This window comes from Streptoalloteichus hindustanus (genome assembly GCF_900129375.1).
GTDB lineage: Bacteria > Actinomycetota > Actinomycetes > Mycobacteriales > Pseudonocardiaceae > Streptoalloteichus > Streptoalloteichus hindustanus.
Genome location: NZ_FQVN01000003.1, coordinates 346,030 through 403,700 on the forward strand (window position 1 = coordinate 346,030; position 57,671 = coordinate 403,700).

Sequence of the window (57,671 nt, forward strand, 5' to 3'; positions counted from 1 at the left end):
GCAGGATGCGCTGGCGCACCAGCTTCTTGGTCAGCGACCGGAAGGCGGCGCCGATCTCCTTCTCGCGGCCGGCGAACGCCGAGTCCTCGTCGGCGACCAGGCGCTCCAGGCAGAGCTGCTTGACCTCGTCGATCCGGCCCTCGCGCTCCTGCTTGCCGGCGATGGTCAGCGCCTCGGCCAGCTCACCGCTCACCGCGTTGGCGACGGCCTCGTAGACGTCCTCCTGGTAGGCCAGGAACACCGGGAACTCGGCGGTCTCCTTGGCGGCCACCTCGGCCAGCCGCTGCTGGGCCTCGCACAGCACGCGGATGAACGGCTTGGCGGCCTCCAGGCCCGCCGCCACGACCTCCTCGGTCGGCGCCGGGGCGCCCGAGGCGACCAGGTCGATGGTGCGCTCGGTGGCCTCGGCCTCGACCATCATGATCGCGACGTCGTCGCCGACGATGCGGCCGGCCACCACCATGTCGAACACGGCCAGCTCGAGCTGCTCGTGGGTCGGGAAGGCGACCCACTGGCCGGCCTCGCCCTCGGAGCCCGGGACCAGGGCCACCCGGACGCCGCCGATCGGGCCGGAGAACGGCAGGCCGGCGAGCTGGGTGGAGGCCGACGCGGCGTTGATCGCCACCACGTCGTAGAGGTCCTGCGGGTTCAGGCTCTGCACCGTCACCACGATCTGGATCTCGTTGCGCAGGCCGTCGACGAACGACGGGCGCAGCGGCCGGTCGATGAGCCGGCAGGTCAGGATCGCGTCGGTGGACGGCCGGCCCTCGCGGCGGAAGAACGAGCCGGGGATGCGCCCGATGGCGTACATCCGCTCCTCGACGTCCACGGTGAGGGGGAAGAAGTCGAAGTGCTCCTTCGGCTGCTTCGAGGCCGTGGTGGCCGACAGCAGCATGGTCTCGTCGTCGAGGTAGGCGACGACGCTGCCGGCGGCCTGCCGGGCGAGCCGGCCGGTCTCGAAGCGGATCGTGCGGGTGCCGAACCGGCCGTTGTCGATCACGGCGGTCGTCTCGTGCACCTGGATTTCGGTCATGGGTACTCCTCGTCTCACGGGTCGTGCGCCGCCGCCGCGGGGGCACGGTCCGGACGAGGCCGGTCTTCGATCGAAGTCCCCGGGGCTTCGGTGGCCGCTGCGGCGATGCCGGCGGCCGGCCCGGGAACCACTACCGAGGACCGGCGAACTGGTCCCCCGTGCGCGTCGTGCGCCACGTCCCAAGGTTTCAGTTATGTGCCGAGGGGGAGCGGCCCGGTGGCCACTCCCCCTCGGAGCCTGTCAACGACGCAGGCCGAGCCGCTGGATCAGCGACCGGTAGCGCTCGATGTCCACCTTCGCCAGGTAGTTCAGCAGGCGGCGGCGGCGGCCGACCATCAGCAGCAGGCCGCGGCGCGAGTGGTGGTCGTGCTTGTGCGTCTTGAGGTGCTCGGTCAGGTCGCTGATGCGCTTGCTCAGCAACGCGACCTGCGCCTCGGGGGAGCCGGTGTCGCCCTCCTTGAGGCCGTACTCCCCGAGGATGTTCTTCTTCTGCTCGGTGGACAGAGCCACTGGCGTGTTCTCCTCTTCGTTCCTGTGCCGTGCGACCAGGGTCCCCCGGAGAACCCGGAGGACACCCGCACCCGGGGGATTCGCCCCCACCGGGTGAGACGGTCACGGCCGCCACGGACCGCAGCCGGACCCAACGACCGAGGGTAGCAGGCGGAGACGACAGCACCCGGACAGCCGAGCGGCGTGTCGCCCACTCGGCCGAACCCGACCGGCGGACACCACCCGCGCCGACCACGGTCGGGGGCAGGGCGGAACGCGCTCGGCCCACCAGCGTTCCCCCACCTCGGGACGGCGGAGCCGCGCGGACGCCGTCGTCAGCGGTCCTCGGCTTCCCCGCTGTCCCGGTTCTCCCGGCCACCGAGCGGCACGCGCGCCAGCGGGGTGTAGGTGGAGCCTCCCCGCCCCAGGTCGCTGCGCACCAGCAGCAACTCCCGCGGCGACCACCACGGCCCGGTGTAGGACGCCAGCAGGTCACGCGCGGGGAGCACGTCCGGCCGGCTGCCCCACCAGCGGGCGACCGTGAGGTGGGCGCGGAAGCCGCGGGGGTTGCAGCCCGCCGCCTTGGCCAGGCCGGACAGCGCCCAGGCGTCCCCGTCCTCCCTCGGCTCGACCCCCACCCACAGGACGCCGCGGAAGACGCCGCTCCCGGCGAACCGCACGGTCGGCGCCGAGGCCTTCGGCGCGCGGCGACGCAACCGCTCGACCTGCTTGTCCCGCGCGGCCTCGTCGCACTCGCCGTGGAAGCAGAGGGTGAGGTGCCACCGGGGCGCGGGGGTCCACCGCAGTCCCTCGGGCGGCGCGTCCGTCACCGGGCGCAACGCCGCCGCCAGGTCCTCGACCGCCGACGCCGGCGGCCACACCGCGGTGAACAGCCGCATCGCGTCTAGCCCTCCTGCGCCGCCCGCCGCAACAGGTCCGACAGGCTCGGGAACCGCGTCGACAGCAGCTCGGCGGCCGCGGACAGGTCGTCGACCGACCGCGCGTGCCGGCGCAGCACGGCCAGCGCCGCCTCGTCGTGGTTGCGCTCGTGGACGGGCAGCGTGTCCCTGCCCACCGTCGGCCGGGAGGCGCGCACCTCCTCCAACGCCCGCTTGAGCGCCTCCTTGTCGCCCGAGGCGACCTCGGGCGTGAGGACCCGCCGCTCCAGCATGACCATCCTGGCCAGCACGGCCGGATTGCCGATCTTGGCGCGCCGGCCGCTCATCACCTGGCTGAGCATGGGCGCGCTGATCCCGAGCACGTCGGCGAGCTGCGCCTGCGAGACGTCGAACGCGACGACGAGCCGGCGCACGCGGTCCCCGAGCGGCTCGCCGTACCACTCGCGCTGCAGCGCGAGATTGCGCTGGACGATCTTGTATTCCTCCACCCTCGTCTCTCCCCGTGGCGGTTTCTCGCAGGCCAGACGCCCCGCATCCTGCCAGGTGCCGACGAGCGCACGAGGGCGGTCCCGCCAGTTGCTTCGCAAGTGCACTCAGTTGGTCACGCGGAGGGGGCGTCGTCGGCCGCCAGCAGCCGCCGCGTCTCCTCGACGTCCCTGCCCATCTGCTCGATCAACGCCTCCGTCGTGGCGAAGCGCTCCATCCCCCGCAGCCGGGCGACGAAGTCCAACGCCACCCGCTCACCGTAGAAGTCCTCGTCGACGTCGAGCACGTACGCCTCGACGCGGCGCTCCCTGCCGGAGAAGGTCGGGTTGCTGCCCACGGACACCGCGGCCGGCAGCGACCGGGCGACCGCGGGATCGCCGTGCCCGGGGTGGACGAACCGGCACGCGTACACGCCGTCGGCCGGGATCGCCGCGAACCGGGGCGTGGACAGGTTGGCGGTGGGGAAGCCCAGGTCGCGGCCGCGGCCGTCGCCCCGCACGACGATGCCCTCCAGCCGGTGCGGCCGACCGAGCGCCCTGGCCGCCGCGGTCACGTCGCCGGCGTCGATGCAGGACCGGATGTAGGTGGAGGAGAAGGTGATCGCCCCGACGCCGGTGTCGTCGCTGACCAGGCTCGCCCCCTCGGTGACGAAGCCGAACCGCTCGCCGAGCCGGCGCAGCGACGCCACGTCACCGGCGGCCCGGTGGCCGAAGGTGAAGTTCTCCCCCACCACGACCGCCGCGGCGTGCAGCTTGTCGACCAGCACCTCGTGCGCGAACTCGTCGGCGGGAACGCGGGAGAGCTCGGGGGTGAAGGGCAGGACGCAGAACACGTCCACGCCCAGCTCCTCGACCAGCTCGGCGCGTCGGCGCAGGGTGGTGAGCTGCGCGGGGTGGCTGCCCGGCCGGACGACCTCGGCCGGGTGCGGGTCGAAGGTCATCAGCACGCAGGGCAGGCCGCGCTCCTCGGCGAGCCGCACGGCCCGCCCGATGAGCTGTTGGTGGCCCCGATGGACACCGTCGAAGACACCGATGGTGACGACACACCGCCCCCACCCACCGGGCAGGTTCTCCAGTCCACGCCAGCGCTGCACGAGCAGCAGCCTAGATGTTCACCGGGACGGAGGACCGGCGTGGTGCGCCGCCGCCCGACGAGACGGGCGGACGCACGACCCTGGTGGGTCGTGCGTCCGCGTGCGCTCGGGCCGGCCTCGGGGCCGTCGTCCGGACCGTTGTGAGGGCCGTCGTCGGGGCGGCGTCCGGTGCCGGTCAGAGGCCGGCGAACACCACCACGGGGCGGGCCGCGCCGCCCTGCTCGTTGACCAGCGCGACGACCCGGCCGTCCGGGCCGAACACGCCGTAGGTGCCGAAGATCCCGGCGGCCGGCAGGCGCTGGCCGTGCGCGACCGCGAGGGCGTCCTCGGCGTTGACGTCGCGCCGCGGGAAGGCGGCGGCGACGGCGGCGTCCATGTCCAGGCTGAGCTTCGGGTCGGCCTCCAACTGCTCCAGGCCGCGCGCCGTCGCCAGGCCGAACGGGCCGACCCTGGTGCGCCGCAGCGCCACCAGGTGACCGCCGACGCGCAGGTCGGAGCCGAGGTCGCGGGCCAGGGCCCGCACGTAGGTGCCGGAGGAGCACTCCACCATCACGTCGAGGTCGGTGAAGGTGCCCTCGTGGCGCGTCGCGAGCAGGTCGAAGCGGTGCACGGTGACCGGCCGGGCCGGCAGGTCGACCTTCTTGCCGGCGCGGACGAGCTCGTAGGCCCGCTCACCGGCGATCTTCACCGCGCTCACCGCGCTGGGCACCTGGTCGATGTCGCCGGTGAGCTTGGCGATGCCCCGCAGGACCTGCGGCTCGGTGACGTGGAAGGCGTTGGACTCGCTGATGACCTCCCCCTCCGCGTCGTCGGTGGTGGTGGCCGCGCCGAGCCGGATGGTGGCCAGGTAGCCCTTGCTGTCCAGGGCGAGGTGGCCGAGCAGCTTGGTGGCGCGCTCGACGCCCAGCACCAGCACGCCGGTCGCCATCGGGTCGAGGGTCCCCGCGTGGCCGACCTTGCGGGTTCCCAGGATCTTGCGGACCCGGGCGACCACGTCGTGCGAGGTCATCCCGGCGGGCTTGTCGACGACGACGAGGCCGGGCGGAACGGTGGGACGGGGTTCGTGCTTGCGGGTGGTGCTGTTGGCGACTGCGGACACGGCGGACCATCTTCCACGACGCTTCCGCGGCCGCCGCACCGGGTGTCCCCTTTCCGGGGGGACAACCCGTTGCGACGACGCGGAAAGAACCGGATGAACGTTACGCGGCGGCCAGCGCCGGCCGCGGGCTCGGCAGCACGTCCCAGCGGTAGGGCCGCAGCCGGACCGGGACCTCCTCGCCGCGGGCCTCGGCGGCGAACACCACGGCCCGCGCCCGACGCCACCACACCGCGGTGCGCCAGGTCCCCACCACGAGCACGGCCGCGACGGCCAGCAACGCGACGCGGAACGCGCCCGCCGGCCCCAGCGGCGCGGCCAGGTCGAGCAGCACACCCACGGACAGCGCGGCGACGGTGGTGGCCACGAAGCCACCCACGTTCACCACACCGGTGGCCGTACCGACCCGGCGGAACGGGTTGTAGTCCCTGGCCAGCGCGAAGCCGATCGCCGAGACCGGGCCGCCCATCGAGAGCAGGACGAACATCGCGCCCAGCACCGGGACCGGGAGTTGGCCCGGCCACAGCACCATCAGCGTCCACGCCGCGCCGGTCAGGCTGAGGAACCCGGTGGCCACGAACATCCGCAGCTCCGGCCGACGGGCGGTGAAGCCGCCCACCAGGGGGCTGCCGACGAGGCCGCCGACCACGAGCAGCGACAGGACGCCGCCGGCCGCCTCCTGGCTCAGGCCCTGCGCCTGGACCAGGTACGGGAAGCCCCACAGCAGGCCCAGCGTCGACGGCACGACGTTGGTGGAGAAGTGCACCCAGAAACCGAGCCGGGTGCCGGGCGTGCGCCACGAGGACCGCACGCGGGCCACCACCTCGCGGGGGTAGATCGGCTCGGGGGCCGGGGCGGGGTGGCCCTCCGGCACGTCCCGCAGGTTGGTGACCGCCCGCGCGGAGTAGGCCGCGGTCACCAGGCCGGCGGTCAGGAACGTGGCGGTCCAGCCGACGTTGTCCAGCATCAGGGTCAGCGGGACGGTGGCGGCGAGGTTGCCCGCGGCGCCCAGGACGCCCGACAGCGACACCACCACGGCGTAGCGGCGGGCCGGGAAGTGGGCGGCCACCAGGCGCAGGACGCTGACCCAGGTCAGCGCGTCGCCCACGCCGAGCACGGCGCGGGCGGCCAGGCCCAGCGGGTAGGACGAGGCCACCGCGAACAGGCTCTGGCCGAGGCCGAGCAGCAGGGCGGCCACGGTCAGGACCCGGCGCGGGCCGAACCGGTCGACCAGCAGGCCGGTGGGGATCTGCATGGCGGCGTACACGCCGACCTGCAGCACGGTGAACGTGCCGAGCCCGGCGGCGCCGACGCCGAAGCGCTCGCCGGCCTGGAGCCCGGCGACGCCCAGCGAGGTGCGGTGGAAGATCGAGACGAAGTAGATGGCGACGGCGGTGGACCAGATCAGCCACGCCCGTCGAGTGGCGCGCTCGACCGGCAAGGGGTCTCCTTCGGGGGATTGCACGGGGGATTTCGGGGAGGTGACGGGAGCGCGCGGACTACTTCGGCCGGCTCCATCCGGTCATCGGATGACTTTACCGATTCGTTAGCGCCGAAGTCTCGTGTCCTGCCCCACAAAGAGCTTGATCGTCCGACCGGCCCCGACTAGGGGCCTCCCTTCGGAGGCACTCCTTCGGAAGCGCCTCTCGGAGGCACGTTCCCTAGCCGCGCACCGCGCCGACGACCGCCCACCGTCCGGACCGGGCCCGGGCGAGCACCGCGGCCAGACGAAGAACCATGAACGCGGCCAGACCGATCCAGATTCCCGTCAGCCCCCAACCGAGGGCGAGTGCGAGCCACACCACGGGCAGGAAGCCGACGACGGCGCTGCCGATCGTGGCGTTCCGCAGGAAGGCCGCGTCACCCGCGCCCAGCAGCACCCCGTCCAGCGCGAACACCACCCCGGCGACCGGCTGCAGGGCGACGAAGAACCACCACGCGTGCGGGATCTCGGCCAACACCGCCGCGTCCGGCGTGAACAGCCGCGGCAGCGGACCGGCCAACGCCGCGAACACCACCCCGAGCGCCACGCCGAAGACCAGGCCGTACTTCGTCACCCGCCAGGCCACACCCCGCGCCCCGCGGTCGTCGCCGCCACCCAGGGCCGCGCCGACCAGCGACTGCGCCGCGATCGCCAGCGAGTCCAGCACCAGCGCCAGGAACGTCCACAGCTGCAGCACCACCTGGTGCGCGCCGGCCGCCGCGGCCGAGGTGCGCGCCGCCACCGAGGCCGCCGACACGAAACACGCCTGGAACGCCAGGCTGCGCAGCACCAGGTCCCTGCCCAGCCCGAGCTGCGCCCAGATCCGAGCCGGCTCGGGCCGCAGGGACACCCGCTCCACGACCAACGCCCGCACGAAGAACCCGGCGCTGATCACCTGCGCGGTGACGTTGGCCACCGCCGAACCCACCAGCCCCCAACCCCACACGTGCACGAGCAGCGGGCACAGCACCGCCGACAGGGCGTTGCCCGCCAGCACGTACCGCAGCGGCCGCGCGGTCTCCTGCACACCGCGCATCCAGCCGTTGCCGGCCATCGTCACGAGGATGAACGGGGTGCCGAACAGGCCCACCCGCAACCACTCGACGGCCGCGTCGGCGACCTCGCCCCGCCCCGCCAACAGCCCCGCGACCGGCCCGGCCGCCAGTTGGCCCACCAGCGCCAGGACGACGCCCACGAGCACCGCCAGCCAGGTGGCCTGCACGCCCTCGGCGACGGCCTCCGCACGCCGGCCGGCGCCGTGCAACCGGGCGGCACGGGACGTGGTGCCGTACGACAGGAAGGTGAGCTGGGTGGACACCTGGGTCAGCACCACACCGCCCACGGCCAGCGCCGCGAGCGGAACGGCGCCCAGGTGCCCGACCACCGCCGTGTCCACCAGCACGTACAGCGGCTCGGCCGCCAACACCCCGAGTGCGGGGAGGGCGAGTGCGAGCACCGAACGCGCGGACACCTGCCCGGACCGCTCCCCCACCTGTCCTCCCGGGACACCTTCCACCGACCAACGCGTGCCAGGCTACGGACGACCACCGACAAAACCGTCCTGACGCGGGCCGGTTTCCGGTCACAGCGCACGCCGGGGAACCGGCGGCGGACGCCAGTCCGAGTTCCGTGGTCAGAACACGTCGTTCAGCGGCTCCGGCGAGGCGGCGAAAGCCGCCAGGAGGCCCACAGCCCCCGCAGCGGGATCGACAGCCGGCCCGGGCGTCAGAGTTCGGGAGCCTCGTCCAGGGCGACGCGGAGCGCGGCCAGAACCCGCTCCGCCGGTCCGTGCGCGGTGAAGCCCGCCGCGAGCCGGTGCCCGCCGCCGCCCAACGCCTGCGCCGCCGCCCCGACGTCGAGCCGCCCGACCGCCCGCAGCGACACCGACCAACCGCCGGTCGCGGTCTCCTTCAGCACGGCGGCGACCTCCGCCTCGACCGTGGTGCGCACCAGGTCGACGACGCTGTCCACCTCCTCGCTGCGCAGCCCCTCGGCGTCGGCCAGCCGCACGGTCGCGTGCACCAGGCCGAGCCCCCGCGCGGCCGCCGGCTCCAACCGGGCGCCGCCGAGGACCGTCGACAACATCGCCAACCACCCGAAAGGGTGACTGTCGAGCAGCGGCCGCGTGGTCGCCTCGGGGTCCACGCCCGCCGAGAGCAGCCGGGCCGCGAGGACGTGCGTCTGCGCGCTCGCGTGCCGGAACGAGCGGGTGTCGGTCACCAGCCCGGCGTAGAGGCACCGGGCGATCGGCTCGTCCAGCGGCTCGCCCAGGAGGTCCAGGAGCCGGGCCGCGAGGACCGCCGTGGCCTCGGCCCGGTCATCCACGTAGTGGTGCGTGCCGAACCTCGTGTTCGAGGCGTGGTGGTCCACCACCAACACCTGCCCGCCGGCGGCGGTCGTGCCGGCCACCCGGTCGCCGAGCGGGCCGAGCCGCCCCACGCTGCCGGTGTCCATCACCACCAGCAGCGGCGGCGCCGGCGGCACATCCGCCGCCGGCACCAGCAGCCCGGCGACGTCCAGGTCCCGCAGCGACTCCGGCACCACGGCCGGCTCGCCGAAGGACACCCGCACCACCGCGCCGCGCCGGTGCAACGCCAACCCGACGGCCAGCGCGCTGCCCAGCGCGTCCGCGTCCGGGTTCACGTGCGCCAGCAGAGTCACGTCGGACGCCCCGGCGAGCAACCGGGCCGCCGTCGCCAGCTCGCCGGCGGCCGGATCGGCGCCCGTCACCCGCACGCCGCTCGTCTCGCCGCCCAGCCCGCTCACCTCCGCGCCACCGCCCCCCACAGCACCGGGATTCCGGGACCCACCCACACCCGGTTCAGCTTCACCCACCACGGGGAACAGGTCTACCCCCCGCGTCGACGACGCGGAGCACGACCCCCGCCCGCGCCGGGTCGCCACGATTCCTGGTTCAGCCCCGCCCGGTGTCGTCGAGCTCGTCCTCCTCGGCGCGGGGCGCCTTGTACGGGTCGGACTCGCCGGCGGGCTCCGCGCCCGCGGCCAGCCGCGCGACCTCGGCGTCGGCCTCCCTGGCCTTGGCCAGCAGGTCGTGGATCCGCTGCGCGTCCTCCGGCACGGTGTCCGCGACGAAGGTCAGCGTGGGGGTGAACCGCACCCCGGTGCCCTGACCGACCATGCCGCGGAGCACGCCCTTGGCGCTCTCCAGGGCCGCCGCGGTCGCGGCGCGGTCGGTGTCGTCACCGAAGACGGTGTAGTACACGGTCGCGTCCCGCAGGTCGGCCGTCACCTTCGCGTCGGTGATCGTGACCATCGCCAGTCGCGGGTCCTTGACCTCGTGCTCCAGCCCGGACGCGACGATCTGCGCGATCCGCTTGGCCAGCTTGCGGGCGCGGGCCGGGTCGGCCACGGCGCTCCTCCCTCTTCTCCCAGAACGTTCGAAAGTCCACGCGGAGGCGGGGCGCGCGGCCCCGGCTCCGCCGGACGGCGGACTAGTCGTCCTCCGGACCCATCATGCGTTGTCTCGCCGACAACAGCTCGAGCTCGGGCCGGCCGGCCACCAGCCGCTCGCACGCGTCGAGCACGTCCCGCGCGTGCGCCGCGTCCGGGGCCACCACCGCGACCCCGAGCAGGGCTCTCCGGTGCAGGTCGAGATGACCGGCCTCGGCCACCGAGACCTCGAACCGGCGTCGCAGCTCGGCGAGCACCGGCCGCACCACCGACCGCTTCTCCTTCAACGAGTGGACGTCGCCGAGCAACACGTCCAGCTCCAGGGCGCCGACGTACACGATCCCCCCGTCCACGAGCGAAGAGGCCCCGGGGCCGGTCGTCGGACCGGCCCCGGGGCCCACCACGTCAGCTCCGCGGCTTCTCGCGCATCTCGTAGGTCTCGATCACGTCGTCGACCTTCAGGTCGCCGTACGAGCCGAGGGTGAGACCGCACTCGTAGCCCTCGCGGACCTCGGTGACGTCGTCCTTGAACCGCCGCAACGAGGCGATGGGCAGGTTCTCGGCGACGACCACGTTGTCCCGCAGCAGGCGCGCCTTGGAGTTCCGCTTGATCTCGCCGGACAGCACCAGGCAACCGGCGATCGTGCCGAACTTGGAGGACTTGTAGACCTCGCGGACCTCGGCCCTGCCGAGCGCGACCTCCTCGTACTCCGGCTTGAGCATGCCCTTGAGGGCCTTCTCGATGTCCTCGATCGCCTGGTAGATGACCGAGTAGAAGCGGATCTCCACGCCCTCGCGGTTGGCCAGCTCGGTGGCCTTGCCCTCGGCCCGGACGTTGAAGCCCAGGACGATGACGTTGTCCGCGATGGCGAGGTTGATGTCGCCTTCCTTGATGGCGCCGACACCCCGGTGGATGACCCGCAGCTCGACCTCGTCACCGACGTCGATCTTCATCAGGGCGTCCTCGAGGGCCTCGACGGTACCCGAGTTGTCACCCTTGATGATCAGGTTGAGCTGGCTGGTCTCCTTGAGCGCGGAGTCCAGGTCCTCCAGGCTGATCCGCTTGCGGGCGGCGCGACGCGCGTTCTCCGCCGCGCGCTCGCGGGCCTGGCGGCGCTCGGCGATCTGCCGGGCGACCCGGTCCTCCTCGACGACGAGGAAGTTGTCGCCGGCGCCGGGCACCGAGGTGAAACCGATCACCTGGACCGGACGGGACGGCGTCGCCTCCGCGACGTCCTGGCCGTGCTCGTCGAGCATCCGCCGCACGCGGCCGTAGGCGTCGCCGCCGACGATCGAGTCGCCGACCCGCAGGGTGCCGCGCTGCACCAGGACGGTCGCCACCGGACCACGCCCGCGGTCCAGGTGCGCCTCGATGGCCACGCCCTGCGCCGGCATCTCCGGGTTCGCCCGCAGGTCCAGCGCCGCGTCCGCGGTGAGCAGGATCGCCTCGAGCAGGTTCTCGATGTTGGTGCCCTGCTTGGCCGAGATGTCGACGAACATCGTCTCGCCGCCGTACTCCTCGGCCACCAGCCCGTACTCGGTGAGCTGCTGACGGATCTTGGAGGGGTTCGCGCCCTCCTTGTCGATCTTGTTCACCGCGACCACGATCGGCACCGAGGCCGCCTGGGCGTGGTTGATCGCCTCGACCGTCTGCGGCATGACGCCGTCGTCGGCCGCGACCACCAGCACCGCGATGTCCGTGGACTTCGCGCCACGGGCACGCATGGCGGTGAACGCCTCGTGACCCGGGGTGTCGATGAACGTGATCAGCCGCTCGTTGCCCTCCAGCTCGGTCGACACCTGGTAGGCGCCGATGTGCTGGGTGATGCCGCCGGCCTCGTGCTCCCGCACGTTGGCCTTGCGGATGGTGTCGAGCAGGCGGGTCTTGCCGTGGTCGACGTGACCCATGACGGTGACCACCGGCGGGCGCGGCGCGAGGTCGGACTCGTCGCCGTCGTTCTCGCCGTAGCTGATGTCGAACGACTCCAGCAGCTCGCGGTCCTCGTCCTCGGGGCTGACCACCTGGACCTGGTAGTTCATCTCCTGGCCCAGCAGCTCCAGCACCTCGTCGGAGACCGACTGAGTGGCCGTGACCATCTCGCCGAGGTGGAACAGCGCCTGCACCAGCGAGGCCGGGTTGGCGTTGATCTTCTCGGCGAAGTCGGTCAGCGACGCGCCGCGGGGCAGGCGGATGACCTCGCCGGTGCCCTTGGGCAGCCGCACGCCGCCGATCGACGGCGCCTGCATGTTGTCGAACTCCTGGCGCTTCTGCCGCTTCGACTTGCGGCCACGCCGGGCCGGACCGCCGGGACGGCCGAACGCGCCGGCAGCGCCGCCGCGGCCACCGCCACCACCGCCGGGACGACCGCGGAAGCCGCCACCGCCGGCCGGGGCGCCACCGCCACCGCCCGGGCGGAAGCCGCCGCCACCGCCGCCACCGCCACCGGGGCCGCCGCGGAAGCCGCCACCGCCGCCACCGCCACCGGGGCCGCCGCGGAAGCCACCGCCGCCACCACCACCCGGACGGCCACCGCCGCCCGGACGGCCGCCGCCGCCACCGGGGCGGCCACCGCCGCCACCGGCCGGACGCGCCGGCCGCGGCGGCATCATGCCCGGGTTGGGCCGCGGCGGCATGTTGCCCGGGTTCGGGCGCGGACCGCCGGAGCCGGGGGCGCCGGCACGCGGGCCGGGCGTCGGCCGACCCTCACCGGGACGCCCGCCGCCGGGGCCGCCCTGACGCTGACCGGGACCCGGACGCGGGCCGCCCTGCGGACGCGGGGCGGGCGCGCCGGAGCCGACGCCGAACGGGTTGTTGCCGGGACGCGGCGCGCGCGGGCCGGGCTTCGGGGACTGCGGGCGCGGCGGAACCACACCGGGGGCGGGAGCGCCGCCGCCCTGGCTCGGGCCACCGGAACGCGGACCCGGACGCGGGCCGGGACGGGGACCCTGCGGCGCCTGGGGCGCCTGCTGGGCCGGAGTCGCCGGCTTCGGAGCGGCCGGGGCCGGGGCCTGCGCCGCCGGAGCCTGGGCCGCCGGGGCCTGCGCCGCCGGCTGCTGCTGCGCGGGCTGCGGGGCCTGCGGAGCCGGGGCCGCCGGCTTCGGGGCCGCCGGGCCCGGCTTCGGAGCCGCCGGACGCGGACCCGGACGCGGGCCCGGCATGGCGGCCGGCCGCGGCGCGGCCGGGGTCGCCGGCTGGGCGGCCGGCGGCTGGGCCGGCGCCGGGGTGGGCTGGGCCGTCTCCGGCCGCGCGGCCGGAGGGGTCGGGGCGGGCGCCGACGGGGCGGGCGCCGGGGCCGCCGCCGCGGGGGCGGGCGGACGCGGAGCCGCCGGACGCGGCGCGGACGGGCGGGGCCTGCCCTCGCCCTTGCCCGCCCGGGGGAACGCGTCGCGGAGCTTGCGGGCGACGGGCGCCTCCACCGTGGAGGACGCCGACTTGACGAACTCCCCAAGCTCCTTGAGCTTGTTCAGAACTTCCTTGCTCGTGACTCCGAGCTCTTTCGCGAGCTCGTGCACGCGGGCCTTGCCTGCCACTGCTCTCCTCATCTGGGGAGGCCGGGCGGCTGGTCCCGCTCGACCTCGTACCTACCGTCGAAGCGCGTTCATGGCTTCAGCTTCACGGCTGATTCATGACGGGTCGACCTGCTTCCTCATCTGCCTGCCGGGCGCGGGGACGTCCCACGCCGGTCAAGTCCCGAGCCGCTGTTCGAGGTGCTCCCGCACGGCCGCGACGTCGAGCGGCCCCGGCACGCGCAACGCGCGCGGGAACGCTCGCCGCCGCTCCGCGACGCGCAGACACTCCGGGTCGGGGTGCAACCACGCCCCCCGCCCCGGCCGCCTGCGTCCCGGGTCGGGGACCAGAACCCCGGCCACGAGCACCACGCGCAACAGCTCGGCATCCACCGCCCGGAGGCGGCAACCAACGCACGTCCGTACTGGACCGATGTGCACGGATTGATGCTCCCAGGCGTGTGAACCAACAAGAGTTTAGCGCTTGACCTTCACTCGACCGAACCGGCCGTCGACGCGCCCGCCTCAGCCGCCCCGCCAGCCGTCGCGGCGGGGTCGGCGTCGCTGCGGATGTCGATCCGCCAACCGGTCAACCGAGCGGCGAGGCGGGCGTTCTGCCCCTCCTTGCCGATGGCCAACGAGAGCTGGAAATCGGGGACCACGACCCGCGCGGTCTTGGCCCGTTCGTCCAGCACCCTGACGGAGACAACCTTCGCGGGCGACAGCGCATTCCCGACGAAGGTGGCCGGGTCGTCCGAGTAGTCGATGATGTCGATCTTCTCGCCGTGCAGCTCGCTCATGACGTTGCGCACCCGCGCGCCCATCGGGCCGATGCACGCGCCCTTGGCGTTGACCCCGGTCACGGTGGACCGCACCGCGATCTTGGAGCGGTGACCGGCCTCACGCGCCACCGCCGGGATCTCGACGGTCCCGTCCGCGATCTCCGGCACCTCCAGCGCGAACAGCCGGCGCACCAGGTTGGGGTGGGTCCGCGACAGCGTGATCTGCGGGCCGCGCACGGTCCGCGACACGCCGACGACGTAGCACTTCAGCCGCGTGCCGTGGTCGTAGCTCTCGCCGGGCACCTGCTCGGCCGGCGGGATGACGCCCTCGGTGTCGCCGATCTGCACCACGACCATGCCCCGGGAGTTCGCCCTGGCGTCGCGCTGCACCACGCCGGCGAGGATCTCGCCCTCCTTGGCCGAGAACTCGCCGAAGGTCCGCTCGTGCTCGGCGTCCCGCAGCCGCTGCAGGATGACCTGCCGGGCGGTGGTCGCCGCGATCCGGCCGAAGCCCTCGGGCGTGTCGTCCCACTCCTGGGCCACCTCGCCGTCCGGGCCCAGCTCCTGGGCCAGCACCCGCACCACGCCGGACTTGCGGTCGATCTCGACCCTGGCGTGCGGGTAGTGCCCCTCGGTGTGCTTGTACGCGGTGAGCAGCGCGGTCTCGATCGCCTCGAGAACGGTCTCGAAGGGGATGTCCTTGTCACGCTCGATCGCGCGCAACGCCGCGATGTCGACGTTCACCTCGACCCCTCCTCGTCGCCCGTCTCCGGCGCGTCCTCCGCGCCGCCTTCCCCGGCATCGCCGCCGGACGCGGCCCCGCCCCCCAGCAACGCCAGGTCGGCGGCGGCCGGCTGTCGGAACTCGATCTCCACCGTCGCCCTGGCCACGTCCTGGTAGGCCAGTCGGCGCAGCTCGCCGTCGACCAGCAGCACCACGCCCTCCTCGTCGGCGTCGCCCACCCGGCCGGTGAGCTCGCCGCCGTCGGCGAGCCGCACCGCGACCAGCCGCAGCCGGGCCCGTCGCCAGTGTCGGGGCCGGGTCAGCGGCCGGTCCACCCCGGGGGAGGTCACCTCCAGCGTGTACGGCCCGGCCAGCAGGTCGTCCCTGGCGTCCAGGGCAGCGGACACGGCGCGGCTGGCCTCGGCGACCTCGTCCAAGCCCACGCCGTCGTCGGAGTCGACGACGACGCGCACCAGCCGGCGGCGGCCGGCGGGCTGCACGTCGAGCAGCTCCAGGTCGAACCCGACGGCCTGGACGGCCGCGCGCACGACCGGTTCGAGCTGCGCGGTGAACTGATCACGCGCGGCGCGCGACGCGACTCGATCACCACGCTCGGCGCGCGGTGGCTCACCGCGCGGCGGGCTGGACACGTTGTCTCTCCCCGATGGTCTCCTGGTGCAGGCCAACACTCGCCGCGGGCCCGACGGCTGCCGGTCCCACGGCGACGGGCGACCGACGCTGCACGCCGCCGGTCGCGGTCGCCCAGCGTAGCGCGTCACTAGGCCGGCCAGGGCAGTGCCGATCACGCGCCGTCCGCGCGGGACCGCCACGATCGCCTGGCAGGATGACGGACCGTGACCTCGGAACCCTCCCGGCCCGGCCCGCTGCCACGGCGGCGGTTCCTGCTCGCGGGCGTCCTGGCCATGGCGGCGGCCCCGCTCGCCGCGGCCTGCACGGCCACCTCGCCCCCGCCGCCCGGTCCCGACCCCCTGGAGCCGCTCGCGGCGCGGGCGCGCGCCGACGCGGCGCTGGCGCGGGCGGTGGCGGACGCGCTCGGCGGCGCGGGCCAGGACCTCGCGCAGGCGGCCAACGCGGTCGCCGCCCACCGGAAGGCCCACGCCGAGGCGTTCGACCAGGAGATCCGCCGGGCGCGGCCGGGAACGGGCGCGGCCACCCCGCCGCCGGCCTCCTCCGACGCACCCCCGCCCCCACCCCCGCCGACCGCGGCCGCCGCGAAGACCGCGTTGGCCGACGCGCTAAAGGCCGCCGAGCAGGAGGCCCGCGCCCTGGTCCCGACGGCGCCGAGGCACCGGGCCGGGCTGCTCGGCTCGGTCACGGCGTCCTGCCTGAGCCTGCGGGAGGTGCTGGCGTGACCTCGCCCGTCCCCGGCCAACCCGGACAACCGAGCTCGAACTCCCCCAAACCCGCGCTGGGCGGCGAGGCCACCGAGGCCGTGCAGCGGGCGTTGGCCGCCGAGCACGCCGCCGAGTGGAGCTACTCCCTGGTTTCGGTGCTCGTGGCCAAGGACATGGAGAAGGTCGTGGCCACGGGCGCCGCGCAGCGCAGGACGCGCCGGGAGACCGTCGAGCGGATGCTGCGCGACGCCGGGGCGACGCCCGTCCCGCCCCAGCCCGCCTACCAGCCGCCCCGGCCGGTGACCGACGCGGCCTCGGCCGCCGAGTTGTTGGTCACAGCGGAGACCGACGCGGCCGGCGCCTGGCGCGCGGTGCTGGAGCGCACCGACGACCAGGGGCTGCGGCAGTTCGCCCTGGACGCGCTGACCGCCGCGGCGGTCCAGGCGACCAGGGTGCGGCGGGCGGCGCGGCAGGCGCCGCTGACGGTGCCGTTCCCCGGCCAGCCGGGGTGAGGACGCCCACCGGGACGCCCCCGTCGTCGCGGGGGCGTCTCAGTTGGCGTGCTGGTGGCCGATCCGCAGGGCGTCCTGCGCGATCCGCTTGAGGAGGTCCTGGTCCTTGCGGTCCTCGGCGAAGAAGTCGGCCTCGGCGATGACCACCGCCCGGCCGTCCAGGGCGGCCGCGTAGCCGGCGTCGGTCAGCTTCGCGGGCCCGTTGGGCACCCGACGACCCTCCCGCAGGAGGTCGTTGACGTTGCCGGTGTTGTCGGTGTCGGTCAGCCGCTTGAGCTCCGCCGCGCCAGCGGCGTCGGGCATGCGCACGACCGAGAGCGCCACCACCACGTCGGCGCCCTCCTTGCTCCTCGTCGTCAGCAGGAGCTGGACCAGCAGCTCGCAGGGCCTCTCGGAGAAGAATTCCTTGACCTTGGTGTAGGCGTGGGCCGCGCAGTTGATGTCGCGCTGCTCGGCCTGCTGGACGAACTCGTAGTCGCCGTAACCGCCCTGCGGCGTGGTCGACGCCGGCACGGCCTTCCCCCGGGTCTCGTTGCCGCCGGTGAGCAGCATCCACGCCGTTCCGGACAGCACGGCGACCGCGACCAGGCCGACCAGCGCCAGCGCGATCCGCAGGCCTCTGCCGGCGCCGGGCGGCGGTGGCGGCGGCGGCGGGGCCGCCGGCTCGGGCTCGTCGGCGACGGCGTGCTCGCGGATCAGGAGCACCGGCATCTGCGCGGTGTCCGTGGGCCGAGGCGGGAACTTCGGCAGCCGCTGGGTCTGCTCCGCGGGGTTCTCGTGATCGGACACGGGGTCTCACCGTAAGGGGTGATCGTCGGTCGCGGTAATCGTCAACTCCGCCATTCTCGTGACACGCCGTCGCGGGGCATAACCCATACGTAGTAACGCAAACGGAGCAAACTGGCTCTGGCCAGGCACGGTCACCTCGGTCTCCCGACCGGGACGGCCGCCAGGGCGGGATCGCGTCGCACCCGGACCGGGGCGGCCGGCTTCCCTCGTCCGATGGGTTACACCGTCTCGTGCGGCGGGTGAACGATCGGACGTACCGTGTGCGCGTGCTCAGCGAGGAGATCCAGATCCGCACCGGCTCCGTCGAGGTGGTCTACGACCTGACCGCCGAGTGCGAGCGGTTCCTCTCCGGCCCGAGCGGTCCCGGGCGCGCCGACGGCCTGCTGCACGTGTGGGTGCCGCACGCGACCGCCGGACTGGCCGTGATCGAGACCGGTTCGGGCAGCGACGACGACCTGTTGGCCGCGTTGCGCGACCTGCTGCCGGCCGACGACCGGTGGCGGCACCGGCACGGGTCCCCCGGCCACGGCAGGGACCACGTGCTGCCCGCCCTCCTGCCGCCCTACGCCACCGTGCCGGTGCTGGGTGGTCGGATGACCCTCGGCACGTGGCAGTCCCTCTGTCTGGTGGACACCAACGTCGACAATCCGGTGCGGACCGTGCGGCTGAGCTTCCTCCGGGGTTAAGCCGGTGGCGAGATTGAGCACCCGGCCGTGTGGAGCATCGGACACGCCGAACGCGCCGCACCCGGTCCGACTTCCCCGTACCGTATCGAAACCAATACCCTCGGTGACATCAACCCTGGGACGCGTCCGCCGACGAGACCTGACGACGAGCCGTGTTCCCTGCCACGGGGATGTGATGGACGGAGTGCCATGGCACCGAGCAGCATTCGCACCGAGCGCGACGCCCTGAGCCGGCGCTGGGAACGGTTCGTCTCCTCGCGCGGGAACGAGCGGGACGGCCTGCGGCCGGAGGTGGCCCAGAGCTGGCGGCGGTCCCTCGACCAGGGGGTGCTCACCCGGAGCGCGGCGCCGACCGAGGACCTGCCGGACGCCGCGTGGCGCACCAGCCGCATCGGGCACGCCGTCACCGTCCTGGAGGACGAGCTGCGCCGGGTCGGCGAGGAAGGCCAGGTCGTGGTCGCCGTCGCCGACGAGAACTGCCGCCTCCTGTGGACCGCCACCAGCTCCGTCATCCGCAAACGCGCGGAGCAGGTGAACTTCGTGCCCGGCGCGCGCTGGGACGAGGGCAGCATGGGGACCAACGGCATCGACCTCGCGCACCGCACCGGAGCGCCGTGCACCGTGTGGTCCGGCGAGCACTTCAACACCTCGGTGCAGGACTTCGTCTGCTACGCCGCGCCGGTGGACGACCCGCTCACCGGCGAGCGGCTCGGTGTGATCGACCTGACCACGACGTGGACGAAGACCCAGCCGCTGGCGCTGCCGGCAACCCAGGCGCTGGCCCAGCTCTTCCGGGCGGTGCTCACCTCGCCCGAGGCGCCCAAGCCGGCCGCCCAGGTGGCGCAGGAGCTGCTGGAGGTCCGCCTGCTCGGCCGGCCGGAGCTGCGGCTGGGCGCGCGCCGGGTGCCCGTCTCCCCGCGCCAGATGGAGATCGTGGCCCTGCTCACCCTCTACCCGGAGGGACTGGACGGCGGGGAGCTGCACGCCCACCTCTACGGGGACGAGCCGGTCAGCAGGGGAACGCTGAAGGCCGAGATCTCCCACCTCCGCCGCCAGCTCGGCGGGCGGATCGCGTCCCGCCCGTACCGGATGCAGGGCCCGGTCCGGTGCGACGCGCTGGACGTGCTGGCCGCGGTCCGGCGGGGCGACGTGCGCGCGGCGGCCGACGACTACCGGGGCGAGCTGCTGCCCGGCACCGAGTCGCCGGAGCTGCTCGACTGGTCGCGGTACCTGGCGGCCGCGGTGCGGGAGGGGCTGGCCGGCGATCCCGACCCCGACGCGGTGCTGGCCTGGTCCGACCACCACCCGGCGGACGTCGGCGTGTTGCGCGGGGCCATGGCCCGGCTGCGCCCCGGCGACAGCCGCAGGGCGTTGCTCGCCGCGCGGCTGCGCGCGTTGATGGCGCTGTGAGGCGGCACCCGGCGCCGGCTGTCCGGGCTCGCCGGGCAGCGCGCTGTCCAACCTTGCGCCAACCGAACCGGACATAAGCTCCACGGCCCGCACCCCGACCAGCGGGCTTGGAGGAGCGTCATGGCGTACGCCCACCCCGGACAGTCCGACAGCCTCGTGCGTTTCGCCGAGCGGTACGAGAACTTCATCGGCGGGAAGTGGGTCCCCCCGGTCCACGGCGAGTACCTCGACGACGTCAGCCCGGTCGACGGCCGCCCGTTCACGCGGGTCCCCCGCTCGTCGGAGGCCGACGTCGACCTCGCGGTGACGGCGGCACACGACGCGCTGCCCGCGTGGTCCGCGACGAGCCCCGCCGAGCGCGCCCGGGTCCTGCTGCGGATCGCCGACCGGCTGGAGGCGGACCTCGAGCGCCTCGCCGTCGCGGAGAGCTGGGAGAACGGCAAGCCGGTCCGGGAGGCGCTGGCCGCCGACCTGCCGCTGGCGGTGGACCACTTCCGCTACTTCGCCAGCGCGGTCCGCACCCAGGAGGGCTCGATCAGCCCGATCGAGCGGGACCTGGTCGCCTACCACTTCCGCGAGCCGCTGGGCGTGGTCGCCCAGATCATCCCGTGGAACTTCCCACTGCTGATGACGGCGTGGAAGCTCGCGCCGGCCCTGGCCGCCGGCAACTGCGTCGTCCTCAAGCCCGCCGAGCAGACCCCGGCCTCGGTCCTGCTGTTCGTCGAGCTGGTCGCGGACCTGCTGCCGGACGGCGTGGTGAACGTGGTCAACGGCTACGGCCCCGAGGCCGGCAAAGCGCTCGCCCGCAACCCCGGGGTCGCGAAGATCGCCTTCACCGGCGAGACGAGCACCGGGCAGCTGATCATGCAGTACGCGGCGGAGAACGTCCTGCCGGTCACCCTGGAGCTGGGCGGCAAGAGCCCGAACATCTTCCTGCCCGACGTGCTGGCCGCCGACGACGAGTTCGCGGCCAAGGCCGTCGAGGGGTTCGTGATGTTCGCCCTGAACCAGGGCGAGGTGTGCACCTGCCCGTCGCGGGCGCTGGTGCACGAGTCGATCTGGGACGAGTTCCTGGACCGGGCGGTGGCGCGGACCGAGGAGTTGGTGCTGGGCGACCCGCTCGACCCGGCCACCCAGGTGGGCGCGCAGGCCAGCGACGAGCAGCTCCGCAAGATCCTCTCCTACCTGGCGCTGGGCAGGGAGGAGGGCGCCGAGGTGCTCGTCGGGGGCGGCCAGCGCGGCGTGCCCGGGCTGGCGGGCGGCTACTACGTGGAGCCGACGATCTTCACCGGGACCAACCGGATGCGGATCTTCCAGGAGGAGATCTTCGGGCCCGTGGTGTCGGTGGCCCGGTTCTCCGACGTCGACGAGGCGGTGCGGATCGCCAACGACACCCGGTACGGGCTGGGCGCCGGCGTGTGGACCAGGGACGGCGGCACGGCCCACCGCGTGGCCAGGGCGGTCGAGGCGGGCCGGGTGTGGGTGAACTGCTACCACGCCTATCCCGCGCACGCCGCGTTCGGCGGCTACAAGCGGTCGGGCTTCGGCCGCGAGGGCCACGTGAGCACCCTGGCGCACTACCAGCAGACCAAGAGCGTGGTGGTCAGCTACGACCCCGCGCCGACCGGCCTGTTCTGACGGCTCCGGCGGCGCCGCGGACCCGGCGGACGCTCCCACGAGCCCCACGGGCACGCCTACTGGGGGTGTGCCCGCAGGGGGTCCGTGGGAGCGTCCGCCGATCCTCGTCTCCCTTGCCCCGACGCGCGCGCCCGCGCGACCCCAGCGCTTGGTCAGGGGCCCCCCGGTTCTGATCCTTCCGGGCGGGTCTGACGTTTTCGGCGGCGACGCAGCGCCCCTGGCCGGGAGCTGACACTGCTTCCACCCGATCGCGCGGCTTCTGCTCGGCCGCCTCGGGGTCGTCGGGGTCGCGCCGCCCGGCCCGGGCTCCCGTCTGCTCAGGACGGCGCATTCACCCAGTCAGAAATCTTGACCCAGGCGCGCCCCTGCGGGCACGCTCCGCCGCATGATGGCAACTGGGGTGACCGGGACCACGCGCGGGTTCGCCCGGGTGGTCGCGGCCGGCGTGGTGGGCACGACCGTCGAGTTCTACGACTTCTTCCTCTACGGCGCCGCCGCCGCGACCGTGTTCGGACCGGTGTTCTTCCCCCACTCGGACGGGCTGCTGGGCGTGCTGCTGGCGTTGGTCACCTACGCCGTCGGCTTCGCGGCCCGCCCGCTGGGCGGCCTGGTGTTCGGCCACTTCGGCGACCGGATCGGCCGCAAGCGACTGCTCGTGGTCAGCCTGCTGATGATGGGCGGCGCGTCGGTGCTCATCGGCCTGCTCCCCGGCCACGACCAGATCGGCGTCGCGGCGCCCGTCCTGCTGACGGTGCTCCGGCTGGTCCAGGGCTTCGCCCTCGGCGGGGAGTTCGGCGGCGCGGTCCTGCTGGTCGCCGAACACGGCCCCGCCGGCCGCCGGGGCTTCTGGACGGCGTGGCCGCAGACCGGCGGGCCGATCGGCAACCTGCTGGCCACCGCGGCCCTCGCGGCGACCGCCTCGGTCACCAGCGACACCGAGTACGCCCAGTGGGGGTGGCGGGTGCCGTTCCTGGCCTCGGTGCTGCTGGTGCTGGTGGGCCTGTGGGTGCGGCTCCAGGTCACCGAGTCCCCGCTGTTCACCGCCGCCATGGCGGCGGAGCGGCCGCCCCGCGCCCCGCTGGTGACGGCGCTGAGGTCGCACCCGCGCGCCCTGTTCAGCGTGTTCGCCGCCCGCGTCGGCGAGAACGCGACGTTCTACGTCTTCACGATCTTCCTGCTGGTGTACGCGGGCAGCGTGGGCCTGCCGAAGGAGGTCGCCACCGGCGCGGTGACGGTGGGCTCCGTGGTGCAGATCGGCGCGATGCTGCTGGGCGGCTCGCTGTCCGACCGCTGGGGGCGACGCCCGGTGTCGGTGGCGGCCGCGGCGGGCGCCGCCGTCTGGACGGCGGCCTTCTTCCCGCTGGTGGCCAGCGGCCAGCACGGGCTGGTGCTGCTGGCCGTCGCCGTCGGCCTCCTGCTGCACGGCCTGCTCACCGGCGCGCAGGCGGCCTTCTACGCCGAACTGTTCGACACGTCGGTGCGGTACTCCGGCGTCTCCCTCGGGTACCAGGCCGCGACCCTGATCGCGGGCGCCGCCGCGCCGCTGGTGGGAACCGAGCTGCTCCGCACGACCCACTCCCCGACGCCGATCGCGTTGCTGCTGGCCGGCTGCCTCGCGTTGACCGTGATCGGCATGCTCACCGCGCCGGAGACGAGCCGGCAGAAGCTGAGCTGAGCCGCTGGCTGGCGCACCGCCCGGTCCGGGCGGTGCGCGGCGGGCGCGTCAGGAGGAGTAGAACAGCCGGCTCACGCCGTGCTTGCGGTGACCGTGGTGGTAGTGACCCTGCGGCGGGTGCGCGCCCCACGCCGGCTGCGCCGGGTAGGCGGGCGGGGCCGGAGCCGGCGCGGGCGCCGGCGGCACCTGCTGCGCCCACTGGCTCTCCAGGCGGGTCAGCGCCTCCAGCTCGCCGAAGTCGAGGAAGATGCCCCGGCACATGTCGCACTGCTCGATCTGGACCCCGTTGCGGTTGTAGGTCCGCATCGGTCCGTGGCACTTCGGGCACTGCATGGTGGTCCCGCCCTTCTCGGATCGGTCTCAGAACCGGACAATCGACATGCGTCCGCCACGATACGTCATCCACTCCGGTGAAGATCGGCGATCCTCCGGCAGGCGTCGACCAGGGCGGAGTCCACCTCGTCGGGCGCCCGGCCCTCCCGCCCGGCGCGGAGCACGGCGACCGCAGCCGACTGCACGGTGTAGGCCCGCGCCGCCACGTCCACCGCCGGCCACGGGTCCCTGCCCTCGGACACCGCCGGCCCGCCGCTCCCGCGGTAGGCGGCGAGGAACCGCTCCCACACGTCGGGCGGCAGCAGCCCGGAGGCCTGCCAGGCGGCGATCCGGCCGAGGTCCCAGGAGGGCGTGCCGAGCCCGAGGTCGTCGACGTCGATCAGGAGCCAGCCGGGCTCCCCCGCCGGACGCCCCGTGTCGGCTCGCCGCACCAACTGGCCCAGGTGCCAGTCGCCGTGCACGAGCACCAGCCCGGCCTCACCGCCTTCCGCGCCCCGCCAGTCGGGGTCGGCCGGCGTCCACGCCCAACGCGGGAGCGTGGCGTGGGCGCGGCGGATCTCCGACACCGCCGGGGACGACCCGACCCGCTCGAGCTCCCGCATCGTCCGCGCGAGACGCGCGGCGGCGCCGCACCTCGGGAGGCCCGCCGACGCGTCGAGCGCGGGCAGCGGAACGCGGTGCAGCGCGGCGAGGAGGCGCCCGGCCTCCTCCCAGGGAACCGGCCCGGCCGGCTCCACCGGGCGTCCCAGCGGCCACACGGTCACCAGCCTGCCGTCCACGACGCTCACACCCGGGCCTCCGCCGGCCGGCAGGACCGGCGGAAGGACGATGCCCCGCAGCGCCGGGCTGGCGGCGAGCGAGAGCCGGGCGCGCAGCGCGGCGGGGTCCATCCCGGGCCGGTGCGCCTTGACCACGACGTCGCCGACGCGCACGACGAGCACGTCCGCGCGCTCGGCCAGCACGACGGGTTCGGAGACCGGCGCGGGGCCGTCCCACCGGCCGGCGAGCGCGGCCATGCCCGCGAGGAGGGACGGCGCGGAGTACGTGGTGGTCACGTCACCATGATTGCGCCCGCTGTCACTCCGACACTCGGGAGTAGGTCCGCAGGGCGTTGTCCCTGGCGACGGCGGCGACGAGCCGTTCGGCGTCGGCGCAGGTCAGCACGTCGTCGGCGATCCAGGCGTCGAGCAGGCGCCCCAGTTCCCTCCGCCACAGCCACGCGCCGAGGTAGTGCAGCTCCGGCAGTCCGTACCCGTCGGAGGAGAAGCACACCGCCCCGAAGGGCGCCAGCTCCAACAGCTCCGCCAGCACCGCGCCGGAGCGCGCGCCGACGTGCGGCACCGCCAACCCGACATCGACGACCACGTGCCCGAACACGTGCGCCAGGTACGCGGCCTGGCGGTGGAACGGCCAGCAGTGCAGCAACACCACGGTGACACCGCTGTCCCTGGTCGCGGCCAGGAAGTCGGTCAACAGCGACGGGTCCGCGTGGTGCAACCGCAGGTCGTCGTCGCCGAACCCGGTGTGCAGTTGCAGCGGCAGGCCGAACTCCGCGCCCACTCGCACCCCGAGGTGGACCAGCCAGCCGACCACCAGCGGGTCGGTGAGCCGGCCGCCGACGGCGAACCACCGGCCGACGGCGGCGGACAACGCGGCGGCCGAGGGGGGCCGCGCCGGCAGGTCGAGCCCGCCCCGGTAGGCGGCCACGCTCTTCAACCCGACCGCGCCGGCCGCCGCCCGGTGCAGCTCCGTCTCCAGGTCCGCGGCGAACTCCTCGGCCGACCCGGCCAACCCGGCGACCCGCTCGGCCACCGTCTCCAGCCGGACGATCTCGTGCGCGGTGCCGCCGGCGAGGTCGGCGACCTCGGGCAGGCCGGTCAACGCCACCGGGGCGAACCCCGCGTCCACCAGCCAGTCGGTCACCCCGGCGGCCCGCAGCAGCCGGGCGCTGGCCTCCCACCAGCCCAGCGCGGCCCGCCGCTCCAGGTACTCGTCGGGGCCGACGTGCGCGGGCAGCCCGAGGACCGGCGCGCACCAGCGGCGCACCGCCAGGCCCAACATCGAGTCGAACCGGCTGCGGTCCGGCGTGGCCCTGGTCGCCTCCGTGAGCAGCGCCTCGAACGCCAGCCGGTCCAGGTCGGTGGTCACCACGCCGTGGCAGTGCTGGTCGATCAGCGCGGCCTCACCCGTCAGATCGGTCATGTCAGACCCCGCCACCGGGTGAGCGCAGCCGTCCACTCGCGCGCGCCAGCTCTGCGGGGACGCGGCGCTCCGTGTCGAAACAGCCCGTCGCGTCGATTCCGCGGCTGGTCGCCGCCGGCAGGCGGGCCACCGGGAACACACCGCTTCCCCCAGCCCCCACACTGTCCACAAAGGACACAGCGCGGTACGCGCGCTGGTCTCCGGCGAGCTCGTTGGCGTCCTCGGCGGCGGCCGGGATCCGATCGGGCGTCACGTTGCTCGTCCTACCCGGACGAGGCCGCCCCGGCATGATCCGCGGGCCGCTCTTCGCCCGACCGAGGGACCTGATGCCAGGATGGCCACGTGATCGGGGAGACGCCGCACCGGCTGGTGCTCTGGGACATCGACCTGACGTTGGTCGACAGCGCGCGACAGGGCGTCGCCTGGTACACGGCGGCGCTGCGGCGGCTGACCGGGCTGGAGCTGCGCCACGCGCCGACCTTCGCCGGCCGGACCGAGCGGGCCATCACCACCGAGCTGTTCACCACTCACGGGTTGGCGACGGGGAACGGGCTGGTGGAGGCGTTCTTCGCCGAACTGGTCGCGGTCGCGGCGGAACAGGCCGACCTGCTCGCGGAGCGGGGGCGCGCGCTGCCGGGCGCGGGGTCGGCGCTGAGCACGCTCGCGGCGCTCCCGGGGGTCGTGCAGAGCGTGGTGACCGGCAACCTGCCGGCGATCGCCCGGCAGAAGCTGCGCACGTTCGGGCTGGACGAGCACATCGACTTCTCGATCGGCGGCTACGGCGACCTCTCGGAGGACCGCCGCGACCTCGTGGCGGCGGCGATCACAGCGGCGAGCGCGGAGCGGGAGACGCCCTACGCGGGGGCGGCCGTCGTGGTCGTCGGCGACACACCGGACGACGTGGTGGGGGCGTTGCGGAACAACGCCGTCGCGGTGGGAGTGGCCACGGGACGCAGCACCGCCGACGAACTCGACGCGGCGGGCGCCCACGTCGTGCTGCCCGACCTGACCGACACCGACGCGGTCCTCGACGCCGTGTTCGGCCCTGCCGCCTAACTTCTACTCAGCCCCCACCCGCCCTGGGGGGCGAGCCCTGCTCCAGCCTAACGCTCAACCTCGCCCGGCCCCAGCACCCCACCGTCCCCTGTGGATAGCCAGCAGGACCTGTGGACAGACGTTTGACACAACACCCTGGTTCGTGCTGAGCCAACCCGCCCATCAGGGGCACCGAGGGGCTGACCAGGCACTTCCACCAGCGCGGCTCGACAGAAGACAAGTGTCCACAATGGACATACACACGCGGGCACCGGATCGCTGCGACGGGTCTCCGCCCGACCAGGCCCGCCAGAGCGAAGAAAATCGCCCGGTGGGGCGACCCAGCAACGCCGGGCACCCCACCGGGCGGACAGTCAGGAGCGGCAGAGCGAGACCAGGTGCGCGACGACCTCGTCGGCCGCGACCTCGGCGCGCTCGCCCGTGACGCGGTCCTTGACCTCGACCACGCCCTTGGCCAGGCCCCGACCCACCACCAGGATGGTCGGCACGCCGATCAGCTCCGCGTCGGCGAACTTCACGCCCGGCGAGACCGTGCGGTCGTCCAGCAGGACCCGGACCCCGGCCGCGTCCAGCTCGGCCGCGATCCCCTCCGCGCCGGAGCGCACCGCGTCGTCCTTGCCGGCGACCACGACGTGCACGTCGGCCGGGGCGATCTCCCTCGGCCACACCAGGCCCAGCTCGTCGTGCCGCTGCTCGGCGATCGCCGCCACGGCGCGGGACACCCCGATGCCGTAGGAGCCCATGGTGATCCGGACCGGCTTCGAGTCCGGGCCCAGCGCGTCGAGCTGCATGGCGTCGGCGTACTTGCGACCGAGCTGGAAGATGTGGCCGATCTCGATGCCCCTGGCCATCACCAGCGGGCCGGCGCCGTCCGGCGACGGGTCGCCCTCGCGGACCTCGGCGGCCTCGATCGTGCCGTCCGGGGTGAAGTCCCGCCCGCACACCAGGTCGACGACGTGGTGGTCGAGCTGGTCCGCGCCGGTGACCCACGCCGTGCCGGGGACGACCCGGGGGTCGACCAGGTAGCGCACCCCGCGCCCGATGAGCGCCTTCGGCCCGATGTAGCCCTTCACCAGCCACGGGTTGGCGGCGAAGTCCGCCTCCTCCAGCAGCGCGACCTCCAGCGGCGCCAGCGAGGCCTCCAGCCGCTTGAAGTCGACCTCGCGGTCGCCCGGCACGCCCACCCCCAGGAGCTCCCACTCCTCGGCGCCCGGCTGCCGGGTCTTGACCATGACGTTCTTCAACGTGTCCGCCGCGGTGAAGACGCGGCCCAGCTCGGCGGCGTTGAGGAAGTCCACCAGGCTCTGGATCGTCGGGGTGTCCGGGGTGTTGTGGACCTCGGCGGCCGGCAGGCCCTCGACCGGGCGGGCGGGCGGGGCCGGAGTCGTCACGGCCTCCACGTTCGCCGCGTAGCCGGACTCCAGGCACCGCACGTAGGTGTCCTCGCCGACCTCGGCCGGAGCCAGGAACTCCTCGCTGGCCGAGCCGCCCATCGCGCCCGAGACGGCCGACACCACGTGGTACTCCAGGCCCAGCCGGTCGAAGATCCGGACGTACGCCTCGCGGTGCAGCTCGTAGGACCGCTTGAGCCCCTCGTCGTCCAGGTCGAACGAGTAGGCGTCCTTCATCACGAACTCGCGGCCCCGCAGGATGCCGGCGCGCGGGCGCTCCTCGTCCCGGTACTTGTTCTGGATCTGGTACAGGATGACGGGGTAGTCCTTGTAGGAGCTGTACTCGCCCTTGACCATCAGGGTGAACAGCTCCTCGTGCGTCGGGCCGAGGAGGTAGTCCGCCTTCTTGCGGTCCCTGAGCCGGAACAGGCTGTCGCCGTACTCGGTCCAGCGGCCGGTCGCCTCGTAGGGCTCCTTCGGCAGCAGCGCCGGGAAGTGCACCTCCTGGGCGCCGATCGCGTCCATCTCCTCCCGGACGACGCGCTCGACGTTGCGCAGCACCCGGTAGCCGAGCGGCAGCCACGAGTAGATCCCCGGCGCGATCCGCCGCACGTAGCCGGCGCGGACCAACAGCTTGTGACTCGGCACCTCGGCGTCGGCCGGGTCCTCGCGCAGGGTGCGCAGGAACAGCGACGACATCCTCGTGATCACGGCGGAGTGCTCCCGGGTAGCGGTACGGAACTGTTCATGCAGGGTACCCGCGGTGCCCAGCCGGTTTGTCGGTGCCCGACACTAGGGTGCGCGCATGTCCCTGACGATGAAGATGGTCACCATCGACTGCGAGGACCCCCAGCGGCTCGTGGCGTTCTGGACGCGGGCGCTGGGCGCGTCGGTGGTCGTCGACTACACGGAGTTCGTCATCCTCGGGGTCGAGGGATCCCCGGCGCTGGGGCTGCAGCGGGTGGACGAGCCCCGGGCGGGCAAGAACCGGGTGCACTTCGACCTCGTCGCCGACGACCCGGCCGCCGAGGTCCGCCGCCTGGTGGAACTGGGGGCCACCCAGCTCGCCGAGCACAGCGTGCCCGGACTGGCCTGGACGGTGCTGGCCGACCCGGAGGGCAACGAGTTCTGCGTGTCCGAGAAGCACGAGTGAACCAGCCACAGGGAAACCAGCGCTGAACGGCCGTCTCGGCACGTCCTGCGCATTGGCGGTGCGTCACCGCGCCGCACGGGTCTCAGGTCGGGGCAGGACTCACGTCAGGGACAACCTCGAACGTCCACAGTGGTGGACGTGGGTCCACGTCGATCAGGGCCACCGGGTGCGGTGCGCGACCCACTGCCGGGCAGCGGAGGCAGCCCGTCGTTGGTACGCCCGCAATCCGAGGGAGCCGGCCGGTTCCGGGAGACGGCTGTTCAGCTCCCAGTACCCCGCCCACGCGGCGGCGAACCCGGTGACCGCCCAGGCCGGGACCCGCGCCACCGCCGAACGCGACAGCACCAGCCGCTCGGCGTCCGCCGGGGTGTGCCCCGCCATCAGCAGGTGCGGCACCAGCGACACGACGTCGAGCCAGGGCGCGCCGTGGCACGGGTAGGACCAGTCCACGACCACCACCCGGCCGTCGGCGACCCGTCGGATCAGGTTGTCCGGGCGAAGATCGTTGTGCAGCAGGGTGTCGCCCTCCGCCCAGGGGTGCCACGCCGTCTCGACGGCGACCAGCGAGTCCAGGTTGCGGAGCGCCCACGGGTCGAGGTCGGTGGGCGGCGCCACCGCCAGCGCCGCCCACCCCCGCAGCAGCGGGGCGAGATCGACCAGCACGCTCGGCGCGTCGCGCACCGGGCACGGGGTGAACGCCTTCGCCAGGCCGTTCAACGCGCTCAACACGGCGGCCAGGTCAGGCGATCCCGGTCGGACGTTGGGCTCCCGCCCGTCCACGTCCTCGAAGGCGAGCACGATCCACTCTTCGTCCACACCGAACAAGAGCCGGGGGGTGGGTGCGTTCGCCGGCAAGCGCACCACCACGTGGCCCTCCAGCCGGTAGCTCGCCGCCTGCGCGTGCGTCGCCGGCAGCCCCTTCACGAAGACCCGTCGCCCGTCCGCCAACGCGAGCCGGGAGGCCAGCCCCGGAGTGAACCCGCCGACCTGCCCCCACGCCTTGCTGACCGCCGACCCGAGCTTCTCCTCGACGACGACGCGGACCGTGGCCGGCACCTCGGCCCAGGAAGGGCGCAGCACGCGTCCGGAGTCGGTGAGCATCGTCAGGACCGCGCTCCGCACCGCCCGGAGCCCGCCCACCAGGGGCGGCGGCACGACTGGTCACGCATGATCCGTCTCCCGAGAACAGCCCTGACCGGTGGGAGTCCGCGGCGGGCCCGCGAGCACGCGGCCCCGACGGCCGCGCCGTGATCATTGTACGGTTTCGCCCGTCATCACCGCTGGCAATGCCCGCGAATACGCCACCCAGCTCGTTTCCACCTCGAAGCCACAGCGGCGGTAGAGCCCCAGGGCACCGGTCGGATTGCTGACGTCGACTCCCAACGCGGCCTGGGCGAAGCCACTGCGCGCATAGGCGGCGAGGGCGTGGGCGAGCAGTGCGGCCGCCGCGCCGCGTCCACGCCACTCGCGGCGGGTGCCGAGAAGTTCGACGACCGCGGAGCGAACGCCTGTGGCCTCGGTGTCGGCGGGGTACTCGTGGGTCAGGAGATACGCGGCGACCTCCCCGTTCGGCGCGACCAACAGGTAGGAGAGCGACGGGCGGAAGGCGTACGAGCCCGTGCGGGCGCGCTTCCAGAGCTCCTCGTCCACGGCCACGTTGCCCCAGTGGTCGACGAACGCGGCGTTGTGCGCGAGACGAACCTTCTCGTCGAGATCGGGAGCGTACGCAACGAGACGCAGGCCTTCCGGAACAGCGACCTCGTTGACCGGCTGCGCCAGATCGCGCTTCATGTCGTAGAACCGTCGGATCGGTCGAAACCCGAGCTGCTCCAGCAGGGACGCGAGCCGGTGGTTGGGTTCGTGGCAGGGGACCTCGACGTTCGCGGGAAGGTCGGGGCGGCGCTCGCGGTGCATCTCCTCGCCGCGGGCGAGAAGCCGCTGGAGCAGCTCGCTTCCCAGGCCCCGGTCACGGTGCGAGGGACGCACGGCGCCCTCCACCCTGATGCGGTGAATCCCCTCGTCCGTGACGCGTGCGGTCACAACCCCGGACGCGACGAGAATTTCGCCGTCATACGCGAGCACCGTGTCCGTGCTGAGGTCGACCAGGGGATCGGAAATCCATTCCTCGAGGTCTTCCCTCGTGGTGTTCTCCCCGGTCCGGTCCACCGACTCGACGGCGGCGAGCAGCTCCACCCACGCCGACATGTCCGCGGTTCTCATGGGCCGCCACAGAATGTCCATGTTCAACCACCGTAGGAGGGTGGACATGAGCTGGGCCACAGGTTTTCGCCGCCTAGGGTGTGGACGTGCTGGTGTTGTTGCCCCCTTCGGAGACCAAGGCCGCCGGCGGCGAGGGCGCGCCGCTGGACCTCGACGCGCTGTCGTGGCCGAAGCTGACCCCTGTCCGCCGCGGACTGGTGAACGCGCTCGTCGAGCTGGCCGCCGACGTGCCGGCGAGTCTGGCCGCGCTGGGACTCTCCGAACGCCAGCGGGTGGAGGTGGAGCGCAACGCGGCGCTGTGGACCTCCCCCACGCTTCCCGCCCTGCGCCGGTACACCGGAGTGCTCTACGACGCGCTTGACGTCGCCGGCATGACTCGCGCGGCGCTCGCGCGGGCCGAACAACGGCTCGCGGTGGCGTCCGCCCTGTTCGGGCTCGTACGAGGAGCCGACCTGATCCCCGCGTACCGGCTCTCCGCGGGCAGCGCGCTTCCGGGGACCGATCCGCTCCGGGACCTGTGGCGGCCCGCCCTCGAACCAGTTCTGTCCACAGTGGACGAACTGGTTCTGGATCTCCGGTCGGGCGCGTACGCGGGACTGGCCAGGGTGCGCGACGCGGTGACCGTTCGGGTGGTGACAGAGGACGCCTCCGGACGCCGCAAGACGGTCAGCCACCACAACAAGGCGTACAAGGGCCGACTCGCGCAGGCGTTGGCGACCACACGCGCCAATGTGTCCACAGTGGATGATGTCTGCCGAGTGGCGCGAGGGCAGAGCATGACTCTGGAGCGCACCGGGGAGCTCGTCCTCGACCTCGTCGTCTCCTGACGAACACCTCTTCACCAGCACGGGCGAGCCCCCACCTCGACCACCCAAAAACCGGTTGCACGTGGACGGCGACCTCGCCATGCTGGTCCGAACGTTGGCGGAAACGACCTGGACGGTCACAGGCTGGAGAGGGGTGAGTCGCTATGGCGGTCACTGTCACGACCTCGACTCAGCACCCCGTTCACCAGCCCCACCGGCCGAGCACGACGACCGGTTGATCCAGCACCCGGTGGGGCTTCCCGTCCAGGAGGACACCCCATCGTGCGCGAGCACACGACCGACCCCAACGACGACATCTTCGACCGCTACGCCCAGTACACCGACTCGGACGACGACGCCCCGCGGGCCCAGCGGATGCGGCGCCGCCGCTCCGACGACGAGATCGGCCCCCAACGCCGGGGACGGCTCACCGCCGAGGAACGCGATCTCCTCGCACTGCGCCGCGAGGACGCCGTCACCGAAGACGGCATCCTCCCTCCCGACGGCGACCGCTGGTCCACCTGGGACGACGGCGACCAGGGTCCGCGGCCGCACCCCCAGTGGCTGATCACCGAACTCGCCGCGGTCGACCGCGAACTGGGCGTCCTCAAGACGGGCAAGGAAGCCGACGTCCACCTCCTGGAGCGCTTCATGCCCGGCACCCCGCGCTCCTGCCTCCTCGCCGCCAAGCGCTACCGCAGCAACGACCACCGGCTCTTCCACCGCGACACCGGCTACCTCGAAGGCCGTCGCATGCGCCGCTCACGTGAAGGCCGCGCGATCGCACTCCGCAGCGACTTCGGCCGCAACCTCATCGCCGAACAGTGGGCCGCCGCCGAGTTCGCCGCCCTCGGCCGTCTCTGGGAACTCGGCGCCCCGGTCCCCTACCCCGCCCAACGGGTGGGCACGGAACTCCTGCTGGAGTTCATCGGCTCCGCCGAAGGGGGCGCGGCCCCTCGCCTCGCGCAACTCCGCCCGGACCCCGACCAGCTCCGCGACCTGTGGGACCAACTCCTCGCGGCAATGCTCCTCCTGGCCAGGAACGGCTACGCCCACGGCGACCTGAGCGCCTACAACCTGCTGGTCCACGAGGACCGGCTGGTGCTCATCGACCTGCCGCAGGTGGTCGACGTGGTGGCGAATCCAAGGGGGATGGAGTTCCTGGAACGGGACTTCCAGAACGTGTCCGCGTGGTTCGCCGCCCGGGGGCTCGGGGTGGCGGAACTGGACCCCGAGACGTGGGTGCGGGCGTTGAGGGCGGAGGCGGGGTTGGACGCCTAGGCCCTGCGGCTCGCTGGGGGTGGGCCGTGTGTGGTGGGGTGGTTGGTTGCGCTGTCCATGGCCAGCGCAACCAGCCTCCGCCAACGTTGGTCGGAAATGCCCGTTCCCCCGTGCTCATCACCTCCGTCCCCGAATGTGCGGGCTGGTCCCCGATGGTTTGTCGGTGGTGGGCCCACGAACTGTGAGCTGCCGGAGATCTCCGGATGTTGCTCGCGCCGCTGGACGTTCATCGGCGTCGGCCGCCGGCCGGTGGACGTCCTCCAGGTGAACACCTGTCGCAGTGGCCGCTCGTGCGGAGTGCGGCCCTCGTTCATGGTGGCAGTGCTCGAACGGAAGTTCGATCTGACTGGCGGGAGATCACGCGGAGAGGTGATCGCGGGGCGGGGAAGGCCCCGGCTCAACCAGCCGGGGGAAGCCGATTCGTTCGTGCTGGCAAGCGAAACGGTCAACCGAGTGGCGCGGTGGGGTGGGCCGGGTCAGCGGCCGTCGATCAGTCGGACGGCGAGGTCTGGGCTGAACTGACCGGCTCGGGTGTCGGGGGCGATGCCGCACGTTCCGTCCGACTCGCCCGGGTTCTTCACCCAGAGCAGCATCTCGACGCCGCTGGCGCCCCCGGCCCTCGTCGGTGTGCCGACCCTACGCCCGGGCGGATTGCACCACGCGCCGCCGGGAGCCGGACCGTTGCCGTTGCGACTGCTGTCGACGACGAGGGCCTTCGTGTAACCGAACCGCGCCTTCAGCGCGGCGTTCACCTTGTCCGCGTAGGACTTCGACTGGGCTGTCGTGTGGTAGTTCGAGACGTTCAGCGCGAAGCCGCGGATGCCCCGCACACCGGCGGCGTGGAGTTCGCCGGCGAGCGTGTCCGGCGCCACCCAACTCGCGTTGCCGGCGTCCAGGTAGGTCCAGGCGTTCCGTGCCGATCGCAGCTTGCCCACCGCGTGCCGGAGAAGGTCGAGTCGGGTCGCGCGCTGGTCGGACGGCACGCAGTCGAGCCGCTGGGCCAAGGCGTCCGGTTCGAGCACGACGACGGCCGGGCGGTCACCGATGCCGGCGACGAAGTCGCTGATCCAGCGCTTGTAGGCGTCCGGGCTGGGAGCGCCGCCGGCGGAGTGGCTGCCGCAGTCGCGGCCGTACATGAAGTAGGGCACCAGGATCGGAAGCCTGTTCTCCCGGTCGGCGGCGCGGACGTAGGCGGACACCGCCGCACGGACGTCGCCGCTCCACTCGCCGAACCACTTCCCCTGGGGCACAGCGGCGACCGCGCTGCTGATCCTGCCCGCGCGAGGGTCGTCGGAGTGTGCCCGCACCCACACCGCGGCCTGCAGATTCGGGTCGGCGTAGAAGCCGTCGGTCATCCTCACCGGGTTCCCCGCGGCGGCGTGGGCACTCGCGAGTGTCGGCAGCCCGGTGACCACGGCGACCGCGAGCGCGGTGACGAGACGACTGATCCTCACTCTGCCTCCCTCCCTCGGGGGCGACGGCGGCGGAAGAGCAGGAAAGACCCCTGACTGTTCCTACCGCTGTTCGGCCGCGAGTTTCCGACGAGGGCCACCGCCTGTTGGTGGCGTGGTCACCTCCACTCGGCACAGCGGACGGGCCGTGGGCCCGGCACGGACCGTGTCCGTCGCCACTCTGACCGTCCCACCACCGGGCACGCTCTGTCCATCAGGTACGCTCAAAGTGCACTGGCATGCGGTTCTCCGCGATCTCGCCATCCCGGCGACGACGACCGGTGCCACCGAAGATCCATTGCGGCGCCCGCACCCGACAGGGCTGTGCGCCAGGCTCGTCCTTGTGATCAGCACCGTGGGCCGGCGCCCGCGGGGCCTCCCCGTGACGTGCCACGTCCCGGAGAGGGCAGACTTGACCACTGATCGTTTTGACCGCACCCTGCGCAAGCCCCGCCACCGCTGGGTCCGCCCGACCGCCTCGGCGGAGCAGGCGCCCGAGCAGCAGCCGGCCGAGCAGGAGCCGACCACGGCGACCCCGGTGACCGAGGTCGCCGACCTGCCCGGTTTCGACGAGCTCGGCCTGCCCGAGGCGTTGGTGCGCGCGCTGCGCGACCGCGGCATCACCCACCCGTTCCCCATCCAGGCCGCGACCCTGCCGGACGCCCTCGCCGGGCACGACGTGCTGGGCCGGGGCCAGACCGGCTCCGGCAAGACGCTGGCCTTCGGCCTGCCGATGCTGGTCCGGCTCGCCGAGGGCGAGAGCCGTCCGCTGCACCCGCGCGGCCTGGTGCTGGTGCCGACCCGCGAGCTCGCGATGCAGGTGCAGGACTCGCTGGCCCCGTTCGCGCGGGCCCTCGGTCTGAGCTGCTCCGTCGTCGTGGGCGGCACCTCGTTCCCGAAGCAGGTCAGCGCGCTGCGGCGCGGGGTCGACCTGCTGATCGCCACGCCCGGTCGGCTCAACGACCACGTCCGCCAGGGCACCTGCGTGCTGGGCGAGGTCGCGATCACCGCGCTGGACGAGGCCGACCACATGGCCGACCTGGGCTTCCTGCCCGACGTGCGGGCCGCGCTGGACCTGGTGGCCCCGGACGGCCAGCGCCTGCTGTTCTCGGCGACCCTCGACGGTGACGTCGACGTCCTGGTGCGGCGTTACCTCGTCGACCCGGTCACGCACTCGGTCGCGCCGCCGGCGGCTAGCGTGCCGACGATGGAGCACCACCTGCTGCTGATCGGCCGGGGCGAGAAGTCGGCGGTCGTGTCGCGGATCGCGGCGCGCGAGGGCCGGACCATCCTGTTCGCCCGCACGCAGCAGGCGGTGGACCGGCTGACGGAGCAGCTCCGCGACGTCGGTGTGCGGGCCCGCGGCCTGCACGGCGGCAAGTCGCAGGCGGTCCGCACCCGGACGCTCGCCGAGTTCCGGGAGGGCCGCAGCCAGGTGCTGGTGGCCACCGACGTCGCCGCGCGCGGCATCCACGTCGACGGCATCGACCTGGTCGTGCACGTGGACCCGCCGAACGACGCGAAGGACTACCTGCACCGCGCGGGCCGGACGGCCCGGGCGGGCGAGGCCGGCACGGTCGTCACGATCGTGCAGCCCAACCAGCGGCGGAAGGTGCAGGCGCTGACCCGGCAGGCCGGGGTGGAGCCGATCAGCACCCGGGTCGCCCCCGAGGACGAGGACCTGGCCCGGATCACCGGGGCGCGGGAGCCCAGCGGGGTTCCGGTCGTGGAGGAGCCGGCGCCGCGTCGGGGCGGCAAGCGGTTCGGCGGCGGCTCCCGGCAGGGTGGTGGCCGGGGCGGCTGGCGCGGGGAGCGCCGGGACCGGGGCGACCACCAGGGCCGGCACGAGCGCGGCGGCGACCGGTCGTGGCGGCGGGACCAGGGCGAGCGGCGGGACCGCGGCCCGCGTCGCGAGTTCGGCGACCGGCACGACCGCCCGGCACGCGAGAGCCACTGACTCCGATCGGGAACAGACGCTGACGACGCTTTTCGGCGTCGGTAGGCAGTAGCGAGACGCTCGGCTGGATCACAGCCGAGCGTCTCGCCGTATTCGGCACGTGGCTGGCCGATCAGCGTTGGATCTCGCGGCGAGCCCTGCACCGCGTCGCTAGCGTCACCGCGCCCCCCACGCGACTGTCCTCTTCGGACAGTCACCCACTCGGGGTTTTCTTCGACCTCCCACCCACCTGAGTGATCACGACGCGTCCGTTTCTGTCGGACCGCGTGCGACGTTGGGAGTGGGGGGTTTCTCCTCCCCACCACACCCTGGGGGAGGGCGCGAGATTTGTGGTCGTCGGGGGACGACAAACACCCGGGGACATCGCCGGCCTGAGGCATCCTCGACAGACAGTCCCGTCCTGGCCTTCCCGCCTTCGCTGGTCATGACCAGCGAGTGACACAGCAAGGGTTGGTCACACCGGCGCCCGCACCGGAAGCCGGTGCGGGCGCCGGTTCGTGGTCTCGGTCAGGGGCGCGGGAGACCGGGCAGCTCGGCCGCCAGGCCCGCGACCGGGCCGATGACGATGATCGCCGGGGGGCGGATGCCCTCCGCCTCGACCGCCTTGCCCAGCTCGCCCAGGGTCGTGCGGACGACCCGCTGGTTGCGGGTGGTGCCCTCCTGGACCACCGCGACCGGCGTGTCCCCGGGGCGGCCGTGGGCCACCAGGGCCTCGGCGAACTCGCCGGCCCGTTCCACGGCCATGAGCAGCACGAGCGTGCCCCGGAGCCGGGCGAGCGCCGGCCAGTCCACCAGGGAGCGGGGGTCGTCGGGCGCCACGTGGCCGGACACCACGACCACCTCGTGCGCGACGCCGCGGTGGGTGACCGGGACGTCGGCCACGGCGGGCACGGCGAAGGCGCTGGTCACCCCCGGGACGACGGTCACCGGCACGCCGGCCTCCACGCAGGCGACCAGCTCCTCGAAGCCCCGGCCGAACAGGTAGGGGTCGCCGCCCTTGAGGCGGACCACGAACCGGCCGGCCAACGCGTGCTCCACCAGGGTCGCGTTGATGAAGTCCTGGCTGGCCGCCCGGCCGTAGGGGATCTTGGTCGCGTCCACGACCTGGACGTGCGGCGGCAGCTCGTCGAGCAGCTCGCGGGGCGCCAGCCGGTCGACGACCACCACGTCGGCCCTGGCGAGCAGGCGGCGGCCGCGGACGGTGACGAGGTCGGGGTCGCCGGGGCCGCCACCCACCAGCGCGACCCCGGGCAGCCGCCCGTCGCCGGGCTCGGCGTGGTCGGCGACGCGTCCCTCGCGCAGGGCGTCGAGGAGCGCGTCCCGGACGGCGGCGGAGCGGCGCGGCCGGCCGCCGGCCAGCACGCCGACCAGCAGACCCTCGTGCTCGCCGGTGGCCGGGGTCACCGCGGTGCCGCCCTCGGCGACGTCGGCCCGCACGCAGAACACCCGCCGTCGCTCGGCCTCGGCGGCGACGGCCGCGTTGACCTGGGCGTCCGGCGTGCAGGCGATGACGTACCAGGCGGCGTCGAGGTCGCCGTCGGCGTAGCGCCGGGGGTGCCACACCAGCTCACCGGCGTCGACCATGCCCTCCACGGCCGGGGTGACGTCGGGGGCGATCACCTCGACCGCGGCGCCGGCCGCGACCAGCCGGGGCAGCCGGCGCTGGGCCACCGTGCCCCCGCCGACCACGACCACCCGACGTCCGGTGAGGTCGAGCCCGGCGAGGTAGTGCTGTTCAACGTGCATGTTCATGAGCATGCCCGCGACCAGCGGAATGTCCATGCTCGCCACCGTGACCGTGGCCACCCGCGGCGCCGTCGCTCCCGGTGCGGCCGGCGCCCGGCAGCGGCCGAACAGCGTTGCGGGGGACCGACGTCCGGTCTCCCCTCGACCGGATGGGGGCGCGGCGCCCGGCCGCGGCGGTGTCGTCCACCACGACGGGGCCGCCCAGAGAGTGGGAAACAGGGGCGCGGGCGCTCAACGCGCGTCCTCCTCGATGTCGTCGTTCCCGAGCGAAGGGTGAACCAGGGGGCCGGACCGCTGCGGGTCGGCCGTGGGCGGGCGGGCCCGGCGAGGCGGTCGCCTCACGCGACGCCCTCCTGGACGGCCGGCGACGGGTAGCGCCGGTCGTACCCGGCGAACCGCCACCACAGCATCGCGCCGCCCCACGTGACGGCGAAGACGCCGGCGATGCAGTAGCCGAACAGCTCGAAGTGCTCCGCGAGGCGGCCGAACCCGCCCAGCCAGGTCACGCCGGCGTGCTCGGCCAGCACTCCCGCCAGGTACACCGACGAGACGAACACGGCGATGACGACCGTGATCGCGGTCGTCGCGGTGTTGTAGAAGAGGGTGCGCACCGGGTTGCGGTAGGCCCAGGAGTAGGCGCGGGTCATCAGCAGCGAGTCGGCGGTGTCGAACGCGCTCATGCCGGCCGCGAACAGCAGCGGCAGGCTCAGCACGGCGAGCAGGGGGAGCCGGCCGCCGCCGGCGCTGGTCGCGGTCATGCCGAGCAGGGTGACCTCGGAGGCCGTCTCCAGGCCCAGGCCCATCAGCAGGCCGACCGGGTACATGTGCCACGAGGAGCGGATCAGGCGGCGCAGGCGGCCGCCGAGCAGCCGGTTGAGCAGGCCGCGGTCGACCAGCACGCGGTCGACCTCGTCGTCGGTGAGCCGACCGTCGCGCACCTGGCGCCACAGCCGGAGCAACGAGCGCAGCACCGCGCCGTTGAGGACCGCGACGAGCAGCAGGAACAGGACGGCCACGACGAGCGCGACGACCCCACCCACCTCCTTGGCCCCGTCCAGTTGGTCCTCCGCGACCGACCCGGCCGCGACGGCGACGAGCAGGGCCAGCACCAGCACGACGGTGGAGTGCCCCATGGCGAAGAAGAACCCGACGCCGACCGGGCGCCGGCCGCGCAGCAGCATCAGCCGCGTGGTGTCGTCGATGGCCGCGATGTGGTCGGCGTCGAAGGCGTGCCGCATGCCGAGCACGTAGGCGAGGGTGCCGGCGCCGGCGAGGCCGCCGGCGACCGCGGGGTCACCGGTGTGGAGCAGGTAGAGGGCGATGCCGAGCACGTGCAGGAGCAGGATCACGCCGATCATGCCGGCGAGCCGCCGGCGTTCGGCGCGGGTCCACGCGCCGCTGGGTGTGCGGGGGAGGGTGACGGCGGACGACGTCATGGGTCCAGACCTCCTGGGGTTCCTCGCCCGAGGGTCGACGGGCACGCGGCCGCGGCGCGGTGCGTGGCCGCGCGGAGTGTCCTGACTCCCGGATCTCGGCGGGGTCCCCGGCCTTCCAGCCCGCGGGGGGCCGTGGCCACGGGTGGGGTCCGCTCCCCGGTCACAGTGGCGGGACCGTCCCGGAATCGCACCGGGTTCCTCCACGTTGGCGGACGCATCCTGGCTGGTCGCGGGCCATGTGGTCAATCCGGTCGATGTCGACGAAAACCGGACGGCAAGCGTTTGCTCACCCGACCGGCCGGCTCACCCCGGAGGGCGGGTGGGCGGTGTCACGACCGGGCGTGGTGGGCGACGACGGCGTGGTCGTCGGTGCCGGGCAGCGGCGCCGGGTGCGGGTGGACGTGGGCCCGCACGAGCCGGTGGACGCCGTGCAGCAGTCGGTGCTCGACCTCGTGGGCGATGCCGTGCGCGGTGAGCAGGCTCGCGTCCCGGTCCACCACGACCGTCAGCTCGGCCAGTCGACCGTGGCCGGACCAGCGCAGCCGGACCTGCTCCACGGCGAGCACGCCGGGTGTGGCGGCGGCGAGCCGGGTGGCGGTCGCCACCGCCTGCGGCTCGACGGCGTCCATGAGCCGACCGAGGACCTGCCGACCGGCGCCGACGAGCACCCACAGGATGGCGGCGGCCACGGCCAGACCCACCGCGGGGTCGACCCAGGGCCAGCCGAGGGCGCCGCCGCCGGCCGCGACCAGCACGGCGAGCGAGGTGAAGCCGTCGGCGCGGGCGTGCAGTCCGTCCGCGACGAGCGCGGCGGAGCCGATGCGCCGGCCCACGCGCACCCGCCAGCGCGCCACGGCCTCGTTGCCGAGGAACCCGACGAGGGCGGCGGCGGCCACCGCCCCCGCGTGCTGGAGCGGCCGGGGCTCGGCGAGGCGGCGGGCCGACTCCACGGCGGCGAGCGCGGCGGAGGCGGCGATCAGCGCGACGACCGCGAGCCCGGCCAGGTCCTCGGCGCGGCCGAAGCCGTAGGTGAACCGGGCGGTGGCGGCACGGCGGCCCAGGGTGAACGCCACGGCGAGCGGCAGGGCGGACAGGGCGTCGGCGGCGTTGTGCAGGGTGTCGGACAGCAACGCCACGGACCCGGTCAGCGCCACCACCACCGCCTGGATCAGCGCGGTGGCCAGCAGAACGGCGAACGATCCCCACAGCGTCCGCAGGCCGGCCCGGCTGGCGACGAGGTGGTCGTCGACCTGGTCGGCCACGTCGTGGGAGTGCGGGGTGAGGAGATGCCGGAGCCGGGCGCCCGCGCCCCGCTGCCGCCCGTGCCCATGGCCGTGACCGTGGCTGTGACGGTGTCCATGTCCATGGTCGTGCTCGTGGTCGTGACTGCGCTCGGGTCCTCGACCGCGCCCGTGCCCGTGGCCCGCCATGTGCCGCAGACTACCGAACACTGTCCATAGTGGACTAAATGCGAACAGGTTGCGGTTACCACATTCTGCCTACTGCACAAGGAATGCCACTGCGCTTCAGCACAGGTCAGATCGTCCGATTGGCCTCTTCCCACCGGCCCGTCGGTCGAGGCCGACCTGACGCGCTCGTTGATTTCCTCGCCAGGAAACAAGAAGAGTTCAGCGCGGCGGCCCCCGCGGAAAGCCGCTTTCGCGGTGTCGTCGTCTGTTGCGGCCGTTGGCCCGCCACTGTCTCGGCGCGGTCAACCTGGTCAGCGTTCCTGACTGGCCGACTCCGTGATTCACCGGGCACGTCCTAGTGGGCTGTCGAACGTCCCTGCTGACGACCTCTTCTCGTCACTCCACCTTCAGTTCTCTCTTTTCCTTACTTCGGAAGGAAAAAGAGGTTCCCCTCTCGTCAGCGCGAGGGGTCGAGGCGGGCGAAGGCGGCGACGAGCTGTTCCTCGGCGTCCAGGAGGTAGCGCTCCATGCGGCCCACCGCCTCCTCCGTCCGGCCCGCCGTGAGCAGGTCGAGGATCGCCCGGTTGCCGGCGACGTAGGGCTCGTGGAAGGTCCGCGGGTCGCCCATGACGTGGAAGGCCAGGCGCAGTTCGGCGAGCAGCCCGGCCACGGCCGCGTCGACCCTGGCGCTGCCGACGAGGCCGGCGATCGCCTGGTGGTAGCGCATGTTGGCGGTGCCGACGTCGACCCAGCGGTCGGCGGCGGCCGCCTCCTCCGCCTCGACCATGGCCCGGCGCACCGCGTCGGTCGCGGCGGCGGAGGCCGAGCGCCAGTACCGCAGCGCGGCGCACTCCACGAGCCGGCGGGCCTGGTAGAGGTCCACCACGTCGTCGACGGTGAGGACGCGCACGAACACGCCGCGGCTGTACTCGTGGACGAGCAGCCGCTCGTGGACCAGCAGGCGGAACGCCTCGCGCAGGGTGTTGCGGGAGACGCCGAGCGCGGAGCCCAGCGCCTCCTCGGACAGCCGCAGGCCCGGGGCGAGCGCGCCTTCGAGGATCTGGGCGCGGAGCAGGTCGGCGACCCGCTGGGCGGTGGACGACCGCTCCAGGCGGCCCCGGTCCGCGACCACCGCGTCGAGCCAGCCCTGGTCCCGCGCGGTCGCCATCGCGTGTCCCACCTCGTCGTGTCCGCCCGTCGGTCGCCGGCCGCGCCCATCGGGTCCGGTGCCCATCGGGTCCAGTGCCTATCAAATCCCGTGCCCGTGAGGGTCGGGGCCCATGGGGCTCGGGCCCCGCGGCGGCCGGGGCCGGCGCGTCCCGGCGCCGGGTGGTGGGCCGAGTCTAGATCGTCGCTGGCCGGGCCGGCGGAACTGGGTATTGAAGGATTGTTCAACGATCCTTAGGGTGTCGTCCACATCACTGAGATGGGCGACGGCCAGCGACTCGACCGCCCGCCCAGCCGGACACCGCGACCCGGTTCCCGGCCCCCCGCACCACCCGACCGCGCCGACGCACGCGCGCGGCTCGGCCCCGTGTCCACGTTTGGGAGGAACGCATGGCCCGTCCCCCTCTGCTGCGGCGGTTGGTGGTCGCCGCGGCGACCGTCGCGCCGCTGCTGGCGTTGCCCGGTATGGCCCAGGCCAGCCCGGAGGCCGGCGCCACCTGCTACGACCCGTCCACCCCGCTGACCGTGCAGGAGCAGCGGCTCGACGACGCGCTGGAGCCGGGCGGCGCGGCGGTCGGCCCGACGCTGGTCCGGCTGGCCGGGTTCGACCGGCAGGTCGACCGGTTCGCCCGGGACCTGTGCCGGGTGCGCACGCCGGGGCAGGCCGACCGGCTGGTCGCCGAGCGGGGGCGCCAGCTCTGGCAGACGGCGGTCGACCGCGCGCAGGGCCGCCGCCCCGACCTCGGCTCGTGGGACCGGTACGACGATCGCCCGCTGTACTGGGCTCGGCTGCACCTGACCAGGGCGGTGCGCCAGTGGCGCGCGCCCTACGCGCTCGACGCCGCGCGGCGGGCCGAGCTGGTCCGCACGGTGGACCGGGCGGCGCGGGGGATCGACTCGGTGCGGCTGCCCGCCAGCCCGCACGTGCGGCGGGTCCTGGTCAGCGGGTTCGACCCGTTCCAGCTCAACGGCCCCGGGGTGCGCATCAGCAACCCCTCGGGCGCGGCGGCGCTGCAACTGGACGGCCGCACGTTCGACACCCCGCGGGGTAGGGTCGTGGTGGAGGCCGTGTCCCTGCCCGTGCTCTGGGGCGGCTTCGACGAGGGCGTCGTGGAGGCGGCCTACGGGCCGTGGCTGCGGGCCGGGCGCCGTCAGGTCGACATGATCACGACGATCAGCCAGGGCCGGCCGGAGCGGTTCGACATCGAGCGCTGGGCGGGTCGCTGGCGGGGCGGGGCCCCGGACAACGACGACGTGCGGACCCGGGGCGCGGTGCCGGACGCCCAGGGCTGGCCGCAGCCGGCCGACGAGTTCATCGAGACCACGCTGCCGCACGAGCGGATGGTCGAGGCCGGCACCGGCCCGTACCGGGTCGTGCTGAACCGCGAGTTCTGCGAGTGGCCGGTGGGCGGGACGCCCGGCGCCGGTCAGAAGGTCTGCCGCTCGGACGAGCCGACGCCGGGCGCGGCGGCGGCCGCCGGTGGCGGCGGCGACTACCTGTCGAACGAGAGCATGTACCGCGCGAACCGGCTCCGGCTGGGGCTGGGCGCCACCGACGTCCGCGGCGGCCACCTGCACGTGCCGGTGCTCGGCCTGCCCGACTCGGGCACGGCGCTCACCGACGACGCCTTCGAGCGGCGTCGGCGGGCCATCGCGGACCAGACCGTGGCCCTGGTCAGGGCCGGCGCGTCCGCCCCGTGAGCCACGGCGGGCGGCGCGGTGGGAGCACCGCCGCGCCGCCCGCCCCTTTTCCCTGGAGGTTGCCCGTGGGCGAGCAGACCACGACGGTCGCCGCCGCCAAGGGCGTGCGCGGCACGCTGCTCGGCGCGATGTTCCTGATGGCCACCAGCGCCATCGGCCCCGGTTTCATCACGCAGACCGCGACGTTCACCGGCCAGCTCGGCGCGGCGTTCGCGTTCGCGATCGTCGCCTCGATCCTGGTCGACCTGGCGGTGCAGCTCAACGTCTGGCGCATCATCGGGGTCTCCGGGCTGCGCGCGCAGGAGCTGGCCAACCGGGTCGTGCCCGGCGCCGGCCACCTGCTGTCGTTCCTGGTGGTGCTGGGCGGGCTGGTGTTCAACATCGGCAACGTCGCCGGCGCCGGCCTGGGCGGCAACGCGCTGCTGGGGGTCGACCCGACCCTGGCCGGCGTGGTGTCGGCGCTGGTCGCGATCGCGGTGTTCGTCAGCAAGCGCGCCGGCGTCGCGATGGACCGCGTGGTCGTCGTGCTCGGCGTGATCATGATCGGGATGACGGCGTACGTGGCCGTGGTGTCCGACCCGCCGGTGGGCAGCGCCCTGCACAACGCCGTGCTGCCGGACAAGGTCGACTTCGCCGCGATCACGACGCTGATCGGCGGCACCGTCGGCGGCTACATCACCTACGCGGGCGCGCACCGGCTCGTCGACTCGGGGGTCAGCGGTCCGGCCGCCGTCCGGCAGATCAGCCGGAGCTCGATCACCGGCATCCTGGTCACCGGCGTGATGCGGGCGCTGCTGTTCCTGGCGGTCCTGGGCGTGGTGGCGGCGGGGGTGCGGCTGTCCGGCTCGAACCCGGCGGCCACCGCGTTCGAGCACGCCGCCGGCCAGGTGGGGCTGCGGATCTTCGGGCTGGTGCTGTGGGCCGCCGCGATCACCTCGGTGATCGGCGCCGCCTACACCTCGGTCTCCTTCCTCACCGGGTCCTCGCGGCGGCTGGCCCGCCACCGCAACAGCCTGGTGATCGGGTTCATCGCGGTGTCCACCACGGTCTTCGTCCTCGCCGGGCAGGCGCCGGTGACGTTGCTGGTGTTCGCGGGCGCGTTCAACGGCCTGATCCTGCCGGTGGGCCTGGGCCTGCTGCTGTGGGTCGCCGCGCGGCGGCGGGACCTGATGCGCGGGTACCGGTACCCGCGGTGGCTGGTCGTGCTGGGCGTGCTGGCCTGGCTGGTGACGGTGTACCTGGGGTGGAAGTCCCTGGGTTCGCTGGGCGACCTGTGGAAGTGACGGAGGAACGGGACATGAACGACACCGACAGCACCAACGGGATCGCCGCCATCGACCTCAACGCCGATCTCGGCGAGGGCTTCGGGAACTGGCGGATGGGCGACGACGCCGCTCTGCTCGACGTCGTCACCAGCGCGAACGTGGCGTGCGGCTTCCACGCCGGCGACCCGCTGACGATGCGGCGCACCTGCCAGCTCGCGGCCGAGCGGGGAGTCAGCGTCGGGGCGCACGTGGGCTACCGGGACCTGGCCGGCTTCGGCCGGCGGTTCGTGGACGTGGCGCCGGAGGAGCTGGCGGCCGACGTGCTCTACCAGCTCGGCGCGTTGGACGCCTGCGCCAGGGCGGCCGGGACCCGCGTGCGGTACGTCAAGCCGCACGGCGCGCTCTACAACACGGTGGTGCACCACGAGGAGCAGGCCGCGGCCGTGGTGGCGGCGGTGCGGGACTTCGACCCGGCGCTGCCGGTGCTGGGCCTGCCGGGCGCGGTGTGGCTGCGGATGGCCGCCGAGGCCGGACTGCCGGTGCGGCACGAGGCGTTCGCCGACCGCGCCTACACGGGCGACGGCACGCTGGTGTCCCGGCGCGAGCCGGGCGCGGTGCTGCACGACCCGGAGCTGATCGCCGAGCGCGGCCTGCTGCTGGCCACGCGGGGCGAGGTCGTGGCCGCCGACGGCGCTGTGGTGCGGCTGCGCGCCGACTCGATCTGCGTGCACGGGGACACGCCGGGCGCGGTCGAGGCGGCCAGGCGGCTGCGGGCCGAGTTGGAGCGGGCCGGCGTGCGCCCCACGGCGTTCGCGGCATGACACGAGGGTCCACTGTGGACGTTCGACTGCTGCCATGCGGGGACCGGGCGCTGTTGGTGGAGGTGGCCGACAGCGCGCACGTCGTCGGCCTGTACGCGGCGTTGCGCGCCGCTCCCCCGCCCGGTGTGGTCGACATGGTGCCCGCGGCGCGGACGCTGTTGTTGCGCCTCGGCCCGGACGAGACCGATCTGCGCGCGGTGGCCGAGGCGGTGCGCCGGGCCGAGCCGCTGTGGGACCAGCGGGCGAGCGCGCACCGGGTGGAGGTCCCGGTGCGGTACGACGGCGAGGACCTCGCCGAGGTCGCCCGGTTGACCGGGCTGACCGAACGGGAGGTTGTCGCCGCGCACACCGGGTCCGAGTGGACCGTGGCGTTCTGCGGTTTCGCGCCGGGTTTCGGCTACCTGACCGGCGGCGACCCTCGGCTCCGGGTGCCGAGGCGCGCGGTGCCCCGGACCCGGGTTCCGGCCGGCTCGGTCGGGTTGGCCGGGGAGTACAGCGGGGTGTACCCGCGGGTCTCGCCGGGCGGGTGGCAGCTCATCGGCCGGACCGACCTCGTCGTGTGGCAGGTCGACCGGGATCCCCCCGCCCTGTTGCGCCCCGGCGCCACCGTGCGGTTCGTGGAGGTGTCGTGAAACGGCTCGACGTGATCTCCCCCGGCGTCCTGGCCACGGTGCAGGACCTCGGGCGCCCCGGCCTGGCCGGACTGGGCGTCGGCTGGTCCGGCGCGGCCGACCGGGCCGCCCTCCGCCTGGCCAACCGGCTGGCCGGCAACGCCGAGGGCGCGCCGGCGGTCGAGGTGACCTTCGGCGGCCTGGTGGTGCGAGCGGTGGACCCGCTCGTGGTGGTGGTGACCGGCGCGGTCTGCCCGATCACCGTCGACGGCCGGCCCGAGCCGGTCAACACCGTGCTGCGGCTGCGCGCCGGAGCGGAACTGCGGCTCGGCCAGCCCAGTCGCGGCCTCCGCAGCTACCTGGCGGTGCGCGGCGGGCTCGACCTGCCCACCGTGCTCGGCTCGGCGTCCACGGACGTGCTCGCCGGGATCGGGCCGCGGTCGCTGGCGGCCGGTGACGTGCTGCGGGTCGCCGAACCTCGGCACCCGCTGTCCGATGTGGACTTCGCGCCGGTTCCCCAGCCACGGGACGACGAGCTGGAGCTGCGGGTCTGGCTGGGCCCCCGCGACGACTGGTTCACGGCGGAGGCGGTGGCGGCGCTGGGCCGGGAGCCGTTCGAGGTGACCTCGGACAGCGACCGCGTGGGAATGCGGCTGGCGGGCCCCGTGCTGGACCGCCACCGCGAGGGCGAGCTGCCGAGCGAGGGGACGGTGCGGGGCGCCCTCCAGGTGCCGCCCTCCGGCCACCCGACCCTGTTCCTCGCCGACCACCCGGTGACGGGCGGCTATCCGGTCATCGCGGTCGTCCTGGCCGACGACGTGGATCGCGCGGCGCAGGCACGTCCCGGCACCCGGCTCCGGTTCCGCGTCGTCCCCCGCACCTGGTAGCACTCGATCGACGCGGGACGACAACGGATCTCGTAGTCGTCCACGGCTCCGAAGTGCTCGCGGAGATCCGAACGGACGTGGTGGACCGCCGGCTCCCACCCGGAAACCGGCGGCCACCCGCGACTGGGCCACCCGCGAGTGGCGCGGCCACGACGCGATCCGACCGGCGCCGCGCCGCCCACGCGCGACGAGGCTCGGTGGCGGAAGCACTCGTGGCCTTGGACGCCACCAGTCCGAACCGAGTCCTCGAACCAAGGCCTCGAACCGAGGCCGAGGCGCTGGTCCGGGTCGCCTCGTCGCCGCGCGCTCAGTCGATGACCGCGGTGGCCTCGACCTCGACCAGGAGGTCGGGCTCGGCCAGCGCGGCGACGCCCACCAACGTGCTCGGCGGGACCGGGGTGACCCCCAGCTTCGCGCAGGCCCGCGCGCGCCCCTCCAGGAACAGGGGCATCTTGTCGGGGGTCCAGTCGACGACGTGGACGGTCAGTTTCGCCACGTCGTCGAAGGAACCGCCGACCTCGGCCAGCGCGGTGTGGACGTTGAGGTAGCACTGCTCGACCTGGGCGGCGAGGTCTCCCTCGCCGACCGTGCGCCCCTCGGCGTCCCAGGCGACCTGGCCGGCGACGAAGACCAGCTTCGACCCGGTGGCCACGGACACCTGCCGGTAGACGTCGATCTTCGACAGTCCCTCGGGATTCACCAGGGTGATGGCCACGCCGACTCCTCCGAGTGAGAGATCGTGGGCCTCCGGAAACCCCCGAGGCCTCTCCACCAGGAGGCTACTCAGCCAGATCCAGCCGGTTTTCCCTGCACGCCAACGCGACCATCCCGCAGGACCGGCTCGACGCGCGCGAGCGGCCTTGGCGGTGGGGGCCACCCGCCTCCAGGACGGATGGCGCCGCGCACTGTCCACAGAGGACTCGCTGAGGACTTGCCGAGGACTTCCAGTCCCGTCGGTCACGCCTCGCGCGCTGGCCGCTCGACGGTGAACAGGTAACAGCCGGCATCGGCGCTCCTGGCGTGGACGTAGCTGACCTCGGGCCGCGCGAACATGTCGGCGATCGTCTCCGCCGCGTTGTTGTCCACCTGCCGCTCACTCACGAGCCGGCGGCCGTCGCCGTACGCCTGGAAAGTCATGGGCTTGTCGACGAAGTACGGCGGCAGCGGCTCGTCCGGCGCGTAGCGCTCGCACTCGACCGCGTGGACGTAGATCGGTCCCGGGAGCGGCGGGGTGGCCCGCCCCCGGAACGCGTCGTAGGTGAACAACAGGCGTGGTTCGTCGGCCTCGAAGCGGCGGAGACACGTCCGGCAGGGCGCGCCGGCGGGGTGCTTCTCCTCCAGCCAGGCGGGATGGCCGTAGTCGGGCGCCCGGTGGGTGCGGCGGACCTCCTCGACCACCTCCGGGGAAAGGGCGACGACACGGTAGTCGGACATGCTTGCTCCTTCCTGGTCGGACAGAACAAGCGTGGCGACGAAGCCCGCGACGTGCTGGCGGATAACGGACTTCGCGTTGCCCTGACGCGAGATCAGGGGCCGGTCGGGGGAACCGTGACCATGTGTCCGGCCACCAAAGCGGTGCGGGACGACCCGACGATCACAGTGTCCCCGGAGCCCCCGGAGCCCCCGGAGTCCATTTCGGACGGAACGAGGTCGACGAGGAGAACGGTCCTGACCCGCTGGTCCGCGTCCTCCGCTCGACTCACCAACCCGACGGGCGTGGTGGGCGGCCGATGGGCCCGCAGGATCTCCAGCGCCCTGCCCCACCGCCCGTCGCGGTCCGGCACGCCGGGGAAGCAGACCACCAGGTCGCCCTCGGCCACCGCCCGCACCCGGCGCTCGACGACCTCCCACGGGACGCGGGGGTCGGACAGGTCGATCACCGCGTGGTCGTCGGCCAGGGGCGCGCCGAGCAGGGCCGCCGCCGCGAGCGCCGCGCTGACGCCGGGAACCGCGACGAGCTCGGCGTCCGCGCCGACCTGCTCCAACGCGGGCCCCGTCACCCGCCCCAGCTCGGTGTCCCCGGAGACGACGAGCGCGACGGCCGCGCCGTTGGCCGCCAGTTCGGCGGCCGCGCGGGCCCGCGCCTCCTCCGCGCCGGGGCCGCTCGCCCGGACCCGGGCGCCCGGCCGCAGGAGGTGGCGCACCCGGTCGACGTCCCGGTCGAGGCCCACCAGCACGGCCGCCCTGCGGAGCTCGGCCTCGACGCGCGGGGCGCGCGGGTCCGCGGCGTCCGGACCGAGCCCGAGCACCGCCAGCCGGCCCCGGGGCCGGACCCGCGCGACCGCCACGGTGACCGCCGCTCCCCTGATCTTGTCGACCACCAGCTCGACGGCGCCGCCGCCGGCCAGCTCGGCCGCGCCGCGCAACGCGGCGGCCTCGGCGACACTGGGCGTCCCGGTGCGGGCGCGCACCTCCTCGTCCGGGTTCGGAACGTCCACTTCGGACAGTTCGGCTGCCGGGTACCGCAGGAGGGGCAGCGCGCTGTCCGCGTTCCAGAACCCGTGGTCCTCCACCGCCTCGACGATGCCCTGTTCCGCGGCCTTGGTGTCGATGGTGGCGAACGCGCGCACCGCGCCCAGGTCGAAGCCGTGCTCGCTCTCCACGAGGGACAACGCGGTGGTGACGGCGCTGGTCGACACCCCGGTGGACGAGCCGACGCCGACCACGAGGGTCCTGGGCACGAGCCGCAGCAACGCGCCCTCGGTCGGCCGCACGGGATGTCCGGGCCACTCGGCCGCCTGCTCGGCGGACACCGGGATCCGGTCGTCCACCAGGACCGTCCACTCAGGACTGTCGACGTCCGCCGCGACGGTGGAGGGCAGCGCGGGCAACGGGAAGCGCATCGGGTTGACCAGCCGCACGGGCGCGCCGGCGGCCACCGCCGCGCCGCAGGCGGCGAGATCGCCGTCGACCTCGGCGTCCAGCAGCTCGACCAGCTCGTCCAGCGGGGACGTGCCGACCGCGTCGCCGCCGGCGCTGACCACGGCGGCGCCGCCGAGCACCTCGGCCACCCGCTCGGCGAGGGTGTCGGCGCCGCCCGCGTGGCCGCCGGCCAGCGCGATGGCCAGCCCCCGCGCCTCGTCGACGCACACGACGCCGGGGTCGGTGTGCTCGTCCACCAGGAGGGGCGCGACCAGCCGCACGGTCGCGGCGGGGCCGAGGAGGAACACCGCCGCGCCCAGCCGCGGCCACAGCCGGTGCAGCGCGGCGCGGACCGGCCCGTCGACGACCACCGCGTCCGGTCCGAGCCGCGCGGCGAGTTCGGCGGCGCTCCGCCGGCCGGCGGGGGTGCCGGCGAACACTCCGATCACGAGCTGGTCATCCCCTGTTCGTTCCGTCCGAAGCCCCAGACCAGGAACACCGGGTTCGTCGCGGCGAGCCCGGTCGTGCCGTCGGGCAGGTCGGCCATCCGGGAGACGGAGAGCTGGCAGCCCGCCACCCGGTACCCGGCCGCGCGCAACGCCTCTCGCGTCGGGCCGAGCTGGTCGAAGGCGGCCAGCGGGACGACGACGCGCGCCGCGCCGAGGCCGGCGCAGGCCGCGACCACCTCGGGTCCGCCACCGCCGACGAACACCGCGTCGGGCCGGGGCAGACCGGCGAAGGCGTGCGGCGCCTCGTCCTCGACGACCCGGACGTCGACCTGGTGCGTGCCCGCGTTGGCGACGACCCGCACGCACTGCACGGGGTCCCGCTCGATCGCGATCACCGCCGCGCCCATCCGCGCGCACTCCACCGCGACCGAGCCCGATCCCGCGCCCACGTCCCACACGAGCGCGCCGGGGCGCGGTGCGAGCCGGGCCAACGCCACCGCGCGCACCTCGGCCGGCGTGACCGCCCCGTCGCGGTGCGCGAACGCGTCGTCGGACAGGGCCCACCCACCCCGCGGCGGGGTCGGCTCTCCCCCGCGGTGCCATCCGCTCGGGGGGACCGCGTCGGGGTCGGCCAGGCAGAGCAGGACGCCGGGATCGCGCCAGTCACGGCGCGCGGCCTCCTCGGGGTCCACCGTGGTCACCCGCTCGTCGGCGCCGCCGAGGTCCTCCACCACGACCAGGGCGCGACGCCAGCCGACGAGGCCGGCGCCGATCTCGGCCGGGCCCGCGCCGGGCGCGGTCAGCACGGCCACGGCGGGGCGGGCGCGGCAGACGTTGAGGGCCCGGCGCCGGTCCTGTCCGTGCGCGCTGACCACGACGACGTCGTCGCCGGGCCGGCCGAGGCGGGCCAGCAGGCGCCGCACGTCGGAGACCGCCGGCACGACGGCCGGGCGGATGCCCCTGGCGCGCAGGGAGCGCAGCGTTCCGTGGAGGTCGGGGTCGCCGGCGACGAGCACGGCGACCGGCTGTCCGGCGGCGGCGACGCGCTCGATCTCGTCGAGGGCTGCCGGCCGGGGGTCCAGCTCGATTGCCCGTGCCCCTGCGGGGGCGTACCGCGCCAGGTGGTCCCGACCGCCCACCACCACCTCGGCCCGCTCCAGGGCGGCCGAGGCGGGCGGCGGCAGCGCTCCGCCGTCGATCCCGATCACCGTCACCGTCATGCCGTCCCTCACCCCGCCTCGGTCGGACCCGCTCGCCGGTGAAGTCCACCATGCCGGGTCCGGCGGGCTGTCGGCGGCCGTGGCCCTCGGGGCGCTCCGGCAGGTCAGGCCGCCCCGGCCACTCGCGGTCACGTCCGAATCACTCGGAGTCCACGAACCGGGCGCTCGCCGGCCGGTCCCGTCGGCCGCCGTCCCGCACGCGCCCTCGACTGTCCACAGAGGACAGTGCCGAAGCCGCTCACCGCCAGCGCCGCCCAGGCCGGCGCCAACCACCCCGCCCCAGGTCAGCCCCCACCCGTCCCGGGGGGCGAGCCCCGCTCCAGCCTATCGACCCACGGCCGGCGGCGACACGAACACAGGAGTCGCTGTGGACAACCGACAAGCCTGTGGACAACTCCGTTCCCGAACGGAGGACAGCGAACAGGATCGACACCTCGGTGTGGTCCGCTGGAAGGTTGCCCACACCGGCGAGAACCCGACACCACAAGGGAAACGGCCCTCCGACAGTCGCCCCAGACGGTCGCCCCGGACAGAGGCCGCCGGTGTCGGCGTGACCACAAGGTCCACACCCACACCGGCGGCCTGACTGCCACGAGCTTCCAGCCGTCGACCAGAAGCGAGCCGGGACGGCTAGTTCGCGGAGGAAGCCCCGCGACCGCGCACCGCCCGACCGCCCTTCTTCGTCGCGCGGGCCTTCGCGGCCGGCGGCTCAGCCGGCTCCACGGCCGCCTCCGCAGCGGGCTCCTCGGCGACCTTCACCACGCGGCTGCGCACGGTCCTGGCCGTCGCGCCCTTCTTCCGCTCGCCCCTGGCCGCCTCGGCGGCCTCACCCGCGTTGGCGCGACGGGCTCGCGTGGCCGTCACCCGCGCCGTCACCCGCCCGGCCGAGCTGGTCGCGGCGGCGACCCGGCCGGCCGGCTTCGCGGCGGTCGCCTCCGCCTCGCCCGCGCCCGGCGGCTCCGGCGACACCTCATCGGCCACCTCGGCCACCTCAACCCCCGAAGGGACCACCACGTCGTCCGCCGCGACGGCCGAAGGGGTCACGGACTCCGCGACCACCGACCCGGGCACGACAGCGGTCACCACGGCCTCGGTGTCCACAATGGACAGATCAGGCGCGCCCGGCGTTCCCTGCTTCGCCACGGCCTCGGCGGTCTCAACGACCTCGACCACCTCAGCCGTCCTGGCCACCCCAGCCGCCTGCGTCACCTGGGCAACCTCGGCCACCACCGGGGCCACCACCGGCTCGCCACCCTCGACCGCCGCGTCTTGGCCCACGTCGAACAACGTCCGCGGCTCCACCGCACGACGCGTGACCCGGGACCGAGCGGACCGCCCGCCGGTCCTGGCGTTCTCCTGCCAGTTCCGCACCGCCCACCACGCGGTCTCCGCGTCCGGCTGCCCCGGGCGGGGCCGACCGGCCTCCGTCCGGCGCGGCTCGTCGTCCCGCCGGTCGCTGGTCGTCACCCGGCCCGTCGCCGACGTGCTCCGCCGCTGTCCCAACCGGCGCTGCGGTCGACGCGCGCCGGGATCGGCCTTGCGGTAGCCGGTCGCGCCGCCGGACTGGTACTGCCGCGAGCGCGAGCCGCCGGCGGCCATGGCCCTGCCGATCAGGAACAGCGTGTGCCGCCACAACTTGTGCGCCTTGACCGTCTCCTCCAGCTCGCCGAGCGTGGTGTGCAGCACCAGCTCGTCCGGCCAGGTCGCCTTGGAGGCGACGACGACGGGCGTGTCCTCGGCGCAGCCGCCGGCGCGCAGCTCCTCGACGAGCTGCGCGGTGCGCGCGGCGGACAGCGAGACCGCCAGGGTCGTGCCGTGCCGGGCGAGGTCGCGGACGCGCTCCTGGTCCGGCAGCGCGCCGCCGCCCTCCAGCCGGGTCAGCACGACCGACTGCGTGCCCTCCGCCGGGGTCAGCTCCCGGCCGACCGCCGCGGCCACCGCCGAGACCGGCGTCACGCCGGGCACGATCTCGACCTCCAGGCCGAGTCGGCGGCAGGCGTCGTGCTGGTCGCGCACCGCGCCCCACAGCGTCGGGTCGCCGGAGTGCAGCCGGACCACCCGGAGCCGGTCGCGGACCGCCCTGCGGTAGATCTCCAGGACGTCGTCCTCACCAACCCGGGAGGAGTCGACGATCTCGGCGTCCGGCCGGGCGTGCTCCCGGACGCACTCGGCCGCGACGTGGGCCGGGGACCACACCACGACGTCGGCCTCGGCGATGCGCCGGGCGGCACGCACCGTGACGAGGTCGGCGGCTCCGGGTCCCGCGCCGAGGAAGGAGACCCGCCCGACGCGGGCGGTCGGCTCGTCGGCGTCGCTCACAACTGCTCCCCTCTCCCACGCCGGTGCGGGAGGACGACGGTGGACGGGTGGGGCACGGGGGCGCGGCTCGGGAACCGACGACGGAGAGCTCGGTGCGGACAGCGCGGCGACGCGTGGACGTCACGCCGAGGACCTGCGGTTTCCCGGTCCGGCGCCCCACCGCCGACGACCACGTCGCGGACCGCCGCGAGGCGCCGCCCGCCCCCATGTCGACCACGACCGTACCGCCCCTGGCGATCATCGTCCGCACCCCGGGCCCGCCTCCGCCGGACCGCTGTCGCGACGCGGCGCGGGACGGGTGCGCCACCCCACGAGCGCCGCTGCCTGCGGCGGCGCGCCTCCGATCATCCGCCGGCATGATCACGTCGAAGCCGATCACGGACGGTGTTCGGGGACCGTCGTCCGGCGGACGCCCGACAGGTCCACTCGATCGGACGAATGTGCACTTCCTGCCTTGACAGGACAGTCCCGACGCGGAGCAGTCACTCCGGTCAGTGTCACGAAGCAGGGGGTCACGAAGCGGGGGGTCACGAAGCGGGGAGGTCAGGAAGCGGGGGTCAGGACGCTGAGCGCCAGGGAGCGGTGCGGGCGCACCGGGACACGAACCGGGCCACGGCCTCGGGGGCGCCAGCCGGGTGCGTGTGCAGGTACGAGGCGTGGACGCCTCGCCAGACGAACCCCTCGGAAACCGCGTGACCCACGGCGCTCCGCCAGTGCCACGCGGGCGTCGCGCTCTGCCCGGGTTCGAGCACGGTCCGGTGGAACTCGTGGCCGCTGACCCGCGCACCGACGGGGTGCAACGCGGAGTCCGCTCCCGCGACCGCGTCCCGGTAGCCGAGCGTCAACCGCTCCGTCATGCGGCCCCGTGCGTCGAGCACCCCGCACATCGGCTGGCCGTCCAGCTCGGCGGCCAGGTAGAGCAGGCCCCCGCACTCGGCGTGGACCGGTCCCCCGGCCGCGGCGAACCGCGCCACCTCGGCCCGCAACGCGGCGTTGCCGGCGAGCTCGGCCGCGTGCTGCTCGGGAAATCCACCGGGCAGCACGAGACCGGAGGTCCGCTCGGGCAGCCGCTCGTCCCGCAGCGGGTCGACGACCACGACCTCGGCGCCGGCCGCCGTGAGCAGCTCGGCGTGCTCGGCGTAGCCGAAGGTGAACGCCGAGCCCCCGGCGACCGCGACGACCGGCCGGCCGGCCGTCGGCGTTCCCACCTCCAGCGCGGGGTCCCAGGCCGCACCGGGAAGCTCCGGCGCCGCCTCGGCCAGCCGGACCACCGCGTCCAGGTCGACCGCGGCCTCGACCAGGTCGGCCATGGCGGCCACCGCGCGGCGCGCGGCCGACCCGCCCTCGGCGGCGGTGACCAGGCCGAGGTGCCGGGAGGGCACCTCCAACGCGGCGTGCCGGCCGAGCACCCCGAGGACGGGCAGGCCGACCTCGTCGCACGCCTCGCGCAGCACCCGCTCGTGGTGCTCGGAGCCGACGCGGTTGAGCACCACCCCAGCCAGCCGCACGGCGGGGTCGAAGCCGCGGAAGCCGTGCAGCAGCGCGGCGAGGCTCCGGCTCTGCCCCCTGGCGTCGACGACCAGCACCACCGGCGCGGCGAGCAGCGTCGCGAGGTGGGCGGTGGAGGCGTACCCGCGGGTGCCCGAGCGGCCGTCGAACAGGCCCATCACGCCCTCGACCACCGCGAGGTCGGCGCCCGCGGCCCCGTGCGCGAACAGCGGGCCGACCCGGTCCTCCCCGACCAGCACCGGGTCGAGGTTGCGGCCGGGCCGGCCCGCCGCCAGCGCGTGGTAGCCGGGGTCGATGTAGTCCGGGCCGACCTTGAACGGCGCGACCGCACGGCCCCGCCGCCGCAACGCCGCCACCAGGCCGGTCGCGACGGTGGTCTTGCCGCTGCCCGACGCGGGCGCGGCGACCACCACCCGCGGGATCACCACTCGATGCCCCTCTGCCCCTTCTGCCCGTTGTCCATCGGGTGCCTGACCTTGGTCATCTCCACCACCAGGTCGGCGGCGTCGACCAGGGCCTGCGGGGCGTCCCTGCCGGTGATCACGACGTGCTGGTGGCCGGGGCGGTCGCGCAGCGTCGCCACCACCTCGTCGACGTCCACCCAGCCCCACTTCAGCGGGTAGGTGAACTCGTCGAGCACGTAGAGGGTGTGCCGCTGCTCGGCGAGCCGGCGGGCGATCTCCCGCCAGCCCTCGCGGGCCGCGGCGGCGTGGTCCTCCTCGGTGCCCTGCTTGCGGGACCACGACCAGCCCTCGCCCATCTTGTGCCACTCCACCGGGCCGCCCTCGCCGGTGGCCTCGTGCAGCCGGCCCAGCGCGCGGAAGGCGTTCTCCTCGCCCACCTTCCACTTGGCGGACTTCACGAACTGGAACACGCCGATGTCCCAGCCCTGGTTCCAGCCCCGCAGGGCGAGGCCGAAGGCGGCGGTCGACTTGCCCTTCATCTGTCCGGTGTGCACCACGACCAGCGGTCGGTTGCGGCGCTGGCGGGTGGTCATCCCGTCGGCCGGCACCACGGTCGGTTTGCCCTGCGGCATAAGAACGTCCTCCTCCACGCGACGCGCGCGTCGTCGCCTCAGGCGGCCCTGACGGCCCGGACCACGCCGGCCACCTGCTCGGCCGACAACTGCTCCAACCGCACGCACGGCGCGCCGAGCGCGGCGGCCAGCCGGTCGGGCATGCCGAGCCGCACGTGCCCGTTCTCACAGTCCACGACCACCGCGGCCACGCCGTCGGCGGCCAGCAGCGCGCCGGCGCGGGTCGCGTCGGCCACCGGGTCGCCGCCGGCGACCGGCACGGTCGCCCTGCCGTCGGTGACCAGGACCAGCAGCGGACGGCGGCGCGGGTCGCGCA

Annotated in this window: 52 protein-coding genes and 1 riboswitch (2 of these 53 only partly in view); of the genes, 16 read left to right on the forward strand and 36 right to left on the reverse strand. The window is 74.2% G+C overall.

Annotated elements, in window-relative coordinates:
- The 15 genes from BUE43_RS10775 to rimP form a co-directional block, all read right to left on the reverse strand.
- Positions 1 to 1,033: the beginning of a polyribonucleotide nucleotidyltransferase gene (locus BUE43_RS10775; RefSeq protein WP_073481644.1), read on the reverse strand. 1,190 nt of this gene lie to the left of the window's left edge; 1,033 of the gene's 2,223 nt are visible here — the first part of the coding sequence; the start codon lies at positions 1,031 to 1,033; its stop codon lies off the left edge, out of view.
- A gap of 240 nt (positions 1,034 to 1,273) precedes the next feature.
- The gene (rpsO, locus tag BUE43_RS10780) at positions 1,274 to 1,543 is read right to left on the reverse strand and encodes a 30S ribosomal protein S15 (protein WP_073481646.1); all 270 of its coding nucleotides are present in this window, start codon (positions 1,541 to 1,543) and stop codon (positions 1,274 to 1,276) included.
- Between the two features lie 314 nt (positions 1,544 to 1,857).
- The gene (thpR, locus tag BUE43_RS10785; RefSeq protein ID WP_073481649.1) at positions 1,858 to 2,421 is read right to left on the reverse strand and encodes an RNA 2',3'-cyclic phosphodiesterase; all 564 of its coding nucleotides are present in this window, start codon (positions 2,419 to 2,421) and stop codon (positions 1,858 to 1,860) included.
- A gap of 5 nt (positions 2,422 to 2,426) precedes the next feature.
- Entirely contained in the window at positions 2,427 to 2,909 is a 483-nt protein-coding gene (locus tag BUE43_RS10790; RefSeq protein WP_073481652.1) for a helix-turn-helix domain-containing protein, read from the reverse strand.
- 113 nt (positions 2,910 to 3,022) lie between these two features.
- Positions 3,023 to 4,000 (reverse strand): bifunctional riboflavin kinase/FAD synthetase, encoded by a 978-nt coding sequence (locus BUE43_RS10795; protein WP_073481655.1) that lies wholly within the window; start codon positions 3,998 to 4,000, stop codon positions 3,023 to 3,025.
- Between the two features lie 175 nt (positions 4,001 to 4,175).
- Positions 4,176 to 5,099, reverse strand: a complete 924-nt coding sequence (truB, locus tag BUE43_RS10800; protein WP_073481658.1) for a tRNA pseudouridine(55) synthase TruB — start codon at positions 5,097 to 5,099, stop codon at positions 4,176 to 4,178.
- A 100-nt stretch (positions 5,100 to 5,199) separates the two neighbouring features.
- Positions 5,200 to 6,537, reverse strand: a complete 1,338-nt coding sequence (locus BUE43_RS10805; protein ID WP_073481661.1) for an MFS transporter — start codon at positions 6,535 to 6,537, stop codon at positions 5,200 to 5,202.
- Between the two features lie 220 nt (positions 6,538 to 6,757).
- Positions 6,758 to 8,071, reverse strand: coding sequence for an MATE family efflux transporter (locus BUE43_RS10810; protein WP_073481663.1), 1,314 nt, complete (start codon positions 8,069 to 8,071; stop codon positions 6,758 to 6,760).
- Between the two features lie 233 nt (positions 8,072 to 8,304).
- Positions 8,305 to 9,279: a DHH family phosphoesterase gene (locus BUE43_RS10815; RefSeq protein ID WP_073482601.1), complete on the reverse strand. Its 975-nt coding sequence runs from the start codon at positions 9,277 to 9,279 to the stop codon at positions 8,305 to 8,307.
- Positions 9,280 to 9,493: 214 nt separating this feature from the next.
- A complete protein-coding gene (gene rbfA, locus BUE43_RS10820; RefSeq protein ID WP_073481666.1) occupies positions 9,494 to 9,949 on the reverse strand; it encodes a 30S ribosome-binding factor RbfA in 456 nt (151 codons plus the stop codon).
- An 82-nt stretch (positions 9,950 to 10,031) separates the two neighbouring features.
- A complete protein-coding gene (locus tag BUE43_RS10825) occupies positions 10,032 to 10,328 on the reverse strand; it encodes a DUF503 domain-containing protein (protein WP_073482603.1) in 297 nt (98 codons plus the stop codon).
- 67 nt (positions 10,329 to 10,395) lie between these two features.
- Positions 10,396 to 13,521, reverse strand: a complete 3,126-nt coding sequence (infB, locus tag BUE43_RS10830) for a translation initiation factor IF-2 (RefSeq protein ID WP_073481668.1) — start codon at positions 13,519 to 13,521, stop codon at positions 10,396 to 10,398.
- 153 nt (positions 13,522 to 13,674) lie between these two features.
- A complete protein-coding gene (locus BUE43_RS10835; RefSeq protein ID WP_234995651.1) occupies positions 13,675 to 13,890 on the reverse strand; it encodes a YlxR family protein in 216 nt (71 codons plus the stop codon).
- A 98-nt stretch (positions 13,891 to 13,988) separates the two neighbouring features.
- Entirely contained in the window at positions 13,989 to 15,023 is a 1,035-nt protein-coding gene (gene nusA / locus BUE43_RS10840; RefSeq protein ID WP_073481673.1) for a transcription termination factor NusA, read from the reverse strand.
- Positions 15,020 to 15,652, reverse strand: a complete 633-nt coding sequence (rimP, locus tag BUE43_RS10845) for a ribosome maturation factor RimP (RefSeq protein WP_083959563.1) — start codon at positions 15,650 to 15,652, stop codon at positions 15,020 to 15,022. The genes nusA and rimP overlap by 4 nt, the downstream gene beginning before the upstream one ends.
- A gap of 204 nt (positions 15,653 to 15,856) precedes the next feature.
- Between rimP and BUE43_RS35070 the strand changes: the two genes are divergently transcribed.
- Both BUE43_RS35070 and BUE43_RS35075 read left to right on the forward strand, forming a co-directional pair.
- The gene (locus tag BUE43_RS35070) at positions 15,857 to 16,375 is read left to right on the forward strand and encodes a hypothetical protein (RefSeq protein WP_143174082.1); all 519 of its coding nucleotides are present in this window, start codon (positions 15,857 to 15,859) and stop codon (positions 16,373 to 16,375) included.
- Positions 16,372 to 16,869 carry a ferritin-like domain-containing protein gene (locus BUE43_RS35075; RefSeq protein WP_234995652.1) on the forward strand — a complete coding sequence of 166 codons (498 nt, stop codon included), beginning with the start codon at positions 16,372 to 16,374 and terminating at the stop codon, positions 16,867 to 16,869. The genes BUE43_RS35070 and BUE43_RS35075 overlap by 4 nt, the downstream gene beginning before the upstream one ends.
- Positions 16,870 to 16,908: 39 nt before the next feature.
- Here the strand turns inward: BUE43_RS35075 and BUE43_RS10855 are convergent, their stop codons facing one another.
- The gene (locus BUE43_RS10855) at positions 16,909 to 17,658 is read right to left on the reverse strand and encodes a hypothetical protein (protein ID WP_083959564.1); all 750 of its coding nucleotides are present in this window, start codon (positions 17,656 to 17,658) and stop codon (positions 16,909 to 16,911) included.
- Between the two features lie 266 nt (positions 17,659 to 17,924).
- Between BUE43_RS10855 and BUE43_RS10860 the strand changes: the two genes are divergently transcribed.
- The 4 genes from BUE43_RS10860 (at position 17,925) to BUE43_RS10875 (ending at position 23,067) form a co-directional block, all read left to right on the forward strand.
- Positions 17,925 to 18,344 (forward strand): YjbQ family protein, encoded by a 420-nt coding sequence (locus tag BUE43_RS10860; RefSeq protein WP_073482609.1) that lies wholly within the window; start codon positions 17,925 to 17,927, stop codon positions 18,342 to 18,344.
- 189 nt (positions 18,345 to 18,533) lie between these two features.
- Positions 18,534 to 19,754 carry a hypothetical protein gene (locus tag BUE43_RS10865; RefSeq protein ID WP_073481676.1) on the forward strand — a complete coding sequence of 407 codons (1,221 nt, stop codon included), beginning with the start codon at positions 18,534 to 18,536 and terminating at the stop codon, positions 19,752 to 19,754.
- A 120-nt stretch (positions 19,755 to 19,874) separates the two neighbouring features.
- Positions 19,875 to 21,392 (forward strand): aldehyde dehydrogenase family protein, encoded by a 1,518-nt coding sequence (locus BUE43_RS10870; RefSeq protein ID WP_073481678.1) that lies wholly within the window; start codon positions 19,875 to 19,877, stop codon positions 21,390 to 21,392.
- A gap of 385 nt (positions 21,393 to 21,777) precedes the next feature.
- Positions 21,778 to 23,067, forward strand: coding sequence for an MFS transporter (locus BUE43_RS10875; protein ID WP_407697110.1), 1,290 nt, complete (start codon positions 21,778 to 21,780; stop codon positions 23,065 to 23,067).
- A 48-nt stretch (positions 23,068 to 23,115) separates the two neighbouring features.
- Here BUE43_RS10875 and BUE43_RS10880 read toward each other — a convergent pair whose 3' ends face one another.
- The 4 genes from BUE43_RS10880 to BUE43_RS10895 form a co-directional block, all read right to left on the reverse strand.
- The gene (locus BUE43_RS10880; RefSeq protein ID WP_073481681.1) at positions 23,116 to 23,400 is read right to left on the reverse strand and encodes a TFIIB-type zinc ribbon-containing protein; all 285 of its coding nucleotides are present in this window, start codon (positions 23,398 to 23,400) and stop codon (positions 23,116 to 23,118) included.
- A gap of 65 nt (positions 23,401 to 23,465) precedes the next feature.
- Complete coding sequence (locus tag BUE43_RS10885) at positions 23,466 to 24,455, reverse strand: phosphotransferase family protein (RefSeq protein WP_083959565.1); 990 nt, start codon at positions 24,453 to 24,455, stop codon at positions 23,466 to 23,468.
- A 22-nt stretch (positions 24,456 to 24,477) separates the two neighbouring features.
- Complete coding sequence (locus tag BUE43_RS10890; RefSeq protein ID WP_073481683.1) at positions 24,478 to 25,602, reverse strand: amidohydrolase family protein; 1,125 nt, start codon at positions 25,600 to 25,602, stop codon at positions 24,478 to 24,480.
- 1 nt (position 25,603) lies between these two features.
- Entirely contained in the window at positions 25,604 to 25,855 is a 252-nt protein-coding gene (locus BUE43_RS10895; protein ID WP_073481686.1) for a hypothetical protein, read from the reverse strand.
- A gap of 89 nt (positions 25,856 to 25,944) precedes the next feature.
- Between BUE43_RS10895 and BUE43_RS10900 the strand changes: the two genes are divergently transcribed.
- Positions 25,945 to 26,658, forward strand: coding sequence for an HAD family hydrolase (locus BUE43_RS10900; RefSeq protein ID WP_327083437.1), 714 nt, complete (start codon positions 25,945 to 25,947; stop codon positions 26,656 to 26,658).
- A 353-nt stretch (positions 26,659 to 27,011) separates the two neighbouring features.
- Here BUE43_RS10900 and BUE43_RS10905 read toward each other — a convergent pair whose 3' ends face one another.
- Positions 27,012 to 28,760: a proline--tRNA ligase gene (locus BUE43_RS10905; protein WP_073481689.1), complete on the reverse strand. Its 1,749-nt coding sequence runs from the start codon at positions 28,758 to 28,760 to the stop codon at positions 27,012 to 27,014.
- A gap of 94 nt (positions 28,761 to 28,854) precedes the next feature.
- On the opposite strand from BUE43_RS10905, the gene BUE43_RS10910 reads away from it, so the two are divergent.
- Positions 28,855 to 29,202, forward strand: a complete 348-nt coding sequence (locus tag BUE43_RS10910) for a VOC family protein (protein WP_073481692.1) — start codon at positions 28,855 to 28,857, stop codon at positions 29,200 to 29,202.
- A gap of 153 nt (positions 29,203 to 29,355) precedes the next feature.
- Here the strand turns inward: BUE43_RS10910 and BUE43_RS10915 are convergent, their stop codons facing one another.
- Positions 29,356 to 30,357, reverse strand: coding sequence for a phosphotransferase family protein (locus BUE43_RS10915; protein ID WP_234995654.1), 1,002 nt, complete (start codon positions 30,355 to 30,357; stop codon positions 29,356 to 29,358).
- A 96-nt stretch (positions 30,358 to 30,453) separates the two neighbouring features.
- Positions 30,454 to 31,443: a GNAT family N-acetyltransferase gene (locus tag BUE43_RS10920; protein ID WP_159447723.1), complete on the reverse strand. Its 990-nt coding sequence runs from the start codon at positions 31,441 to 31,443 to the stop codon at positions 30,454 to 30,456.
- Between the two features lie 65 nt (positions 31,444 to 31,508).
- Between BUE43_RS10920 and yaaA the strand changes: the two genes are divergently transcribed.
- Together yaaA and BUE43_RS10930 are read left to right on the forward strand one after the other, a co-directional pair.
- A complete protein-coding gene (yaaA, locus tag BUE43_RS10925) occupies positions 31,509 to 32,249 on the forward strand; it encodes a peroxide stress protein YaaA (protein ID WP_073482620.1) in 741 nt (246 codons plus the stop codon).
- A 354-nt stretch (positions 32,250 to 32,603) separates the two neighbouring features.
- Positions 32,604 to 33,509 (forward strand): serine protein kinase RIO, encoded by a 906-nt coding sequence (locus BUE43_RS10930; RefSeq protein ID WP_073482622.1) that lies wholly within the window; start codon positions 32,604 to 32,606, stop codon positions 33,507 to 33,509.
- A gap of 476 nt (positions 33,510 to 33,985) precedes the next feature.
- Here the strand turns inward: BUE43_RS10930 and BUE43_RS10935 are convergent, their stop codons facing one another.
- Positions 33,986 to 34,963 carry a glycoside hydrolase family 6 protein gene (locus BUE43_RS10935; RefSeq protein WP_073481696.1) on the reverse strand — a complete coding sequence of 326 codons (978 nt, stop codon included), beginning with the start codon at positions 34,961 to 34,963 and terminating at the stop codon, positions 33,986 to 33,988.
- A 409-nt stretch (positions 34,964 to 35,372) separates the two neighbouring features.
- Between BUE43_RS10935 and BUE43_RS10940 the strand changes: the two genes are divergently transcribed.
- Positions 35,373 to 36,917 (forward strand): DEAD/DEAH box helicase, encoded by a 1,545-nt coding sequence (locus tag BUE43_RS10940; protein WP_407697111.1) that lies wholly within the window; start codon positions 35,373 to 35,375, stop codon positions 36,915 to 36,917.
- A gap of 507 nt (positions 36,918 to 37,424) precedes the next feature.
- Here BUE43_RS10940 and cobA read toward each other — a convergent pair.
- From cobA to BUE43_RS10960, 4 genes are all read right to left on the reverse strand, one after another.
- On the reverse strand, positions 37,425 to 38,663 hold the full coding sequence (gene cobA, locus BUE43_RS10945; RefSeq protein WP_073482626.1) for a uroporphyrinogen-III C-methyltransferase: 1,239 nt from the start codon (positions 38,661 to 38,663) through the stop codon (positions 37,425 to 37,427).
- Positions 38,664 to 39,001: 338 nt separating this feature from the next.
- On the reverse strand, positions 39,002 to 40,099 hold the full coding sequence (locus tag BUE43_RS10950; protein ID WP_073481699.1) for a HoxN/HupN/NixA family nickel/cobalt transporter: 1,098 nt from the start codon (positions 40,097 to 40,099) through the stop codon (positions 39,002 to 39,004).
- Between the two features lie 75 nt (positions 40,100 to 40,174).
- A riboswitch (cobalamin riboswitch) is annotated at positions 40,175 to 40,299 on the reverse strand.
- 129 nt (positions 40,300 to 40,428) lie between these two features.
- Positions 40,429 to 41,361 (reverse strand): cation diffusion facilitator family transporter, encoded by a 933-nt coding sequence (locus tag BUE43_RS10955; protein WP_234995655.1) that lies wholly within the window; start codon positions 41,359 to 41,361, stop codon positions 40,429 to 40,431.
- A 604-nt stretch (positions 41,362 to 41,965) separates the two neighbouring features.
- Positions 41,966 to 42,676, reverse strand: coding sequence for a GntR family transcriptional regulator (locus BUE43_RS10960; protein WP_073482629.1), 711 nt, complete (start codon positions 42,674 to 42,676; stop codon positions 41,966 to 41,968).
- Positions 42,677 to 43,065: 389 nt separating this feature from the next.
- On the opposite strand from BUE43_RS10960, the gene BUE43_RS10965 reads away from it, so the two are divergent.
- From BUE43_RS10965 to BUE43_RS10985, 5 genes are all read left to right on the forward strand, one after another.
- Positions 43,066 to 44,376, forward strand: a complete 1,311-nt coding sequence (locus tag BUE43_RS10965) for a C15 family peptidase (protein WP_073481704.1) — start codon at positions 43,066 to 43,068, stop codon at positions 44,374 to 44,376.
- A gap of 65 nt (positions 44,377 to 44,441) precedes the next feature.
- Positions 44,442 to 45,659, forward strand: coding sequence for an NRAMP family divalent metal transporter (locus tag BUE43_RS10970; RefSeq protein WP_073481706.1), 1,218 nt, complete (start codon positions 44,442 to 44,444; stop codon positions 45,657 to 45,659).
- A 14-nt stretch (positions 45,660 to 45,673) separates the two neighbouring features.
- Complete coding sequence (locus BUE43_RS10975; RefSeq protein ID WP_073481709.1) at positions 45,674 to 46,462, forward strand: LamB/YcsF family protein; 789 nt, start codon at positions 45,674 to 45,676, stop codon at positions 46,460 to 46,462.
- The gene (pxpB, locus tag BUE43_RS10980; protein WP_073481711.1) at positions 46,459 to 47,094 is read left to right on the forward strand and encodes a 5-oxoprolinase subunit PxpB; all 636 of its coding nucleotides are present in this window, start codon (positions 46,459 to 46,461) and stop codon (positions 47,092 to 47,094) included. Before BUE43_RS10975 ends, pxpB begins: the two co-directional genes overlap by 4 nt.
- On the forward strand, positions 47,091 to 47,960 hold the full coding sequence (locus BUE43_RS10985; protein WP_073481715.1) for a 5-oxoprolinase subunit C family protein: 870 nt from the start codon (positions 47,091 to 47,093) through the stop codon (positions 47,958 to 47,960). The genes pxpB and BUE43_RS10985 overlap by 4 nt, the downstream gene beginning before the upstream one ends.
- Before the next feature lie 307 nt (positions 47,961 to 48,267).
- Here BUE43_RS10985 and BUE43_RS10990 read toward each other — a convergent pair whose 3' ends face one another.
- The 8 genes from BUE43_RS10990 to BUE43_RS11025 form a co-directional block, all read right to left on the reverse strand.
- The gene (locus BUE43_RS10990) at positions 48,268 to 48,675 is read right to left on the reverse strand and encodes a RidA family protein (RefSeq protein WP_073481718.1); all 408 of its coding nucleotides are present in this window, start codon (positions 48,673 to 48,675) and stop codon (positions 48,268 to 48,270) included.
- A 242-nt stretch (positions 48,676 to 48,917) separates the two neighbouring features.
- Complete coding sequence (locus tag BUE43_RS10995) at positions 48,918 to 49,394, reverse strand: DUF1203 domain-containing protein (RefSeq protein WP_073481720.1); 477 nt, start codon at positions 49,392 to 49,394, stop codon at positions 48,918 to 48,920.
- Positions 49,395 to 49,486: 92 nt separating this feature from the next.
- The gene (locus BUE43_RS11000) at positions 49,487 to 51,271 is read right to left on the reverse strand and encodes a cobalamin biosynthesis protein (RefSeq protein ID WP_073481723.1); all 1,785 of its coding nucleotides are present in this window, start codon (positions 51,269 to 51,271) and stop codon (positions 49,487 to 49,489) included.
- Positions 51,268 to 52,491, reverse strand: a complete 1,224-nt coding sequence (gene cbiE, locus BUE43_RS11005; RefSeq protein WP_073481726.1) for a precorrin-6y C5,15-methyltransferase (decarboxylating) subunit CbiE — start codon at positions 52,489 to 52,491, stop codon at positions 51,268 to 51,270. Before cbiE ends, BUE43_RS11000 begins: the two co-directional genes overlap by 4 nt.
- 630 nt (positions 52,492 to 53,121) lie before the next feature.
- Positions 53,122 to 54,810 carry a cobalt-precorrin-4/precorrin-4 C(11)-methyltransferase gene (locus BUE43_RS11010; protein ID WP_073481729.1) on the reverse strand — a complete coding sequence of 563 codons (1,689 nt, stop codon included), beginning with the start codon at positions 54,808 to 54,810 and terminating at the stop codon, positions 53,122 to 53,124.
- Between the two features lie 557 nt (positions 54,811 to 55,367).
- On the reverse strand, positions 55,368 to 56,744 hold the full coding sequence (locus BUE43_RS11015) for a cobyrinic acid a,c-diamide synthase CobB (RefSeq protein WP_073482631.1): 1,377 nt from the start codon (positions 56,742 to 56,744) through the stop codon (positions 55,368 to 55,370).
- Positions 56,741 to 57,355 carry a cob(I)yrinic acid a,c-diamide adenosyltransferase gene (gene cobO, locus BUE43_RS11020; RefSeq protein ID WP_073481731.1) on the reverse strand — a complete coding sequence of 205 codons (615 nt, stop codon included), beginning with the start codon at positions 57,353 to 57,355 and terminating at the stop codon, positions 56,741 to 56,743. The genes BUE43_RS11015 and cobO overlap by 4 nt, the downstream gene beginning before the upstream one ends.
- Positions 57,356 to 57,393: 38 nt before the next feature.
- A protein-coding gene (locus tag BUE43_RS11025; protein ID WP_073481734.1) for a putative cobaltochelatase crosses the window boundary here: on the reverse strand, positions 57,394 to 57,671 show its final stretch. The gene runs 1,837 nt beyond the window's last position; only the last 278 of its 2,115 coding nucleotides appear in the window; the start codon falls outside the window, past its right edge; its stop codon occupies positions 57,394 to 57,396.

Coding starts and splice junctions, on each gene's coding strand:
- BUE43_RS10910 (WP_073481692.1), top strand. CDS start 28,855: ATGTCCCTGACGATGAAGATGGTCACCATCGACTGCGAGGACCCCCAG.
- BUE43_RS10880 (WP_073481681.1), bottom strand. CDS start 23,400: ATGCAGTGCCCGAAGTGCCACGGACCGATGCGGACCTACAACCGCAAC.
- BUE43_RS10870 (WP_073481678.1), top strand. CDS start 19,875: ATGGCGTACGCCCACCCCGGACAGTCCGACAGCCTCGTGCGTTTCGCC.
- BUE43_RS10950 (WP_073481699.1), bottom strand. CDS start 40,099: ATGACGTCGTCCGCCGTCACCCTCCCCCGCACACCCAGCGGCGCGTGG.
- BUE43_RS10965 (WP_073481704.1), top strand. CDS start 43,066: ATGGCCCGTCCCCCTCTGCTGCGGCGGTTGGTGGTCGCCGCGGCGACC.
- thpR (WP_073481649.1), bottom strand. CDS start 2,421: ATGCGGCTGTTCACCGCGGTGTGGCCGCCGGCGTCGGCGGTCGAGGAC.
- BUE43_RS10975 (WP_073481709.1), top strand. CDS start 45,674: ATGAACGACACCGACAGCACCAACGGGATCGCCGCCATCGACCTCAAC.
- BUE43_RS10890 (WP_073481683.1), bottom strand. CDS start 25,602: ATGACCGATCTGACGGGTGAGGCCGCGCTGATCGACCAGCACTGCCAC.
- BUE43_RS10875 (WP_407697110.1), top strand. CDS start 21,778: ATGATGGCAACTGGGGTGACCGGGACCACGCGCGGGTTCGCCCGGGTG.
- BUE43_RS10865 (WP_073481676.1), top strand. CDS start 18,534: ATGGCACCGAGCAGCATTCGCACCGAGCGCGACGCCCTGAGCCGGCGC.
- cbiE (WP_073481726.1), bottom strand. CDS start 52,491: ATGACGGTGACGGTGATCGGGATCGACGGCGGAGCGCTGCCGCCGCCC.
- pxpB (WP_073481711.1), top strand. CDS start 46,459: ATGACACGAGGGTCCACTGTGGACGTTCGACTGCTGCCATGCGGGGAC.
- cobA (WP_073482626.1), bottom strand. CDS start 38,663: ATGCACGTTGAACAGCACTACCTCGCCGGGCTCGACCTCACCGGACGT.
- BUE43_RS10930 (WP_073482622.1), top strand. CDS start 32,604: ATGCGGCGCCGCCGCTCCGACGACGAGATCGGCCCCCAACGCCGGGGA.
- cobO (WP_073481731.1), bottom strand. CDS start 57,355: ATGCCGCAGGGCAAACCGACCGTGGTGCCGGCCGACGGGATGACCACC.
- BUE43_RS10995 (WP_073481720.1), bottom strand. CDS start 49,394: ATGTCCGACTACCGTGTCGTCGCCCTTTCCCCGGAGGTGGTCGAGGAG.
- BUE43_RS10920 (WP_159447723.1), bottom strand. CDS start 31,443: ATGGACATTCTGTGGCGGCCCATGAGAACCGCGGACATGTCGGCGTGG.
- BUE43_RS10960 (WP_073482629.1), bottom strand. CDS start 42,676: ATGGCGACCGCGCGGGACCAGGGCTGGCTCGACGCGGTGGTCGCGGAC.